The organism is Pseudomonas sp. S04 (assembly GCF_009834545.1).
GTDB lineage: Bacteria > Pseudomonadota > Gammaproteobacteria > Pseudomonadales > Pseudomonadaceae > Aquipseudomonas.
On record NZ_CP019427.1, the window covers coordinates 4,341,009 to 4,397,507 of the forward strand.

The 56,499-nt window shown below is 61.4% G+C and carries 51 protein-coding genes and 3 rRNA genes (2 of these 54 running past the window's edge); 28 read left to right on the forward strand and 26 right to left on the reverse strand.

Annotated features, from left to right (window positions below; all coding sequences use genetic code 11):
* Positions 1 to 1,465, forward strand: partial view of a glycoside hydrolase family 15 protein gene (locus PspS04_RS19085; RefSeq protein WP_159997180.1) — the 3' portion only. It extends 362 nt beyond the left edge of the window; 1,465 of the gene's 1,827 nt are visible here — the last part of the coding sequence; the start codon falls outside the window, past its left edge; its stop codon occupies positions 1,463 to 1,465.
* A gap of 24 nt (positions 1,466 to 1,489) precedes the next feature.
* Here the strand turns inward: PspS04_RS19085 and PspS04_RS19090 are convergent, their stop codons facing one another.
* A complete protein-coding gene (locus PspS04_RS19090) occupies positions 1,490 to 2,464 on the reverse strand; it encodes a GlxA family transcriptional regulator (RefSeq protein WP_159997182.1) in 975 nt (324 codons plus the stop codon).
* 106 nt (positions 2,465 to 2,570) lie between these two features.
* Here PspS04_RS19090 and inhA point away from each other — a divergent pair, with 106 nt between their 5' ends.
* Complete coding sequence (gene inhA, locus PspS04_RS19095) at positions 2,571 to 3,254, forward strand: isonitrile hydratase (protein ID WP_159997184.1); 684 nt, start codon at positions 2,571 to 2,573, stop codon at positions 3,252 to 3,254.
* A 222-nt stretch (positions 3,255 to 3,476) separates the two neighbouring features.
* Here inhA and PspS04_RS19100 read toward each other — a convergent pair whose 3' ends face one another.
* The gene (locus PspS04_RS19100; RefSeq protein WP_159997186.1) at positions 3,477 to 4,295 is read right to left on the reverse strand and encodes an aminoglycoside phosphotransferase family protein; all 819 of its coding nucleotides are present in this window, start codon (positions 4,293 to 4,295) and stop codon (positions 3,477 to 3,479) included.
* Positions 4,296 to 4,323: 28 nt separating this feature from the next.
* Positions 4,324 to 4,782 (reverse strand): SRPBCC family protein, encoded by a 459-nt coding sequence (locus PspS04_RS19105; RefSeq protein WP_159997188.1) that lies wholly within the window; start codon positions 4,780 to 4,782, stop codon positions 4,324 to 4,326.
* A gap of 173 nt (positions 4,783 to 4,955) precedes the next feature.
* Here PspS04_RS19105 and PspS04_RS19110 point away from each other — a divergent pair, with 173 nt between their 5' ends.
* Together PspS04_RS19110 and PspS04_RS19115 are read left to right on the forward strand one after the other, a co-directional pair.
* Positions 4,956 to 5,372, forward strand: coding sequence for a GFA family protein (locus PspS04_RS19110; RefSeq protein ID WP_159997190.1), 417 nt, complete (start codon positions 4,956 to 4,958; stop codon positions 5,370 to 5,372).
* 55 nt (positions 5,373 to 5,427) lie between these two features.
* Positions 5,428 to 5,826 (forward strand): lysozyme inhibitor LprI family protein, encoded by a 399-nt coding sequence (locus PspS04_RS19115; protein ID WP_159997192.1) that lies wholly within the window; start codon positions 5,428 to 5,430, stop codon positions 5,824 to 5,826.
* Between the two features lie 95 nt (positions 5,827 to 5,921).
* Here PspS04_RS19115 and peaD read toward each other — a convergent pair whose 3' ends face one another.
* From peaD to peaA, 4 genes are all read right to left on the reverse strand, one after another.
* Positions 5,922 to 7,040: a quinohemoprotein amine dehydrogenase subunit beta gene (peaD, locus tag PspS04_RS19120; protein WP_159997194.1), complete on the reverse strand. Its 1,119-nt coding sequence runs from the start codon at positions 7,038 to 7,040 to the stop codon at positions 5,922 to 5,924.
* A 24-nt stretch (positions 7,041 to 7,064) separates the two neighbouring features.
* Positions 7,065 to 7,388, reverse strand: coding sequence for a quinohemoprotein amine dehydrogenase subunit gamma (qhpC, locus tag PspS04_RS19125; protein WP_095165620.1), 324 nt, complete (start codon positions 7,386 to 7,388; stop codon positions 7,065 to 7,067).
* Between the two features lies 1 nt (position 7,389).
* Complete coding sequence (peaB, locus tag PspS04_RS19130) at positions 7,390 to 8,820, reverse strand: quinohemoprotein amine dehydrogenase maturation protein (RefSeq protein WP_095165622.1); 1,431 nt, start codon at positions 8,818 to 8,820, stop codon at positions 7,390 to 7,392.
* Positions 8,821 to 8,901: 81 nt separating this feature from the next.
* Complete coding sequence (gene peaA, locus PspS04_RS19135; RefSeq protein ID WP_159997196.1) at positions 8,902 to 10,482, reverse strand: quinohemoprotein amine dehydrogenase subunit alpha; 1,581 nt, start codon at positions 10,480 to 10,482, stop codon at positions 8,902 to 8,904.
* Between the two features lie 315 nt (positions 10,483 to 10,797).
* On the opposite strand from peaA, the gene PspS04_RS19140 reads away from it, so the two are divergent.
* Entirely contained in the window at positions 10,798 to 11,460 is a 663-nt protein-coding gene (locus PspS04_RS19140) for an HAD family hydrolase (RefSeq protein WP_159997198.1), read from the forward strand.
* Between the two features lie 238 nt (positions 11,461 to 11,698).
* The gene (locus PspS04_RS19145) at positions 11,699 to 13,189 is read left to right on the forward strand and encodes an aldehyde dehydrogenase family protein (RefSeq protein ID WP_159997200.1); all 1,491 of its coding nucleotides are present in this window, start codon (positions 11,699 to 11,701) and stop codon (positions 13,187 to 13,189) included.
* 96 nt (positions 13,190 to 13,285) lie between these two features.
* Here the strand turns inward: PspS04_RS19145 and qhpG are convergent, their stop codons facing one another.
* The 8 genes from qhpG to PspS04_RS19185 all read right to left on the reverse strand — a co-directional run bounded on the left by qhpG (position 13,286) and on the right by PspS04_RS19185 (position 26,259).
* Entirely contained in the window at positions 13,286 to 14,581 is a 1,296-nt protein-coding gene (qhpG, locus tag PspS04_RS19150; RefSeq protein ID WP_159997202.1) for a flavin-dependent monooxygenase QhpG, read from the reverse strand.
* Positions 14,578 to 15,255 (reverse strand): subtilisin-like serine protease QhpE, encoded by a 678-nt coding sequence (gene qhpE / locus PspS04_RS19155; RefSeq protein WP_159997204.1) that lies wholly within the window; start codon positions 15,253 to 15,255, stop codon positions 14,578 to 14,580. The genes qhpG and qhpE overlap by 4 nt, the downstream gene beginning before the upstream one ends.
* Complete coding sequence (locus PspS04_RS19160; RefSeq protein ID WP_095165627.1) at positions 15,245 to 16,963, reverse strand: ABC transporter ATP-binding protein; 1,719 nt, start codon at positions 16,961 to 16,963, stop codon at positions 15,245 to 15,247. The genes qhpE and PspS04_RS19160 overlap by 11 nt, the downstream gene beginning before the upstream one ends.
* The gene (locus PspS04_RS19165; RefSeq protein WP_095165628.1) at positions 16,963 to 18,867 is read right to left on the reverse strand and encodes a sigma-54-dependent Fis family transcriptional regulator; all 1,905 of its coding nucleotides are present in this window, start codon (positions 18,865 to 18,867) and stop codon (positions 16,963 to 16,965) included. Before PspS04_RS19165 ends, PspS04_RS19160 begins: the two co-directional genes overlap by 1 nt.
* A gap of 233 nt (positions 18,868 to 19,100) precedes the next feature.
* Complete coding sequence (gene mrdA, locus PspS04_RS19170; RefSeq protein WP_159997206.1) at positions 19,101 to 20,993, reverse strand: penicillin-binding protein 2; 1,893 nt, start codon at positions 20,991 to 20,993, stop codon at positions 19,101 to 19,103.
* A gap of 223 nt (positions 20,994 to 21,216) precedes the next feature.
* Positions 21,217 to 21,332, reverse strand: a 5S ribosomal RNA gene (gene rrf / locus PspS04_RS19175).
* 170 nt (positions 21,333 to 21,502) lie between these two features.
* Positions 21,503 to 24,394: ribosomal RNA gene (locus PspS04_RS19180) — 23S ribosomal RNA — on the reverse strand.
* 328 nt (positions 24,395 to 24,722) lie between these two features.
* Positions 24,723 to 26,259 (reverse strand): 16S ribosomal RNA (locus tag PspS04_RS19185).
* The 16S, 23S and 5S rRNA genes sit together here, the layout of an rRNA operon.
* Positions 26,260 to 26,896: 637 nt before the next feature.
* Between PspS04_RS19185 and rhtA the strand changes: the two genes are divergently transcribed.
* Positions 26,897 to 27,784 carry a threonine/homoserine exporter RhtA gene (gene rhtA / locus PspS04_RS19190; RefSeq protein WP_159997208.1) on the forward strand — a complete coding sequence of 296 codons (888 nt, stop codon included), beginning with the start codon at positions 26,897 to 26,899 and terminating at the stop codon, positions 27,782 to 27,784.
* A 165-nt stretch (positions 27,785 to 27,949) separates the two neighbouring features.
* The gene (locus PspS04_RS19195; protein WP_095168251.1) at positions 27,950 to 28,231 is read left to right on the forward strand and encodes a hypothetical protein; all 282 of its coding nucleotides are present in this window, start codon (positions 27,950 to 27,952) and stop codon (positions 28,229 to 28,231) included.
* Between the two features lie 19 nt (positions 28,232 to 28,250).
* Here PspS04_RS19195 and PspS04_RS19200 read toward each other — a convergent pair whose 3' ends face one another.
* A complete protein-coding gene (locus PspS04_RS19200) occupies positions 28,251 to 28,811 on the reverse strand; it encodes a TetR/AcrR family transcriptional regulator (RefSeq protein ID WP_159997210.1) in 561 nt (186 codons plus the stop codon).
* 91 nt (positions 28,812 to 28,902) lie between these two features.
* Between PspS04_RS19200 and PspS04_RS19205 the strand changes: the two genes are divergently transcribed.
* Both PspS04_RS19205 and PspS04_RS19210 read left to right on the forward strand, forming a co-directional pair.
* A complete protein-coding gene (locus PspS04_RS19205; RefSeq protein ID WP_095168247.1) occupies positions 28,903 to 29,643 on the forward strand; it encodes an SDR family oxidoreductase in 741 nt (246 codons plus the stop codon).
* Positions 29,644 to 29,679: 36 nt separating this feature from the next.
* Entirely contained in the window at positions 29,680 to 30,270 is a 591-nt protein-coding gene (locus PspS04_RS19210; protein ID WP_159997212.1) for a 2-hydroxychromene-2-carboxylate isomerase, read from the forward strand.
* Between the two features lie 42 nt (positions 30,271 to 30,312).
* Here PspS04_RS19210 and PspS04_RS19215 read toward each other — a convergent pair whose 3' ends face one another.
* From PspS04_RS19215 to PspS04_RS19235, 5 genes are all read right to left on the reverse strand, one after another.
* A complete protein-coding gene (locus tag PspS04_RS19215; RefSeq protein ID WP_159997214.1) occupies positions 30,313 to 32,121 on the reverse strand; it encodes an aminopeptidase P family protein in 1,809 nt (602 codons plus the stop codon).
* A gap of 58 nt (positions 32,122 to 32,179) precedes the next feature.
* Complete coding sequence (locus PspS04_RS19220; protein ID WP_159997216.1) at positions 32,180 to 33,349, reverse strand: cysteine desulfurase family protein; 1,170 nt, start codon at positions 33,347 to 33,349, stop codon at positions 32,180 to 32,182.
* Between the two features lie 230 nt (positions 33,350 to 33,579).
* A complete protein-coding gene (locus PspS04_RS19225; protein ID WP_095168240.1) occupies positions 33,580 to 34,194 on the reverse strand; it encodes a LysE family translocator in 615 nt (204 codons plus the stop codon).
* A 96-nt stretch (positions 34,195 to 34,290) separates the two neighbouring features.
* Complete coding sequence (locus PspS04_RS19230; protein WP_159997217.1) at positions 34,291 to 34,560, reverse strand: hypothetical protein; 270 nt, start codon at positions 34,558 to 34,560, stop codon at positions 34,291 to 34,293.
* A 118-nt stretch (positions 34,561 to 34,678) separates the two neighbouring features.
* Entirely contained in the window at positions 34,679 to 35,044 is a 366-nt protein-coding gene (locus tag PspS04_RS19235) for an antibiotic biosynthesis monooxygenase (RefSeq protein ID WP_095168236.1), read from the reverse strand.
* A gap of 92 nt (positions 35,045 to 35,136) precedes the next feature.
* On the opposite strand from PspS04_RS19235, the gene soxR reads away from it, so the two are divergent.
* From soxR to PspS04_RS19290, 11 genes are all read left to right on the forward strand, one after another.
* On the forward strand, positions 35,137 to 35,595 hold the full coding sequence (soxR, locus tag PspS04_RS19240; RefSeq protein WP_095168235.1) for a redox-sensitive transcriptional activator SoxR: 459 nt from the start codon (positions 35,137 to 35,139) through the stop codon (positions 35,593 to 35,595).
* 142 nt (positions 35,596 to 35,737) lie between these two features.
* Positions 35,738 to 36,196 carry a VOC family protein gene (locus PspS04_RS19245; protein ID WP_095168233.1) on the forward strand — a complete coding sequence of 153 codons (459 nt, stop codon included), beginning with the start codon at positions 35,738 to 35,740 and terminating at the stop codon, positions 36,194 to 36,196.
* A gap of 292 nt (positions 36,197 to 36,488) precedes the next feature.
* Positions 36,489 to 37,700: a PepSY-associated TM helix domain-containing protein gene (locus PspS04_RS19250; RefSeq protein ID WP_095168231.1), complete on the forward strand. Its 1,212-nt coding sequence runs from the start codon at positions 36,489 to 36,491 to the stop codon at positions 37,698 to 37,700.
* Positions 37,697 to 38,239, forward strand: a complete 543-nt coding sequence (locus PspS04_RS19255; protein WP_159997219.1) for a thiamine pyrophosphate-binding protein — start codon at positions 37,697 to 37,699, stop codon at positions 38,237 to 38,239. Before PspS04_RS19250 ends, PspS04_RS19255 begins: the two co-directional genes overlap by 4 nt.
* The gene (locus PspS04_RS19260; protein WP_159997221.1) at positions 38,236 to 38,583 is read left to right on the forward strand and encodes a hypothetical protein; all 348 of its coding nucleotides are present in this window, start codon (positions 38,236 to 38,238) and stop codon (positions 38,581 to 38,583) included. Before PspS04_RS19255 ends, PspS04_RS19260 begins: the two co-directional genes overlap by 4 nt.
* On the forward strand, positions 38,580 to 39,155 hold the full coding sequence (locus tag PspS04_RS19265; RefSeq protein WP_159997223.1) for a DUF6162 family protein: 576 nt from the start codon (positions 38,580 to 38,582) through the stop codon (positions 39,153 to 39,155). Before PspS04_RS19260 ends, PspS04_RS19265 begins: the two co-directional genes overlap by 4 nt.
* Positions 39,156 to 39,189: 34 nt before the next feature.
* Positions 39,190 to 40,128, forward strand: a complete 939-nt coding sequence (locus PspS04_RS19270; protein ID WP_095168226.1) for a metal ABC transporter substrate-binding protein — start codon at positions 39,190 to 39,192, stop codon at positions 40,126 to 40,128.
* Complete coding sequence (locus PspS04_RS19275) at positions 40,125 to 40,877, forward strand: metal ABC transporter ATP-binding protein (RefSeq protein ID WP_095168224.1); 753 nt, start codon at positions 40,125 to 40,127, stop codon at positions 40,875 to 40,877. Before PspS04_RS19270 ends, PspS04_RS19275 begins: the two co-directional genes overlap by 4 nt.
* Positions 40,877 to 41,776, forward strand: a complete 900-nt coding sequence (locus tag PspS04_RS19280) for a metal ABC transporter permease (RefSeq protein ID WP_095168223.1) — start codon at positions 40,877 to 40,879, stop codon at positions 41,774 to 41,776. The genes PspS04_RS19275 and PspS04_RS19280 overlap by 1 nt, the downstream gene beginning before the upstream one ends.
* On the forward strand, positions 41,777 to 42,748 hold the full coding sequence (locus PspS04_RS19285) for a metal ABC transporter solute-binding protein, Zn/Mn family (protein WP_159997225.1): 972 nt from the start codon (positions 41,777 to 41,779) through the stop codon (positions 42,746 to 42,748).
* A gap of 124 nt (positions 42,749 to 42,872) precedes the next feature.
* Positions 42,873 to 43,700 (forward strand): class I SAM-dependent methyltransferase, encoded by an 828-nt coding sequence (locus tag PspS04_RS19290; protein WP_159997227.1) that lies wholly within the window; start codon positions 42,873 to 42,875, stop codon positions 43,698 to 43,700.
* A gap of 96 nt (positions 43,701 to 43,796) precedes the next feature.
* Here PspS04_RS19290 and PspS04_RS19295 read toward each other — a convergent pair whose 3' ends face one another.
* Positions 43,797 to 45,116 (reverse strand): ATP-binding protein, encoded by a 1,320-nt coding sequence (locus PspS04_RS19295; RefSeq protein WP_095168217.1) that lies wholly within the window; start codon positions 45,114 to 45,116, stop codon positions 43,797 to 43,799.
* Positions 45,116 to 45,796, reverse strand: coding sequence for a response regulator (locus PspS04_RS19300; protein WP_095168216.1), 681 nt, complete (start codon positions 45,794 to 45,796; stop codon positions 45,116 to 45,118). Before PspS04_RS19300 ends, PspS04_RS19295 begins: the two co-directional genes overlap by 1 nt.
* 153 nt (positions 45,797 to 45,949) lie before the next feature.
* Here PspS04_RS19300 and dsbD point away from each other — a divergent pair, with 153 nt between their 5' ends.
* The 3 genes from dsbD to dsbG are packed head-to-tail and all read left to right on the forward strand — an operon-like array spanning position 45,950 to position 49,298.
* Positions 45,950 to 47,686, forward strand: coding sequence for a protein-disulfide reductase DsbD (gene dsbD, locus PspS04_RS19305; RefSeq protein WP_159997229.1), 1,737 nt, complete (start codon positions 45,950 to 45,952; stop codon positions 47,684 to 47,686).
* Positions 47,686 to 48,555, forward strand: coding sequence for a TlpA family protein disulfide reductase (locus PspS04_RS19310; RefSeq protein WP_095168212.1), 870 nt, complete (start codon positions 47,686 to 47,688; stop codon positions 48,553 to 48,555). The genes dsbD and PspS04_RS19310 overlap by 1 nt, the downstream gene beginning before the upstream one ends.
* Positions 48,531 to 49,298, forward strand: coding sequence for a thiol:disulfide interchange protein DsbG (dsbG, locus tag PspS04_RS19315; protein ID WP_159997231.1), 768 nt, complete (start codon positions 48,531 to 48,533; stop codon positions 49,296 to 49,298). Before PspS04_RS19310 ends, dsbG begins: the two co-directional genes overlap by 25 nt.
* A gap of 97 nt (positions 49,299 to 49,395) precedes the next feature.
* Here the strand turns inward: dsbG and PspS04_RS19320 are convergent, their stop codons facing one another.
* The gene (locus PspS04_RS19320; protein ID WP_159997233.1) at positions 49,396 to 50,205 is read right to left on the reverse strand and encodes an alpha/beta fold hydrolase; all 810 of its coding nucleotides are present in this window, start codon (positions 50,203 to 50,205) and stop codon (positions 49,396 to 49,398) included.
* A 416-nt stretch (positions 50,206 to 50,621) separates the two neighbouring features.
* On the opposite strand from PspS04_RS19320, the gene PspS04_RS19325 reads away from it, so the two are divergent.
* Complete coding sequence (locus tag PspS04_RS19325; RefSeq protein WP_095168205.1) at positions 50,622 to 51,170, forward strand: RNA polymerase factor sigma-70; 549 nt, start codon at positions 50,622 to 50,624, stop codon at positions 51,168 to 51,170.
* A gap of 40 nt (positions 51,171 to 51,210) precedes the next feature.
* Here the strand turns inward: PspS04_RS19325 and PspS04_RS19330 are convergent, their stop codons facing one another.
* Complete coding sequence (locus PspS04_RS19330; RefSeq protein WP_159997235.1) at positions 51,211 to 52,005, reverse strand: substrate-binding periplasmic protein; 795 nt, start codon at positions 52,003 to 52,005, stop codon at positions 51,211 to 51,213.
* Positions 52,006 to 52,109: 104 nt separating this feature from the next.
* Complete coding sequence (locus PspS04_RS19335) at positions 52,110 to 52,733, reverse strand: TetR/AcrR family transcriptional regulator (RefSeq protein WP_095168201.1); 624 nt, start codon at positions 52,731 to 52,733, stop codon at positions 52,110 to 52,112.
* A 176-nt stretch (positions 52,734 to 52,909) separates the two neighbouring features.
* Between PspS04_RS19335 and PspS04_RS19340 the strand changes: the two genes are divergently transcribed.
* The 3 genes in view from PspS04_RS19340 to atuC are tightly spaced (at most 12 nt apart) and all read left to right on the forward strand, a layout consistent with a single transcriptional unit that may run on beyond the window.
* A complete protein-coding gene (locus tag PspS04_RS19340; RefSeq protein ID WP_159997237.1) occupies positions 52,910 to 54,700 on the forward strand; it encodes an acyclic terpene utilization AtuA family protein in 1,791 nt (596 codons plus the stop codon).
* A 12-nt stretch (positions 54,701 to 54,712) separates the two neighbouring features.
* On the forward strand, positions 54,713 to 55,582 hold the full coding sequence (locus tag PspS04_RS19345; RefSeq protein WP_159997239.1) for an SDR family oxidoreductase: 870 nt from the start codon (positions 54,713 to 54,715) through the stop codon (positions 55,580 to 55,582).
* Positions 55,583 to 55,585: 3 nt separating this feature from the next.
* Positions 55,586 to 56,499 carry the 5' portion of a geranyl-CoA carboxylase subunit beta gene (atuC, locus tag PspS04_RS19350; RefSeq protein ID WP_159997241.1) on the forward strand. 703 nt of this gene lie beyond the right edge of the window, so 914 of the gene's 1,617 nt are visible here — the first part of the coding sequence; the start codon lies at positions 55,586 to 55,588; the stop codon falls past the right edge of the window.

The window sequence follows — 56,499 nt, forward strand, 5'->3', positions numbered from 1 at the left end:
CACCTTCGACCTGCATTGCGCGGTGCGCCACGACTACGCGCGCGCCGCCACCACGGCACGGGAGGACGGGCCGGACATCTGCTTCGAAGCCCCGCAACAGCCAAGTCTGCGCCTGCGCGCCAGCCAGCCCCTGCAGCTAGTAGACAACGCCGCCAGCGCCCGCTTCGAGTTGCAGCAGGAGCAGAGCGCCGAGTTCGTCCTCGGCGCCCTCGACGACCCGCGCTGGCAGGCCGACAACACTGACCTGTGCCTGCAGCGGACCGTAAAGTTCTGGCGCGACTGGATCGGCAAATCCACCTACCGCGGACGCTGGCGGGAGATGGTCAACCGCTCGGCGCTGGCATTGAAGTTACTGACCTCACGCAAGCACGGCGCAATCCTCGCCGCCGCCACCTTCGGCCTGCCGGAGACCCCGGGCGGCATCCGCAACTGGGACTACCGCTACACCTGGATCCGCGACGCCTCGTTCACCGTCTACGCCTTCATGCGCCTGGGTTTTGTCGAGGAAGCCAACGCCTACATGCGTTGGTTGCGCGGGCGGGTCAGTGACTGTCAGGGCCAGCCGACCCGGCTGAATATTCTGTATGGCATCGATGGTCGCCAGGAACTCCCGGAGAGCGAACTCAGCCACCTGAGCGGCCACGGCAACGCGCGGCCGGTGCGCATCGGCAACCAGGCCTACGATCAGGTGCAACTGGATATCTTCGGCGAACTGATGGACGCGGTGTACCTGGTCAACAAGTACGGCGAGGCGATCTCCCATGAGGGCTGGAAACACACGGTGGAAGTGGTCGATCAGGTGTGCGACACCTGGCAGAGCGAGGATGTCGGCATCTGGGAAATGCGCGGCGAGCAGCACCACTTCCTGCATTCGCGACTGATGTGCTGGGTCGCACTGGACCGGGCAATCCGCCTGGCCTCGAAACGCTCGCTGCCGGCGCCGTTTGCCCGCTGGGACCAGACCCGCCAGGCAATCTACGCCGACATCTGGGACAACTTCTGGAACGCCGAGCGCGGGCACTTCGTGCAGCACCTCGGCGGCACGGCCCTGGATGGCTCGATGCTGTTGATGCCGCTGGTGCGTTTTGTCAGCGCCAAGGACCCGCGCTGGCTGTCGACCCTGCAAGCGATCCAGAAATCCCTGGTGCGCGACGGCATGGTCTATCGCTACCACAACGACGACAGCCAGATCGACGGCCTCAGCGGCACCGAAGGCGCGTTTGCCGCGTGCTCGTTCTGGTACGTCGAATGCCTGGCCCGTGCCGGCCAGTTGGACAAGGCCCACCTGGAGTTCGAACAACTGCTGCGCTACGCCACCCCCCTGGGGCTATACGCCGAAGAGTTCGACAGCCACGCCCGCCACCTGGGTAATACCCCACAGGCCCTGACCCACCTGGCGCTGATCAGCGCGGCGTGTTTTCTTGACCGCAAATTGAGTGGGGATGACGGGTACTGGCAGCCGTGAGGGTTTAGGGCGCGCACCCCAAGATCAAAACACCCGCGAAAACCGCTCCCGATACACCTGCGGCACAACCCCCATGACCCGCAGAAAACCACGCCGCAACGTCTCCTCACTGCCAAACCCACACTGCACCGCGATGCGTTTGATCGGCAGCGCAGAATCACTCAACAGCCGGCGCGCAGTTTCCACCCGGATCCTCTCAATGGCACGTGCTGGGGTCTGCCCAGTGTCGGCGCGGTAGTGGCGGATAAAGCTACGTTCACTCATGCCCGCTTGCAGCGCCAGTGCCGGGATGCCGAGGTCGAGGCTGAGGTTGTCGGCGATCCAGGCGTGCAGGTCGTCGAAGCGATTGCCCTGCTGTTGCAGGTCCAGGGTCACGCTGAACTGTGCCTGGCCCCCTGGGCGCTTGAGGAACACCACCAGTTGCCGGGCGACTTCCAGGGCCATCGCGCGCCCCAGGTCGGCCTCCACCAGCGCCAATGACAGATCGATACCGGCTGTCACCCCGGCCGAGGTCCAGACCGGGCCATCGTTGATGAAGATTGGGTCGGGCTCAACCTGCAGGCGCGGGTGTTGCCGGGCCAGTTGCTCGCAACGGGTCCAGTGGGTCGCCACTCGCCGCCCATCGAGCCAGCCGCTGGCCGCCAGCAGAAAAGCCCCGGTGCAGACCGAAGCCACCCGCCGCGAAACCCTCGCCTGCTGGCGCACCCACTCCACCAGCGCGAGGTCCTGGGCCGCCGCATACACCCCCCAGCCACCGGCGATGATCAGGGTGTCGGAGGCTGTATCCGGCAAGGGTTCGGCGAGCAAGGCCAGACCGGCCGAAGACAGCACCGCCCCGCCACCCGGGCTGATCACCTGGGGCGCATAGGGCGTCGGCATCCCGCGCTGGGCCGCAACATCATTGGCCGAGGCAAAGACCTGCAGCGGCCCGGTGACGTCCAGCAGTTGCACCTTGGCGAAGGCCAGCACATGAATGGGTTTCGGTGGAGTGGTGAACATTGGCGTAATTCGAGGGCTGATTGGCGTGTACGCCAAAGACTAGAAGCCTAGAGTCAAGTCGTCCACCCCTGCCGGGGACGAATTTACCAACCCAGGAGAGAGCGCCATGCCGTTGCAGATCGGTTTTCTGTTGTTCCCCCAAGTGCAGCAACTGGACCTGACCGGGCCCTACGATGTGCTGGCGTCGCTGCCGGACGTGCAGGTGCACCTGATCTGGAAAGACCTCGCGCCGGTGACGGCCAGCACCGGCCTGGTGCTGCAGCCGACCTGCCGTTTCGCCGACTGCCCGGACCTGGATGTGTTGTGCATCCCTGGTGGCAGCGGTGTCGGGCCGTTGATGGAAGATGCGCAGACGCTGGCGTTCATCCAGGCCCAGGCGACCAAGGTGCGCTACCTGACCTCAGTGTGCACCGGTGCCCTGGTGCTGGGTGCCGCCGGCCTGCTCAAGGGCAAACGTGCGACTACCCACTGGGCCTATCACTCGTTGCTTGGCCTGCAGGGGGCGATTGCGGTGCAGGAGCGGGTGGTGCGCGACGGAAACCTGTTGACCGGTGGCGGGATCACCGCCGGGATCGACTTTGCCCTGACCCTGGCGGCTGAATTGTATGGCGATGACGTCGCGCAACTGGTGCAGTTGCAGCTCGAGTACGCACCCGCCCCGCCCTTTGCCTCGGGCGAACCGCAGACCGCACCCGAGGCCGTACTGCAGCGGGCCAGGCAACTGGCCGCCGACTCGCTCGCCCAGCGCACGCTGATCACCCAGCGGGCGGCAGCCAGATTGAGCGAGTGAAGGGTGGACCGGCACTTTATCGCACCCATAAAAAAACCCGCCGAAGCGGGTTTCAAGACCATGACGACATCCTGTCGCTGCGTTCCTTGCATATGGCCGATCATCCATGACCCTGAGTACATCCTGTGCTCAGTTGATGGGTGAAGATTACGCTTCGGATCCAATGCGTAATAGACGACATAGCCAGTAACACGTGTAAGACATTCGCCATAAGAACGAAGGTCAACCACCCTCGGGTTGTCCAACTTCCAAGGCCAACAATGCGAGATCTGCCACCTGCAGTTGCTTGTCGGCCGCGAGCACGTCGTGATCTTCCAGGAACCAGGCGGCGGACAGGCCGGCAAACGCCAGGACCCACTGCAGTAACCGCCGCCGTTCCAGCCCTGCCTGCGCCGCGACCAACGCCACTTGCCGGGTAAAACGTAGCGGGTCGGTGGCGCTCGGCAGGTCCGGGTTGCAGATCAGGTTGGCGTAGTCGTAGGTGCGCTCGCCGGTCACCCGCTTCGGGTCTATCGCCAGCCAGCCCCGCGGGCCGAAATCGAGGATGTTGCTGTGGTGCACATCGCCGTGCAGCACGACGACTTCCTGGGGCGTGGCCAGCAGGTACTCTGCGCAGGCCAGGCACTGGCGCAACCGCCCGCCATGGCGGCGCGCCGCCGGGGCCAAGGAGCGAAACCATTGCCGCATGTCGACCAATGGCGGCAGCGGTGCCGAACGGGGTGCATGCAGGCGCGCCACGGCGTCACAAATGATCCGGCTGGCCTGGTCGTCCGCCCCGTGCATAGCCATGTGCAGCAGCGAACGCCGGCCTTCGGCCCGCTCCAGCAATAGCGCCGCCCCGTCATGGGCGTAGACCCGGGCAGCACCCTCTCCCGCCCACCAGGTCATCAACAGGTTGCCGAACTTTTCTTCTTCATCGAGGGCGATTTTCAACATCGCCGGCGTCCCCTGGTAACGCACCGGGAGCAGGCGGCTGCCCAGGGTGATGATGGGCTCCCCTGCGGGGAGCAACTGCCATTGGCTTAGGTAGGGTTCAAACATGCGGGGTAATTCAAGGCTCAGCGGGGGTTCAAGGGGTGGCGAGGTAGGTCTCGATATTGTTCATTTGCTCGTCCCAGCCGCGACTGTTCATGCGAAAGGCCTTGAGACGACGCTCTGCCGGGATCTTATCAAACCCCGACTCGACCACGTGCAACAAGGTGCCAGCGTCCATGTCCTCGAGTTCGAACTGCACCAGGGTCGTCGGCTCGCCAGAATAGTCGGTGCCTGGGTCCACGGCATAGGGGTGCCAGCGGAAAGCGAACACCCGCTCCGGCTCGACCCGCATGACTTCGACATCCCACACCATGTGCTCATAGCCTGGGTAGGTAATCTGCCCCTGGGTCCGCGCGCCTGCGACGAAACGCTTGCCCTCCAGGGCCACGCCAAACCACTGGCCAAAGGCTTCGGCATTGGCAATCACGCGCCAGACGGTCGAGCGCGGGGCCTTGAGCAGGATCTTTCTTTCGATGCGATCTGATGTGTGCATTGAGCACCTCCTGTGATGAACACTAGGCGCGGACGACCGAACGAGCAATCTTGCCGTTGCATTCAACAGATCCGACTCGCAGTAACGTCCATCGTTCCGAGCCCCGACAGGCCCCGGCCAACAGTGGTAACGTCAGCTTTCTACCGCTCGTCAGTCCCGTAAAGGAATACCCCATGCCCACACTCCACGGCAGTTGCCTGTGCCAGGCCATCGCCTATGCAGTCGACAGCCTCGACATGCCGATCAGCCATTGTCATTGCCATACCTGCCGCAAGGCCCATGCGGCGCCATTCGCCTCGACTGCGGGGGTCATGCGTGAGCATTTTCGCTGGACCCGGGGCCTTGAGCTGCTGTCCTGCTTCGAGTCCTCGCCCGGCAAGCTGCGGCATTTCTGCTCGCGCTGCGGCAGTCACCTGATGGCCGAGCGCCCGGCCCAGCCCCATGTGATCGTGCGGGTCGCGACCCTTGATGAAGACCCGGGCCAGAAACCCCAGGCCCATATCTGGACTTCCCACGATGTGCCGTGGCTGGCCCATCAAGGCGTGGTCGAATGCGCACAATGGCAGGCACCGGCGGACACCGGGCGCTGAAGATTTGGCCTCTGATCTACACTCACCCAACTTTTCAGCGCCAGCGAGTTTTCCCATGCGTACCGTTTTACTTCTAAGCCTCCTGCCGCTATTGGCTGCCACTGGCGTGCAGGCCGATGACTGCGCCAACGCCAGCAACCAGAGCACGCTGAATGAGTGCGCGGCCAGGCAATACAAACAGGCCGACGCCCGGCTCAACACGCTGTACCAACAGATCAATGGCCATCTGAAGGACAACCCGCAAGGCAAAAAAAACCTGCTGATGGCGCAACGCGCGTGGTTGGCGTTCCGTGATGCCGAGTGCACCTTTGCTGCGTCCGGGGTCGAGGGCGGTAGCATTTACCCGCTGATCCACAACCAATGCCTGGCGGACCTGACGCAAAAACGCGCCGAGACACTCAAGGGCTACCTCGACTGCCAGGAAGGCGACCTCAGTTGCCCGGTGCGTTCCTGACCGCTGGATGGGCCCAGGCCACCAGTGGCCCTTTAAAAACCGCCTGCCGGGGTTTAAAGGGCCACTGATGTTTCACGTCAAGAGCATGAGCCCGTCTACCGGGTAAAGACCTGCGCCGTGGTGATCGCCATGTCGCCGCCCGGCAGCTTGATGTTGCCGATCTGCTGCATGGTCTCCGGGTCGAAGATCGCCACGTCGTTGAAGGTCCCGGCCAGGTAGATCTTGCTGCCAGCCTTGTTGAAGGAAATGCAGTAGTAGGAGTGGTCCAGGGTCGCCGCCTGAATCAGCTTCTTCTGCTTGATGTCGTACTTGGCCAGGCGATTGAGCACGCCGAACATCAGGTTGGGGTCCTTGGGCGAGCGCATGCCACTGAAGTAGATTTCGGTCAGCGGGCCGAAGTCGGTGGTCTCGGTCTTGCCGGTCTTCAGGTCGACGCTGAACAGGCCGTAGAGGTACTCGGCGGTGGCCGGGTCCTGTTTCTTGTCCTTGAATTTCGCTGCGGTGTAGAGCAGCGAGAAGTCATGGCGATAGGTCTGCTGGTTCCACACGTAGAGCACGTCCGGCGCGCTGTAGTTGGGGCGTTTCCAGTGTCGGCTGGGGATCAGCACGTCGAACTTGCCGGTCTGCACATTGACCTTGTAGACATCCGCACCGGCCACATACAGGGTGCCGTCGTCGCCACTCTGCATGATGGTCAGCTGGCGAGGCGCCGGGAAACTGCGCACCGGCTTGGCGCTGGCACCGGCGTCGGTGGCGTAGACATCCAGGCGGGGCGCCTGCACTTCGTAGCGGTCGTTGAGCATCCGCGTCGGGTTGGCGATGGTGTAGAGCTCCTTGCCGTCGTGGCTGACGGTAAAGGCAAACATCGAGCGGGCCTTCTCCCCCGGTTGCTGGGTGATGCTGGCGTGGAATACCTGCTTGCAGCTGTCCAGCTCGATGCCATAGACATCCGCATAGTGGTTGTTGAGCACGTAGGCGGTCTTGCGATCCGGCGACAGCTGGATGGTCCCCGGTCCAAAGGCATCGGGCAGCTTGCAGGACTTGTACAGGGTGTCGGTCTGCAGGTCGATGACGTGCAGGTTGTTGGGGTAATTGGTGGTCACCATGTATTCGTGACCGGCGTTGAGCGCCAGGTTTTCATCGGCCAGAACACTGAGCGAAAAACTGCCCAGGAAGGCGAAAGCGGCCAGGCCGCAGGCTTTGGTACGAAGCATGCTGGAATCCTTCTTCTTGTCCGATTACTTGTCTTTGGGGAAGACAGTGCCGAGGTTGCGCCAGTTGTCGTTGGAGGCCTGGGCATCCTTGTTCCAGTCCGGGTAGGTGCTCATCATGTCGGGCACTTGGGCCGGCCACCAGCACGGGTCCGAGCAGCCATAGAGGTCGGCCTCCATCGGTTGGCACAACGACGACACGCCGCCAAAGGCATCGATTTCCCAACCCGGGTCGGTGGTCGAGGCGCACCCGGCGACCGAACTCATGGCCACCACTTCTTCGATGCGGTTTTCATCCGCGGCCTGATCCAGCTTCAACGCTTTGTTATTGATGGGCTTGAGATGTTTCATATCAGTGAGCCTTGCGCGGAGTGATGTAACTGCTGATGAACGCAGGGTTGTGAGCCATGATCCGGGTGTAGACCTCGATGCCGAAGTCGACCCAGTCACGCATCAGTTCGCAGTAGTGATAGGTCGGGTGCGTCGGGTCGCCGTAACGGGCGTAGCTTTCGTGGTAGCAGCCGCCGGAGCACAGGTTGCGGATCTGGCAGTCCTCGCAGCCGGTGTTGCTGCGGTCCAGGCGCTGGGACAGGAAGTCGTTCAACTCCACCTGCTTGACCCCGCTGTGGACGTTGCCAAACGTCGGCAATGACGAACCGGTGAAACGGTGGCACAGGTTGAGTTCGCCCTTGTGGTCGACCGCCAGCATCTTCAGCCCGGCGCCACACGGCAGGGCTTTCTTGTGGCCCTCGTGGATGTCGGTGATCAACTGGTGCAGGTTGGAGAAACCGATGTTGCGGTGTTCCAGCGCGGCCTCCAGGTAGCGCCGACCGAGCCGTTTCATACTGGCGAAGACTTCGATCAATTCGTCGCTGGACAGGTTGAAGGTGCTGATATCGCCGGAGGTCACCGGGGCAAAGCCGACTTCGGCAAAACCCAGTTCGTTGAACAGGTGATCCCAGATGGTTTCAACGTCGGTGACGCCGGTGGTCAGGGTCACGCGGGCGCCGACCGGGCGACTGTTGTAGCGCGACAACAACATCTCGGCCTTGCGCCGCACCACGTCATAGGTGCCCTGCCCGCCCACGGTGATGCGGTTGCGGTCGTGCACGGTCTTCGGCCCGTCGATGCTCACCGACAAGCCAAAGCGGTGGGCGTTGAGGTAGTCCACCGTGTCCTCGGTGAGCAGCGTGGCGTTGGTGGTCATGACGAATTCGACGAATTTGCCCGCCTCGGCAAAGCGCTTTTCACAATAGTCGACCATGTACTCGATCAGCTTGCGGTTGCTCAGTGGTTCGCCGCCGAAGAACACCACGGTAAACCGCTCTTCATCGGGGGATTCGCGCAGGAGCATTTCCACCGAGGCGATGGCGGTCTCGACCTCCATCTTCTTGCCGGCCGAGGGCTTGTCGAGGTCTTCCTTGTAGCAGTAGGTGCAGCTCAGGTTGCAGCCGGTGTTGACGTTGAGCACCACGGTGTTGATGGCGGTGCGCTCGACCCGTTTGGCGGCGATGTCCGGGGTCAGCGGCGAGCCGTCGCTGACCAGTTCCAGGGCCATCAGCTCGCGCAGGGTTTCGTGGATTTCCTCGCCACCGAACTGGCTGGCCAGGCGCTGGATCAACTCGGCGCTGGAACAGCCGTGACCGCGCAGGGCATCAATGATGCTGCCGGTCAGGGCATCGCTGGCGAACAGCGAACTGCTGGGAATGTGAAACAGCATGCGGTCGGCATCCACCTGCACTTCGTGCAGGTTGCGTTCGACCAGATTCAAGATAGCGCCCATGGCAAACCTCCTGTGCAAACCCCTTTGGCGGGGCCTGCGTTCATTCCAAAAAAGTCTCTGAAAACTGCGGGTTCAGCGGCCTCACGGAATGGGTGGGTTGTTCCAGCGTTGCACGGTGACAATCATGTGGCCTTCGCCGGTCAGGGATTTTCCTGCGTCGTCGACGGCGGCAATCACCTTGAGGTTGCCGGCATTGTTGGTGGACATCTTGCGTGCCGGATTCGGCCCGGCATCGCCCGGGGTGAATACGCCACTGTCCGCCTGCATGGTGCCGGCAAACTTGACGTCTTCGTCTTCCCTGGCGCGGTCGTCGAAGGCTTCGACTTTCCACTGCGCCGGGACTATGCCAATGCGATAGAGCTTGCCGTCCGCGCCCTTGCCCCAGGCTTCGGCGTCGAAACGCCCCTGGACCTTGGGCGTCGAACCCCCGCCATCACCGATCCGGGCCACCGAGAATTCAGGCACCACCTTGACCTCGGCAATCTGCTGGTAGACCGACAGGCTCGGGCCTTTCAAGCTGCCCAAGGTCACGGCACGCACGCCCGGCTGGGCATCGGCGGCGGCCTTGAGGCGGACCTTGATCTGCTCGGGGCTCTGGCTGATGACTTGGAGCACCTCGACGCCTTTACCGAAGTCCGGCTGGCCTTGCAGGCCGCTGCCGATCAGGGTCACTTCGGCTTCGCTGCCGGCCTTCAGGTAGCCCGGCTGCACTGCCAGCAAACGGCTGCTGCCCTGTTTGGCGGCGAGGAAGTCGAGCCCACGTTCATCATGCTCGGCCTCGAACATCCGGCCTTGCAGTTCGTTGTCTTTGGCGGCGAACACCTGGCGCATCACTACGCCGTCGACGGTCACGTTGCCGCGCCATTCGTAGCCGCTGTAGAGGATCGCGCTGCCGTCGCCGTTGAAAGCTGTGCCGTCGGCGTATTGACCCTTGACGCTGACCTTGAAGGTATCGTCGCCGTCGGCGCTGACGCGCATGATCCCGGCCAGCTCCCCCTTGCCCGGCAGGTGCCCGCTGAAGCTCCAGTCGCCCACCAGCGCCTGGGCCTTGGGCGCGGTTTGCTGCCAGGTTTTCCAGGCCGGGTTATCCAGTCGATAGCGCTTGGCCAACAGCGGCACCATCTCCTTGCGGGCCAGGTCGAACCAGTCGCGGTCGCGAGACAGCGCCTGGTATTCCAGCGACGGCCATTGACCGAGGTGGAAGTTCACCAGGCGCTCCCACTCCTCGGCCGGGCGACGCTGCAGGGCAACCCGCGCACCGGAGTGGCAGCGGCCGCACATCTGGCTGGTCTGCTCGTCGAATTGCTCGACGGTGTTGAGCCGCCGTTCCAGGGCATAACGCACGCCATCGGTCTCGCTCGGCGCCAGGCCCTGGGTATCGGCCAGGTATTTGACCAGGGTCCGGCGGTCGTCATCGCTGATCTGCAGGCCGTGCATGACCTGCATGCGCGCGATGCTCATCAGCCAGCCCTCCGGAGTCTTGCGTTGGTGGCTGATACGGCTCAAGGCGTTCTCGGCTTCAGGGGTATGACAGCCCTGGCAGGTCTCCTTGAGGATGGTCTGGGCGTCACGCGCGGCCATGCTTTGCGGAGCATGCAGGGCGGCACACGCGGCAAGCGCCAGGAGACTGGCGCTCATGCCTGATCGGAGTTTTCTCTTCATCAACGTCGAACCTCGCACGGTGCTTTCTTATTTTTTTGAACGGTCGTTTTTATGGTTTCTACCGCCAGCGAACATGCCGCTGACGAAGGCAAGAGAAACGTCTACCAAGGACCAATACACGGAGCGTGCCAGCTTATGAATAGTTCATTGAATCAATGCTTTGCTGGTAAACACCCGGGTAATTCCGGCAACCACTGAGGTGCCCGGCGTTTAATTTCGCGACAACTGTTGCAGGCTGAGACGAGCATAGGTGAGTGTTCCTCGTATAGGATGACCAGCTATCCGCTTAACCGCTTCAGCTACGGGAACTGCGCCATGCTCAATGCTTTGCTCTTCGACCTCGACGGCACCCTCACCGACACCGACGCGCTGCACTTGCAGGCGATGCAACAGTTGTTGCTGGAGGAGGACGGCCGGATGTTTACCAAAGCCGAGTTCGAAGCTCATGTCAGCGGCCAGGCCAATGCCGCCATGTGCCGCTACCTGTTCCCCGAACGCTCGGTGGCCGAGCACGAAGCCTTTGCTGATCGCAAGGAGCAGCGCTTTCGCCAGTTGTCAGCGCACCTGACGCCGATTGCCGGGCTGGTACGCTTACTGGATTTTGCCCAGGAGCAGGCCATCGGCGTGGCGGTAGTGACCAATGCACCACGAGCGAATGCCGAGCACATGTTGCAGGCATTGGCTCTGCGCGAGCGCTTCGAGCATGTAGTGGTTGCCGAAGAACTGCCCCGCGCCAAGCCCGACCCCCTGCCCTACCTGACCGGCCTGGAGCGCTTGCAGGCCAGCGCCGAGGTGAGCCTGGCATTCGAGGACTCGATCCCCGGCCTGACGGCAGCGGTAAAGGCCGGGATCTTTACCGTGGGCCTGGTGACCAGTCAGCGCCGCGAAACGCTGCTGGCCGCAGGGGCGCACCTGGTGATCGAAGACTTCAACGACCCGCAGTTGTGGGCGGTGATTGATCGCATGGCGGGGCGATGAGAGCGGACTACCGGTGTAGGAGCAAGACTTGCCCGCGATGAACCTGAGGGACGATCAGTTTTGTCAGGCGAAGCGCCGCCCGTCTCAGCGGTGCGTCTCAAAAATTGTCGCAATCTGCGACATCAGCACTCGCTAAAGCCCAGCTCTTTCGCCGCAAGAGCCTCTGAATACAGGCCCCGGGCAAACTGGCACAAGGGTTGCGATCAGCCTCGGCACACGAATAAGACGAGGCTCCATCATGTCGCTCCCCACTCCGCTTCCCGCCGTTTCGGCGTTCATCCAGCGCGCCCCGCGCATGCTGATCGGCGCCGAATGGGTCGAGGCCGCCGACGGCCAGACCATGCCCTTGCACAACCCAGCCACCGGCGAGGTCCTGTGCGTCGTGCCCAAGGCCACCCCGGACGACGTCGATCGGGCGGTGCTCGCTGCCCGCCAGGCGTTTGATGATTCGGCCTGGACCCGCACCCGCCCGCGCGAGCGGCAGAACCTGCTGTGGAAGCTCGCCGACCTGATGGAGCGCGACGCGCAGGTGCTGGCGCAACTTGAATGCCTGAACAACGGCAAGAGTGCCGCGGTGGCCCAGGTCATGGACGTGCAATTGTCCATCGACTTCCTGCGCTACATGGCCGGCTGGGCCACCAAGATCGAAGGCTCCAGCGTCGAAGTCTCGCTGCCTTTGATGCCCGATGAGCAGTTCCACAGTTTCATCCGGCGGGAAGCGGTGGGCGTGGTTGGCGCCATTGTCGCCTGGAACTTCCCGCTGCTGCTGGCCTGCTGGAAACTCGGTCCAGCCCTGGCCACCGGCTGCACCGTGGTGTTGAAGCCCGCGGACGAAACCCCGCTGAGCGCACTCAAGCTGGCAGAACTGGTACTCGAAGCCGGCTACCCCAGCGGGGTGTTCAACGTGGTCACCGGCACCGGCATCACCGCAGGCTCCGCCCTGACCCACAACCCGCTGGTGGACAAGCTGACCTTCACCGGATCCACCGCGGTGGGCATACAGATCGGCAAGATCGCCATGGACACCATGACCCGCGTGACCCTGGAACTGGGTGGCAAATCACCGACCATTGTCATGGCCGACGCCGACCTGGCGAGTGCCGCAGCGGGTGCTGCCAGCGCGATTTTCTTCAACCAGGGCCAGGTCTGCTGCGCCGGTTCCAGGCTTTATGTGCAGCGTAAGCATTTCGACAATGTAGTGGCTGACATCGCCGGCATTGCCAATGCGATGAAGCTGGGCAATGGCCTGGACCCGAGTGTCGAGATGGGCCCGTTGATCTCCGCGCGGCAACAGCAACGCGTCAGCAACTACATCGACATGGGCCGGGAAAGCGGCGCGACCATTGCCTGTGGCGGGGAACAGTTCGGACCTGGGTTTTTCGTCAAGCCAACGGTGATTGTCGACGTCGACCAACAGCACTCGCTGGTCCAGGAGGAAATTTTCGGGCCAGTGCTGGTGGCGATTCCGTTCGATGACGAAGCCAAGGTTTTGCGCATGGCCAATGACAGTCCTTATGGGCTGGGGGCGAGCATCTGGTCCAACGACCTGGCAGCGGTGCACCGGATGATTCCGCGGATCAAGTCCGGCTCAGTCTGGGTCAACTGCCATAGCGCCCTCGACCCGGCGCTGCCCTTTGGTGGCTACAAGATGTCCGGTGTGGGTCGGGAAATGGGGTATGCGGCGATCGAGCATTACACCGAATTGAAGTCGGTGTTGATCAAGCTGTAGCGCTATCGCGAGCAAGCTCCCACCGGGGATGTGTGATCGATCCCCCTTGTGGGAGCTTGCTTGCTGGCGAATAGACCCGCCCAGTCAGCACCCATTTCAGGGCTGGTAGCCTTGCGTCAACAACCAGCGCCTGATCAATGTTCCCTGTTCTGCCGTCAGCCCTGCCAGCGCCTCTGCGGCGGGCTGACTACGCAACCGCCGCAGCAACGGCGCCAGCTCCACTCCGTGCACATGCCAGATCCCCAATGGCTGGTCTGCGGTGATCACCACCTCGGCCTCATCGACAAAGCCGTCCTTGAGCACCGGTGCCCGCTCAATCCGCAGCGCGGCAAAGTCTGCTTCGGCGTGTGCCACTTGGCTGTCTGGCCACTGCCGGCGAGCCTGCCAGAACGGCTGTTGCGGCCAGCGCTGTTCATCGACATAAAAGTCCCGGCCGATCCGTGCAAACCGCAGGAACAATTGTTCCACCCGCATCCGGTGAAATCCCTGGGCCAGCGCCGCCCGCTCGGGTTTGCGCAGCAGGGTATTGATCACCACCGGGGCCTGCAGGGCCGATGACAGGGACTGGAAAATACCGTTGCCCGACAGCGGGTCCACGGCCATCGCCGCATCACCGACCCGGATCCAGTTGTCGCCACACACCTGCGAGGACAATATGGCGGTGCTGCTGCGGGCATGCAGCTGCACGTCGAGTTGCGCTGCATCGGCAAAAAAATCCCGGGTCAGTGCCGAAGCCTCGCGCCGCTGGCGACAGTAGTCGAGCAACAGTGCCTTGGCCGGCAATGTGGCGCTGGCCACGTCCACCGTCCATTGCCAATAACACTGACCGTCAGCCCGCCGGGCCATCCATGCCCAGCCCTGCTCCAGGCTTTCCACCGCACTGGCGGTACTGCCCGGCGTGCCCTGCCAGCGATTGAGCAGGCTGACAGTTTCCGGTCCGCGCAGGCCTTTGCCGAGCGCCGGGGACTGGCGCCCCCGAGCCTCGATGAGGAAATCCGCCAGTAGCGGCTCACGCCCTTGGACCTCGATCCTATGTCCCGATGCGCTCGACTGAACGTTCAGCACCCGGCCTTCGATGACCTCGACGCCCGCTCGGCGCAGGTCCTCACGCAAGCCGCGGTCAAAGCTCGGGCGGTCCAGCAGGTACTCGATATTCTGCGCATGCTGCTGACCGTTCCACGACACCTGTCGCTGGGACGCCAGTGCGCCCTGCGCCAGCGCCTGTTCCAGCCCGGCGCCACGCAAGGCTTCCAGCACCCGCAGGGAAACCCCTTCGAGTGCCGCAAAGCGCCGCCATTCGCTGACCAGCGTCACTGGATAACCCAGCCGGCGCAGGCCCAGCGCAGTAGCCGCACCGGCCGGCCCGGCACCGAGGATCAGCAGCGCGTTCATGGGCCACTCCGCCGTTCTGGGCCACGATAGTGGGCGTTGTCCTGTAGCCACTGGATGACCTGCTCATTGCTGGCCTGGGGCTGGGCCAGCAGGAACGCGGCAATGTGCCCGCTTAGCGCCGCACAACCGAGGCTGGCACCCGACTGTCCTGGGTGGGTGCCCTGCACGCACGCGGCGAAATCCGCCTGGGCACTGTTGAGCCACGACCATTGCGACTCGGCACAACGGGCATCGCCAGTGACCCGCAGCACCTGTGGATAATTGGCTGGAAACACCCCCTCGCCTTGCGCCGGGCTGGAGGCGCAAAGCAACACGCCGCGGGCCAGCGCCGCGGCGCAGGCTTGGCGCAACAGGCTGCGATCCTGACGCAGGCCGAGGCTCAGATTGATCAGGCGAACGTCCTGCGCCACCAGCCAATCGATCGCGGTGGCGATCTGCAAGGCGCTGGTGACCCCGCGCTGGTCAAACACCTGGGCCACACAAAACCGCGCTGCGGGCGCGCGCCGGCCGATGGCCTCGAGCACCGCGCTGCCATGGCCCAGCGGATCGTCACACAGCGCGCCTTCGGCCAGCCCATCGTCCAGCAGGGAGAAACGTCTTCGCGCAACCACCAGCGGCTGCTGCGCCGCCGAGTGGCCGCTGTCGACCAAACCGACCAGCAGTTCAGGCTTCATGCAGCACCGTTTTTGCAATGAGTAGGCCGTCGAGCAATTCAAAGCGTAAATCGGCATCGGCCAGGGTCGAGGGACGGTGGCTGATCAGGATCCGCGTGCGCCCGGCAAACAGTCGGTCGATGGCTTCGATAACCTCGCGCTCGGTGGTTTCATCCACCGCCGAGGTGGCTTCGTCCAGCACCAGGATCAAGGGGTCCTGCAACAAGGCGCGGGCAATCGCGATCCGCTGTTTCTGCCCACCCGAGAGCTGCTGGCCGCGCTCGCCCAATGGGCTGTCGAGGCCTTCGGGCAACGACTCGATCAGGCTCTGGAGTTGCGCCAGCCGAGCCACTTCGGCAATCGCCTGGCGGCTGGCGTCCGGCACCGCGTAGGCCAGGTTGTCGGCCAGGCTGCCGCGAAACAGCACGATGTCCTGGCTGACCACGGCAATCCGCCGGCGCAATTGGAACAGGTCCAGCTCCCGCAGATCGACCTCCCCCAGCAGTACCCGACCGGACTGCGGATCGTGATGACGTTGCAGCAGGTCGATCAGGGTCGACTTGCCGACGCCGGAGCCACCGCTCAAGGCAACCTTCAAGCCGTAGGGAATGCGTGCCTGGATACCGCGCAAGGTGCTCGGGCGGCCGGGGTGGCTGAAGTGCACGTTGTCGAAACGCAGTTCACCGCAGGTCGGCATCGGTTGTGGTGTGAGCGGGCTCAGCACGCTCGGCGTTTCGCCCCGCAGCTCCATCACCCGGCCGAGGCTGACGGTCATGCGCTGGATCGCCACGTACAAGCCCAACAAGCTCTGGACTGGCCCGACGGCCATGCCCAGGTAGGTGGAAAAGGCGATCAATGCCCCCAACTGCCAAGTGCCCTGCACCACCCAGTAGCCACCGATCAGGAAGGCGCAGGCGCGTGACAAGGAGGTCAGGGTGCCCGGCACCGCCTGGGTGAAGAACTCGGTGATTTGCAGGCGCAGCAACTGGCTCATGTAACCATGGCCCAGGGATTCCAGGCGTCGCGCTTCGCGCTGTTGCTGGCCGGCGGACTGGATGAATTTCATCACCGGCAGGGTCTCGACCATGAACGAGGACATGTCCGCCGAGCGCTCGCGCAACTGCCGCACATCCCGTTCGACCTTGCGCCGCATCCAGCGCAACCAGAGCACGTCGAGGGGAATCAGGATCAACGCGAGCAACGACAGTTTCCACGACAGGGTCAGCAGCATGGCCACCGCGCAGACCAGGCCGATCACGCTGGATACCGCCGAGAACAGCGAGTCCACGGCAAAGCGCTGGATCTCGGCCACGTCGCCATCCAGGCGCGACATCAGGTCGCCGATCCGCCGTTGCCCGTAGAATCCCGGCGACAGGGTTTGCAGGTGCCGGTACAGGTCGTCACGCAGGGAAAATAGAATCCGCCCCGAGAGTCGGGTGTGCAGGTAACGGTTGATCCCCGACAGTGCCGTGCCAAGCAATCCCGCGCCAATCATCAGCGCGGCGATCAGCACCAGCATGGAAAAGTCCCGGGCCAGCAAGCCGTCATCGATCAGCAGCTTGGTGAGCCAGGGCTGCACCAGGACCAGCAGCGAGGCGCACATCGACAACCCCAACAACCCGCCGATCGCCAACCGGTGCGGCCGCACGAAGCTGTAGAGCCAGGCCAGCGCGGCGTCCAGTGCCTGGGGGTTGGGGCTGTCGACCAGCCTGACAATCCAGCGCCGCATCAGCTGCGCAACTGTTTAAGCTTGCGGTACAGGGTCGCGCGACTGATGCCCAAGGCGTCGGCGGCGGCCGAGACATTACCCTGGTGGCTGTCCAGGGACTGACGAATCAGTTCCAGTTCGTTCTCGCGGATGCTGCCCGCCTGCGGGCGTTCGCTGGCGTTCAATTCGTCGAGCATGCTGTCGGGCAGGTGATCCAGGGTCAGTACGCTGTCCCCCGGCTCGCGCATGGCCAACGCGGTGCGCAGGACCATTTCCAGTTGGCGGATGTTGCCAGGCCAATGGTAGCCACCGAGCAAGCGGTTCAAGTCGTCATGCAGAACGACCGCCGGAGCCTCCAGCTTGACCAGCAGGCGGGCGAGCAAAGCGCTGAAGTCCTCGCGCTCACGCAAGGCCGGGAGCATCACGCTGATGCCGTTGACCCGGTAAAACAGGTCCTCGCGAAAATGTTTGTCTTCCACCAGGCGCTTGAGGTCGCGGTGGGTGGCGCAGATCAGCGCGACGTCGATGTCCTGTTCTTCACCGGCACCCAACGGCGCCACCTTGCGATCCTGCAGCACGCGCAACAGACGTGCCTGCAAGGCCAGGGGCATGTCGCCGATTTCATCGAGAAACAGGGTGCCGCCATGGGCCTGCTGCAGGCGCCCGACCATGCCGCCACGCCGCGAACCAGTGAATGCGCCTTCGCGGTAGCCGAACAGTTCCGACTCGATCAGGCCTTCGGGGATCGCCGCGCAATTCACCGCGACGAAAGGTTTGTCACAACGGGCGCCGGCCAGGTGCAGGGCGCGGGCGATGACTTCCTTGCCGGTGCCGGTCTCTCCCAGCAGCAACACTGGCAATTGATTGGCCAGGCCCTGGCGGGCCATGCGCAAAGCGCGGGCATAACGCGGATTGTTGCCGGCCAGGGCTTCGAGCTCCACTGGCGCCTTGAGCGGTTTTGCGCTGCTGCGCGCGGGCGTGCTGAGGTTGATCGAACGCTGGGGGGCGCGCAGGGTTTTGTAGAAGAACTCGCCCTTGGCCGTTTGCAGGCTGCCGACACCGCCCTGCTGCAGACGCGCCAGCAGTTGCAAGCCGTCGACCCCAAGAAACTCTTCGCAGCGTCGTCCGACCAGCGCCGAACGCTCGGCGTGCAGCAACTGGCAGGCCTGGCCGCTGACTGCGAGGATCTGCCCGCCCAGGCTCACGGCCAGCAAGCCTTGCCAGGGGGATTCGAGGTATTGCCGGCGACTGTGGAAAGCCAGGACGATTTCGTCCGGATAACTGGCGTTGAACACCCGGCTTTCGATCTGGCTGACAGCCATGGCCAGCAGCGCGCTGCTGTCGTGGGCGCGGCCCAGCGGACCTTCGCGGGTCAGGTCGAGTACGCCGAGGATGTCGCCGTGGGGACAACGAATGGGCACGGAGGTGCAGGAGAAATCGCTCAGGCGATCGAGGTAGTGTTCGCCGCAATCGATCAGCGTCGGTCGCGCTTCCACCAGGGCGGTACCCAGCGCGTTGGTGCCACGAACGGCTTCGCTCCAGCAGGCACCGAGGGTGATGTCCTGCAGACCGCTGCCCTTGAGGCGATCGGCGCGGCCTTCGACCGCAAGGATGGTGGCATCGGAGTTGGCGAGGATAATCAGCCCTTCCTTGCCCTGGCGTTCGGCCAGGTAATCGATGGCTGGCAGGGCCGCGTCGATCAGCAGCCGATTGCTGGCCAACAGCAGGTCCAGGCTCGCGCTCGATTCCAGCGCCAGTTCATGCTTGCCATTGAAGTGCACACCGTGGCTGAGGCTGCGTCGCCATGAAGCATCGATTTCGGCGCGTAACACGCCATCGGGGACTTCGCCTTCAAGGTGCAGTTTCTCCCGGGCGAGCCGGGCTTCGTGTGGCAGCTTTGCGGTTGTTGTTTTTATAAGGCTCATCAAGCGCTCCGGATCGGTCCGCCCAGTACCTCGCCGGGCCATGTGCATACTCGCGACGAAGCACGCAAGTCATGGGCAAATGTCTACACCCGGTTCAGATGGCAGTAAAGGGAAGTTTGCCCGATGACTCGGACAACACTTTCCTCAAGCAAAACCTGCGCCATGGACAATCGGCGTCGCCTTCTATGTTTACGTTAACGTCAAGCAACTGGCAAGTGCCACGCAGGCCAACTTCATACCTGAGGGTCGCCATGAGCCTTGCTCGGGCTGGCGTATTGCGGTTTCAGGTGGCCGTCGTTGTCCAGCAGCCAGGCGTCCATGATCTGCCGCACCACGGGACCTGCGACACGACCGCCGGCCTCGCCGTTTTCGATCATCACCGAGATTACGATCTTGGGGTGTTCGGCCGGGGCAAAACCGACGAACAAGGCGTTGTCGCGGTTGCGCTCCAGGGTCTTCGCCCGGTTGTAACGTTCGCCCTGCTTGATCGCTACCACCTGGGCGGTGCCGCTCTTGCCGGCGATGCGGTACTGGGCACCCGCCGCTGCCGCCCGGGCAATGCCGCGTGCATCGTGCATGACCATCTGCATGCCGTGGTTGACCTGCTCCCAGTCGCGCGGGTCTTTCAACAGGATGTTGGGCATTGGATGTTCGTCCACTGGCGCGATGCCATCGACGCTCCTGGCCAGGTGCGGACGGTTCCACACGCCCTTGTTGGCGATCAGCGCCGTGGCCTGGGCGAGCTGCAGGGGGGTGACCTGCATGTAGCCCTGGCCGATGCCGAGGATCACCGTCTCCCCCGGGAACCAGGCCTGGCGGCGCGTAGCACGTTTCCAGGCGGGCGATGGCATCAGACCGGCTGACTCTTCGAACATGTCCAGCGAGACTTTTTCGCCGAGGCCGAACATGGCCATGTAGTCGTGCAGGCGGTCGATGCCCAGCTTATGCGCCAGGTCGTAGAAGTAGGTGTCGTTGGAACGCATGATCGCCGCGTCCATGTCGACCCAGCCGTCACCACTGTGGTTCCAGTTGCGGTATTTGTGGTCGAAGTCGGGCAATTGGTAGTAGCCCGGATCGAAGACCCGAGTCTGTGGCGTCACCACCCCGGCATCCAGGCCAGCAATCGCCACCTCTGGCTTGATGGTCGAGCCCGGCGCATACAGGCCGCGCAGCACGCGGTTGAATAACGGGCGGTCGATGGAGTCGTGCAGCGCGGCGTATTGCTTGAAACTAATGCCGGTGACAAACAGGTTGGGGTCGAAACTCGGCTTGCTGACCATGGCCAGCACCTCGCCGGTGGCCGGGTCGAGAGCGACCACCGAACCGCGCCGGTCACCCAGTGCGGCTTCCGCAGCCTCTTGCAGTTTGACGTCGAGGCTGAGGACGATGTTCTTCCCGGGAATCGGGTCGGTGTGCTTGAGCACCCGCAGCACGCGCCCCTGGGCGTTGGTCTCGACCTCTTCGTAACCAACGTGACCGTGCAGCTCGGACTCGTAGAACTTCTCGATGCCGGTCTTGCCGACCGACTGGGTGCCGCGGTACTCCACTGAGTCCAGGGTCTTGGATTCTTTCTCGTTGATCCGCCCGACATAACCGATGGAGTGGGCAAAGTGCGCGCCCAGCGGATAGTTGCGCACAAACTGCGGTTCGACATCGATGCCGGGCAAGCGGAACTGATTGACGGCGAGGATGGCGATTTGCTCTTCGCTCAACTCGTAGAACAGGGTGACGGGGACAAAAGGATGGCGCATCTGTTTCAGCGCCTTGTCGAACAATGCACGGTCTTCGCCAGGCAGGTGCAGCAAACTGATGAGGGTATCCAGTTCGCCTTTCACATCGCTGGCGCGCTCACGGGTGAGGGTGAGGTTGTAGCTGGGCCGGTTATCGGCCAGCAGCACCCCATTGCGGTCGTAGATCAGGCCACGCGTTGGGGTGATGGGCAGCACGTGCACCCGATTGTTTTCGGAGATGGTCGAGTGGTAGTCAAATTCGACGACCTGCAGGATGTACAAGCGCACCACCAGGGCGCAAGTGATGGCCGCCACGAGCAGCGCGCAGGCCATTAGCCGTTTGTTGACCAGGCGGGTTTCTTTCTCGTGGTCCTTGATGGGGATGGGTTCAGGCATTTCTACGGCAACTCTTTGACTGGATTAACCGCCGGTCCCTGGGCGTGTCATCAGTCCCTTGAAAAACGAGCTGCACCTTAACAAAACCCTGGGTCCACTTCAGGGTTAATCCACCCAATGGCGGCCCTGGAACATGAAAGATATGTCAGGTTGGCGCCGGACTTTCTCGCGGACAAAAACAAAACCCCTACCTGCATACGCAGATAGGGGTTTCGGAATTTAATCTTGACGATGACCTACTCTCACATGGGGAAACCCCACACTACCATCGGCGATGCATCGTTTCACTGCTGAGTTCGGGATGGGATCAGGTGGTTCCAATGCTCTATGGTCGTCAAGAAATTCGGGTACTGAGTCGTGGCCAGAGGGCCTCGCTTCAGCAAATTGAGTATGTGATAGCTTTCGGTGTTGTGCGTTGCTTCGAGCAGATTCGAACTTTCGGTTCGTTTCGTCTTCACACACCGCAATCTGATGCTTCTTTCGAAGTAGTCAAATTGCTTGGGTGTTATATGGTCAAGCCTCACGGGCAATTAGTATTGGTTAGCTCAACGCCTCACAGCGCTTACACACCCAACCTATCAACGTCGTAGTCTTCGACGGCCCTTCAGGGGACTCAAGGTCCCAGTGAGATCTCATCTTGAGGCTAGTTTCCCGCTTAGATGCTTTCAGCGGTTATCTATTCCGAACATAGCTACCCGGCAATGCCACTGGCGTGACAACCGGAACACCAGAGGTTCGTCCACTCCGGTCCTCTCGTACTAGGAGCAGCCCCTCTCAAATCTCAAACGTCCACGGCAGATAGGGACCGAACTGTCTCACGACGTTCTAAACCCAGCTCGCGTACCACTTTAAATGGCGAACAGCCATACCCTTGGGACCGGCTTCAGCCCCAGGATGTGATGAGCCGACATCGAGGTGCCAAACACCGCCGTCGATATGAACTCTTGGGCGGTATCAGCCTGTTATCCCCGGAGTACCTTTTATCCGTTGAGCGATGGCCCTTCCATACAGAACCACCGGATCACTAAGACCTACTTTCGTACCTGCTCGACGTGTCTGTCTCGCAGTCAAGCGCGCTTTTGCCTTTATACTCTACGACCGATTTCCGACCGGTCTGAGCGCACCTTCGTACTCCTCCGTTACTCTTTAGGAGGAGACCGCCCCAGTCAAACTACCCACCATACACTGTCCTCGATCCGGATAACGGACCTGAGTTAGAACCTCAAAGTTGCCAGGGTGGTATTTCAAGGTTGGCTCCACGCAGACTGGCGTCCACGCTTCAAAGCCTCCCACCTATCCTACACAAGCAAATTCAAAGTCCAGTGCAAAGCTATAGTAAAGGTTCACGGGGTCTTTCCGTCTAGCCGCGGATACACTGCATCTTCACAGCGATTTCAATTTCACTGAGTCTCGGGTGGAGACAGCGCCGCCATCGTTACGCCATTCGTGCAGGTCGGAACTTACCCGACAAGGAATTTCGCTACCTTAGGACCGTTATAGTTACGGCCGCCGTTTACCGGGGCTTCGATCAAGAGCTTCGCGTTAGCTAACCCCATCAATTAACCTTCCGGCACCGGGCAGGCGTCACACCCTATACGTCCACTTTCGTGTTTGCAGAGTGCTGTGTTTTTAATAAACAGTCGCAGCGGCCTGGTATCTTCGACCGGCGTGGGCTTACGGAGCAAGTCCTTCACCCTCACCGGCGCACCTTCTCCCGAAGTTACGGTGCCATTTTGCCTAGTTCCTTCACCCGAGTTCTCTCAAGCGCCTTGGTATTCTCTACCCAACCACCTGTGTCGGTTTGGGGTACGGTTCCTGGTTACCTGAAGCTTAGAAGCTTTTCTTGGAAGCATGGCATCAACCACTTCGTGTTCTAAAAGAACACTCGTCATCAGCTCTCGGCCTTAGAATCCCGGATTTACCTAAGATTCCAGCCTACCACCTTAAACTTGGACAACCAACGCCAAGCTGGCCTAGCCTTCTCCGTCCCTCCATCGCAATAACCAGAAGTACAGGAATATTAACCTGTTTTCCATCGACTACGCTTTTCAGCCTCGCCTTAGGGACCGACTAACCCTGCGTCGATTAACGTTGCGCAGGAAACCTTGGTCTTTCGGCGTGGGTGTTTTTCACACCCATTGTCGTTACTCATGTCAGCATTCGCACTTCTGATACCTCCAGCAAGCTTCTCAACTCACCTTCACAGGCTTACAGAACGCTCCTCTACCGCATCACCTAAGTGATACCCGTAGCTTCGGTGTATGGTTTGAGCCCCGTTACATCTTCCGCGCAGGCCGACTCGACTAGTGAGCTATTACGCTTTCTTTAAAGGGTGGCTGCTTCTAAGCCAACCTCCTAGCTGTCTAAGCCTTCCCACATCGTTTCCCACTTAACCATAACTTTGGGACCTTAGCTGACGGTCTGGGTTGTTTCCCTTTTCACGACGGACGTTAGCACCCGCCGTGTGTCTCCCATGCTCGGCACTTGTAGGTATTCGGAGTTTGCATCGGTTTGGTAAGTCGGGATGACCCCCTAGCCGAAACAGTGCTCTACCCCCTACAGTGATACATGAGGCGCTACCTAAATAGCTTTCGAGGAGAACCAGCTATCTCCGAGCTTGATTAGCCTTTCACTCCGATCCACAGGTCATCCGCTAACTTTTCAACGGTAGTCGGTTCGGTCCTCCAGTTAGTGTTACCCAACCTTCAACCTGCCCATGGATAGATCGCCCGGTTTCGGGTCTATTCCCAGCGACTAGACGCCCTATTAAGACTCGCTTTCGCTACGCCTCCCCTATTCGGTTAAGCTCGCCACTGAAAATAAGTCGCTGACCCATTATACAAAAGGTACGCAGTCACCCAACAAAGTGGGCTCCCACTGCTTGTACGCATACGGTTTCAGGATCTATTTCACTCCCCTCTCCGGGGTTCTTTTCGCCTTTCCCTCACGGTACTAGTTCACTATCGGTCAGTCAGTAGTATTTAGCCTTGGAGGATGGTCCCCCCATATTCAGACAAAGTTTCTCGTGCTCCGTCCTACTCGATTTCATGACTAAGAGATTTTCGCGTACAGGGCTATCACCCACTATGGCCGCACTTTCCAGAGCGTTCCGCTAATCTCAAAGCCACTTAAGGGCTAGTCCCCGTTCGCTCGCCACTACTAAGGGAATCTCGGTTGATTTCTTTTCCTCAGGGTACTTAGATGTTTCAGTTCCCCTGGTTCGCCTCTTAAGCCTATGTATTCAGCTTAAGATAACCATCTTATGATGGCTGGGTTCCCCCATTCAGACATCTCCGGATCAAAGTCTGTTTGCCGACTCCCCGAAGCTTTTCGCAGGCTACCACGTCTTTCATCGCCTCTGACTGCCAAGGCATCCACCGTATGCGCTTCTTCACTTGACCATATAACCCCAAGCAATCTGGTTATACTATGAAGACGACATTCGCCGAAAATTCGCACTTGCTCATAGAGCAACTCACAAATTTTACCTTAGCCTGATCCGTTACCAGTGAAAGTAACGTTCAGTCTATCTTTCTATCACATACCCAAATTTTTAAAGAACGATCTAATCTTAAAGATCAGAAATCAACATTCACCATCGCCTTGATGGAATGCTCATTTCTAAGCTTTACGACAAACAACAACCCTATGCCTCAGGGCTGTTTCTCGTCTTCTTCAATGAATCAAGCAATTCGTGTGGGAGCTTATGCAGCAGCTGATGTCGTCGATTAAGGAGGTGATCCAGCCGCAGGTTCCCCTACGGCTACCTTGTTACGACTTCACCCCAGTCATGAATCACACCGTGGTAACCGTCCTCCCGAAGGTTAGACTAGCTACTTCTGGTGCAACCCACTCCCATGGTGTGACGGGCGGTGTGTACAAGGCCCGGGAACGTATTCACCGCGACATTCTGATTCGCGATTACTAGCGATTCCGACTTCACGCAGTCGAGTTGCAGACTGCGATCCGGACTACGATCGGTTTTGTGGGATTAGCTCCACCTCGCGGCTTGGCAACCCTCTGTACCGACCATTGTAGCACGTGTGTAGCCCAGGCCGTAAGGGCCATGATGACTTGACGTCATCCCCACCTTCCTCCGGTTTGTCACCGGCAGTCTCCTTAGAGTGCCCACCATTACGTGCTGGTAACTAAGGACAAGGGTTGCGCTCGTTACGGGACTTAACCCAACATCTCACGACACGAGCTGACGACAGCCATGCAGCACCTGTCTCAATGTTCCCGAAGGCACCAATCTATCTCTAGAAAGTTCATTGGATGTCAAGGCCTGGTAAGGTTCTTCGCGTTGCTTCGAATTAAACCACATGCTCCACCGCTTGTGCGGGCCCCCGTCAATTCATTTGAGTTTTAACCTTGCGGCCGTACTCCCCAGGCGGTCAACTTAATGCGTTAGCTGCGCCACTAAGAGCTCAAGGCTCCCAACGGCTAGTTGACATCGTTTACGGCGTGGACTACCAGGGTATCTAATCCTGTTTGCTCCCCACGCTTTCGCACCTCAGTGTCAGTATCAGTCCAGGTGGTCGCCTTCGCCACTGGTGTTCCTTCCTATATCTACGCATTTCACCGCTACACAGGAAATTCCACCACCCTCTACCATACTCTAGCTTGTCAGTTTTGAATGCAGTTCCCAGGTTGAGCCCGGGGATTTCACATCCAACTTAACAAACCACCTACGCGCGCTTTACGCCCAGTAATTCCGATTAACGCTTGCACCCTCTGTATTACCGCGGCTGCTGGCACAGAGTTAGCCGGTGCTTATTCTGTCGGTAACGTCAAGACAGCAACGTATTAGGTTACTGCCCTTCCTCCCAACTTAAAGTGCTTTACAATCCGAAGACCTTCTTCACACACGCGGCATGGCTGGATCAGGCTTTCGCCCATTGTCCAATATTCCCCACTGCTGCCTCCCGTAGGAGTCTGGACCGTGTCTCAGTTCCAGTGTGACTGATCATCCTCTCAGACCAGTTACGGATCGTCGCCTTGGTGAGCCATTACCCCACCAACTAGCTAATCCGACCTAGGCTCATCTGATAGCGCAAGGCCCGAAGGTCCCCTGCTTTCTCCCGTAGGACGTATGCGGTATTAGCGTCCGTTTCCGAGCGTTATCCCCCACTACCAGGCAGATTCCTAGGCATTACTCACCCGTCCGCCGCTCTCAAGAGAAGCAAGCTTCTCTCTACCGCTCGACTTGCATGTGTTAGGCCTGCCGCCAGCGTTCAATCTGAGCCATGATCAAACTCTTCAGTTCAAACATCTTTGGGTTTTTAAGAAACCCTAAACTTGGCTCAGCAATCGTTGGTTACATCTTTGATTTCTCGCGGAGTAACTTGTGATGCTGATAATCTTTTTGACTATCAGTCTGACAGCACAAGCACCCACACGAATTGCTTGATTCAGTTGTTAAAGAGCGGTTGGTTAAGATCTTTCGTCTCAACCGAGGCGCGCATTCTACAGCAGCCTCATTTGCTGTCAAGCGGTATTTTCAGAAGTTTTTGAAGATTTCCTCAACAACTTCAACCACTTGCGCTTCCGATCACTCGGTAGCGGGAGGCGAATTCTACAGCGTTACACGCTGCTGTCAACACCTCTTTTTCAACTCCTTTCGTGCTTCGATGAACTGAAGCAACCTGCTGCCGAAAACTGCGTAACTCATTGTTTACCAAGGAGTTTTCCGTTTCGACTGCGCCGGAAGTGGGGCGAATTATAGACATATAGAATCTGCCGTCAACTGCTAATTTGGTTTTTCTATCAAAAGCCGGCACTCCACGGAAAATCGGCAGGCAACCCCACAACCGAGATAAAAAATGCGCAGTATATTGCTCAACTGATCTTAGTTACGCATGATGTAACACATACCTGACTTTTACCCTGGAAGACGCCCCGCAATGAATGAGCAATCCCGCAGCCTGACCTCGACCCTGTTCCCGGTTGGCCTGCTATTAATAGCCATGGCGTCGATTCAGTCCGGCGCCTCCCTGGCCAAGAGCATGTTCCCGGTGGTCGGCGCTCAAGGCACCACAACCCTGCGCCTGATTTTCGCCAGCGTGATCATGATCCTCCTGTTGCGCCCCTGGAAGGCCAAGCTTACCGCCCGCTCACTGCAGACCGTAGCGGTCTACGGCGTGGCATTGGGTGGCATGAACCTGCTCTTCTATATGTCGCTGCAAACCGTTCCACTGGGCATTGCCGTGGCACTGGAGTTCACCGGCCCCCTGGCCGTAGCAATCTACGCGTCACGCAAGGCCATCGACTTCCTGTGGATTGGCCTGGCCATCGTCGGCTTGCTACTGCTGGTCCCCACTGATGCGGCCAGCGCGAGCATTGACCTCATGGGGGCCGGTTATGCACTGGCAGCGGGCGTCTGCTGGGCGCTGTACATTCTCTTCGGGCAGAAAGCCGGCGCCGACAACGGCGTGCAGACAGCCGCCCTGGGCGTGATGATCGCCGCTATCTTCGTCACACCCTTCGGTGTTGCCCACGCCGGCGCTGCCTTATTCACGCCATCGCTGATCCCCGTCGCACTGGGCGTCGCAGTATTGTCCACGGCCCTGCCCTACACCCTGGAAATGATCGCCCTGACCCGAATGCCAGCGCGCACCTTTGGCACCCTTATGAGCGTCGAGCCTGCCATTGCAGCCATGTCCGGCCTGCTGTTCCTCAATGAGTACCTGTCAGTGGCCCAGTGGATGGCCATCAGTTGCATCATCCTGGCTTCGGTGGGTGCTACTTTGACCATGGGCCGTGAAGCTAAACCTATGGTGGCGACTGATTGAGAAACATTCCTACAAAGGTCTGGTATTTCTCTTTCAATTAGGCCATGTTTAGTCGCTATCCGGCATTTGACATGGACAGTTCGGATAGAGAACTTACACCCCGTAAAGCAAAAGCGTAGGCTGTCAGGCTCGGTTGCCAGACCCGAGACCGCAATAGGGAAAGGAATGAAACGATTTTTGGTATTTATAGCAGTACTTGCCATCGCAGGATGCGCCGCAACCTCTAAAACCGAAGTCAAGCGCGGGAAGAAAGGCCTGCATATCAATTGCTCCGGCCTTTCCTCTTCGTGGGACCAATGCACGGCGACCGCCGTCAAGGCGTGTGGACCAAAGGGCTACAGAGTCGTCGCCAAGTCCGGGGACAGCGTTGAAGACTCGGGGGACTATCCCTTCGGCCTCAACCCTGCCGGTTATACCAGCCGCAGCATGATTATCATCTGCAAGTAACAGCGTCGGCGCTTGCGGTTCAGCGAGCGTCTATCTGGCGTGCGATCTCTTCGTAGCTCGAGGACAACACGCTGCTCTGGATCTGCGGGCTCACCAGCATTCGCGCCACCACCAATGCCCCGACACATTGCGACAGAATCGCCCACGCCAGGCTGTCACTCTGCAGAATGGCCGCCCAGTTCTCGTGCAACCGGCAGATCCAGTGTTCGGCCTGCTGGCGCACCGCAGTGTCGGCACGGGCAATTTCGGCGCCCAATGCCGGTAGCGCGCACCCGGCGCCTGGCTGTTCGACATGGGCCATGCTCAAGTAGTGCTTGAGGCAACGCTCCAGCCTGACGCGACTTAATTCACCGTCGCCACTCAAGCGCTCAAGACTCTGGCGTAATTCACGCTCGACGATTGAGGCAAAGAGCTCGTCTTTCGACGAGAAGTGACTGTAGAACGCACCGCCACTGAGACCAATGGCTTTCATCAAGCCATCCACTCCCACGGTGGCAAACCCCTCCTGCTTGGCGGACACCGAGCTGCTTTCCAGCAGTTTCTGCCGGGTTTCCAGCTTGTGACTGGCTGAGTAACGCATCGCGGCTCCCAAAATTGCATCGTCTTGACGTCGCGCTGATCGTAGCATAACGTTCGTTTAGTTAACGACCGTTTACCAAAGAGCGATGACTATGACCACAGCTACCCATAACAACAAAGTCGTGCTGGTTGTCGGTGCCGGCGACGCCACTGGCGGAGCCATTGCCAAACGTTTTGCCGAAGAAGGATTTATTGCCTGCGTCACTCGGCGCAGCGCCGATAAGCTGCAGCCGCTGGTTGACGCGATCAATGCCAATGGCGGCCAAGCCCACGGCTTTGCCTGTGATGCGCGCAAGGAAGAGGAAGTCATTGCGCTGGTCGAGCAGATCGAGAGTCAGATCGGCCCCATTGAAGCGCTGGTCTTCAACATCGGCGCCAATGTCCCCTGCAGCATCCTCGAAGAAACCGCGCGCAAATATTTCAAGATCTGGGAGATGGCCTGTTTTTCGGGGTTTCTCAATGCCCGCGAAGTGGCCAAGCGCATGGTCACCCGCCAACGCGGCACGATTCTGTTTACCGGGGCCACTGCCGGCCTGCGCGGCGCCGCAGGTTTTGCTGCATTCGCCGGGGCCAAGCATGGCATTCGTGCCCTGGCACAAAGCATGGCCCGGGAACTGGGGCCGCTGAACATCCACGTCGCGCACGTGGTGGTCGATGGCGCCATCGATACCGACTTTATTCGCGACAGCTTCCCGGAAAAATACGCACTCAAGGCCGAAGACGGGATTCTCGACCCTGAGCACATTGCCGAGAACTACTGGTTCCTGCACAACCAGCCGCGCGATGCGTGGACCTTCGAGCTGGACCTGCGGCCCTGGAGCGAACGCTGGTAAGCACTGCCTCCCAACAATAATCAGAGTGCATCGAACATGAGCAAGTGCGTGGAGTTTTTCTTTGACCTGGGCAGCCCGGCCACTTACCTGGCCTACACCCAACTGCCAGGCATCTGTGAACAGACCGGCAGCCAACTGATTTACCAACCGATGTTGCTCGGCGGGGTATTCAAGGCGACTGGCAACGCGTCACCCGCGACCATTGCAGCCAAGGGGCGCTACATGTTCCTGGACCTGGATCGCTACGCCAGACGCTACGGCGTCGAGTTTTCGCTCAATCCGCATTTCCCGATCAACACCCTGTTGCTGATGCGCGCTGTCACCGGCATGCAGGTGCGCCATCCCGAACGTTTCCTCGACTTTATCGACTGCCTGTTTCGGGCGCTCTGGGTCGATGGGCGCAACCTCAACGACCCGGCGACCGTTGCCACAGTCCTCACCGAGCACGGCTTCGACCCGCAGGAGGTACTGGCGTTGACCGTCGACGATGAGGTCAAGGCCGCGCTCAAGGACAAGACCGAGCAAGCGATTGCGCGGGGAGTATTTGGCGCGCCGAGCCTGTTTGTCGGTGACCAGTTGTACTTCGGTCAGGACCGCCTGGACTTTGTCCGCGAAGCATTGAGCTGACGCAGCGCGCCGCAGCCGCAAGGGCTGAGGCGCACTCTGTAGTCAAATGGCAGCAGTGCGCGTGAGCAACCACTCAAGCGCTGGCCCTTCGAGCAACGGGCTCAGGCGCCGGCGCACTTCGGCGTGATAGCCGTTGAACCACTCGCGCTCATCCTCGGTCAGCAAGGAGGTTTCCAGGCAGCGGGTGTCGATCGGACACAGGGTCAGGGTTTCGAACCTGAGGAATTGACCAAATTCGCTGCTACCCGCCTCGCGGTTCAACACCAGGTTCTCGATACGTACCCCCCAGCGTCCCGGACGATAAGTGCCAGGCTCGATGGAGGTAATCATCCCCGGCTGCATCGCGGTCTGTGGCGCGGCCGCCGCCTGATAGGCAATCACCTGCGGGCCTTCGTGCACATTGAGGAAGTACCCGACGCCATGCCCGGTGCCATGACCGTAATCCACGCTTTCGGCCCAGATCGGCGCCCGCGCAATGGCGTCGAGCAGCGGCGAGAGAATGCCCCGCGGAAACTGCGCACGGGACAAGGCGATCACGCCCTTGAGGACTCGGGTGCAGTCGCGTTTCTGCTCGGCAGTCGGCGTGCCGACGGGGACCATCCGAGTAATGTCGGTGGTGCCGCCCAGATACTGGCCGCCGGAATCGATCAGCAGCAGGCCGTCGCCTTCAATCACCGCATGCTCTTCTTCGGTCGCGTGATAGTGCGGCATGGCACCGTTGGCGTTGTAGGCGGCAATGGTGTTGAAGCTCAGCGAGACATAACCCGGGCGTCGGGTCCGGGCCGCGGTCAGGTGTTCGTCAATGGTCAGCTCGGTAATACGCTCGCGCCCCAGCGCGCTGTCGAGCCAGGTGAAGAACTCGCAGAGGGCAGCGCCGTCCTGCTCCATGGCCTGGCGAATGTGCTCGGCATCGGCCAGGCTTTTCTGCGACTTGGCCAGGGTGGTCGGGTTCAAACCTTCCACCAGCTTCACGCCGCTGTGCAGGTTGCCCAGCAGGCCGGCTGTGACCCGCGCCGGGTCGATCTGCAGGCTGCTGCCACCCGGAATGGCCGCCAAGGCCGCAGCCACTTCGCTGTAATCGCGCAGCGTCACGCCGTCCTGCTCGAGGATCGCCCGCAGTGGCGCATCGACCTTGCTCAAGGCCACAAACAAGGTTGCCTGCTGCTGGCTGATCAGCGCAAAGGACACGAATACCGGGTTGAACGACACATCGGCGCCACGCAGGTTGAACAGCCAGGCAATGTCGTCGAGGGTGGCGATGAAGTGCCAATCGGCACCGCGGGCGAGCAGGGTTTCGCGCAAGGTAGCGAGCTTGTCGCCACGGCTGACGGTCGCCTGGGGTGGCAAGTGCTGATAAATCGGTTGGTCCGGCAAGCTCGGGCGATCGCTCCAGGCTTCGCTCAACAGGTCGAGATCGGTGCGCAGGCGTGCCCCGCGCTCTTCCAGCTTGCTACCCAGGGTACGCGCCGAGGCAACGGCCATAACCGCGCCATCCACCGCTACCACGCAGCCTTCCGGCGTTTGCTCGGCCAGCCACTCCAGAGGTCCCGGCTGGCCCGGTTGCAGTTTCACCAACTCGATACCGCTGCCCTTGAGTTCCTTGCCCGCCTGTTCCCAGTAACGGCTGTCGGCCCAGATGCCGGCAAAGTCCTGGGTGACGATCAGGGTCCCGACCGATCCATGAAAGCCCGACAGCCACTGGCGCCCTTGCCAGTAACCCGGCAGGTACTCCGACAGATGGGGATCGGCCGACGGCACCAGCAACGCGTGAATACCCTCCCGGCTCATCAGCTCGCGGGTGCGCGCCAGGCGCTGGGGGACCGTTCCCTGGGTCAAAGGCTGCGTACTCATCATGTCTCCTGCTAACCACTTCAATATTGTTATAGGGCGCTGACTTATGGTCGGCGCATCAGGGTTGGGCGGTCGCCCAGAACGCCGGTGCACTGGCGGTTGCCGCCTTGATCAACTGGGCGGCCTGATCGATATCCTGCTCACGGGTGAAGCGCCCAAGGCTCAAGCGAATCGTGCGCCCCGCCGCCCGGGCATCGTGGCCCAGGGCCAGGAGCACATGGGAGGGAGCGTTGCTAGCGGAATTGCAGGCCGAGGTCGCGGAGAACGCTATCGAAGCGCTCAACGCCTGGGCATTGAACTCGCCTTCGTGGAAGGTCAGGCTCAGGGTGTGGGGAATACGCTGGCTCGGACTGCCATTGAGCCGCAGGCCCGCGATGCCTCCGAGTTGCTCCAGCAAGCGCTCGCGCAACCGCGAGATGATCCCGGCCTCCTCGGCAAAATGTTCGGCCGCCAATGCAAAGGCAGCGCCCATGCCCGCGATCTGATGAGTCGCCAGGGTGCCGGAGCGTAAGCCGCCTTCGTGTCCGCCACCATGGATCTGCGCCTGCAGGCGCTGCTCGGCCCGCGGGCCGACGTAGAGCGCGCCGATGCCCTTGGGGCCGTAGATCTTGTGGGCGGAAAACGACATCAGGTCGACCGGCCACTGCGCAAGGTCAATCGTCACCTTGCCCGCGCCCTGGGCGGCATCGACGTGGAACAAGGCCCCGTGTTCGCGCACGCGCTGGCCGATGGCCGGGATGTCGTTGACGGTGCCCAACTCGTTGTTGACCAGCATCAGCGACACCAGGAAGGTGTCTTCGCGCAGCGCCGCGCTGACCGCTTGCGCGGTGATCAGGCCATCGGCGTCGGGCAGCAGATAAGTGACATCGACCCCGGCATCCTGCAATTGCCTGGCCGTATCGAGGATCGCCTTGTGTTCAATCTGGCTGGTGATGATGTGCCCGCCCGGCTGTTGGCGGGCCTGGGCCACCCCCTTGAGGGCCAGGTTGTTGGATTCTGTGGCGCCGGAGGTCCAGACGATCTGGGATGCCTGCGCGCCCACCAGGTCGGCGACTTGCTGACGCGCCAGTTCGACCGAACAGCGGGCCTGCTGGCCAAAGGCATGGGAGCTGGAGGCTGGGTTGCCGAAGTTGCCGTTGAAGCCCAGACAATCGACCATCACCTGGATGACCCGCTCATCCACCGGCGTGGTGGCGGCGTAATCAAAATATAAAGGACGTGTATTCATAAAAAAGGCTCGCAGAGCAGGTTCCGGGATCAGGTGCGGCGGATGCATTCACTGCGCGCTGCCCGCTTGCGGCGCCCGCTTGCGGCGCTCGCTTGCGATGGCGCATGACGGCAGCAGTTCCAGCAATACCTGATCGGATGCAGTTAAAGAAGGACAACTTCATTAAAAGTGCGTAGGAACGCTCCTGAAGTTGAGCTTAACAGGCATCTGCCACCGGGTTGAAGCACCAGTCAGCCAAAGCTCTGCTGCAACATGGGGTACAGCGAGGCCACCAGCAGCAATGCCATGCCCCAGTTGAATAGGCGCAGCCAGCGCCGGTCCCGCAGGACATTGCGCAACAGCGAGCCACAGACCACCCAGACACCGACGCTGGGCAGGTTGATCAGGGCAAACACGGCCGCGATCACAATCACATTGGTGAAGTAGCCCTGCAGCGGTGTATAGGTACTGATGGCACCAATTGCCATGATCCAGGCCTTGGGATTGACCCACTGGAAGGCCGCCGCGCCCAGGTAGCTGATGGGCTGGCCGCGCCCCTCTTCGCTGTCCGAGACCGGCCCTGCGTGGGCAATCTTCCACGCCAGGTACAGCAAGTAGGCCGCGCCGACAAAACGCAGCACGTTATAAAGCAACGGATAGGTTTGAAATACCGCTCCCAGGCCAAACCCCACGGCCAGCACCAGGACAAAAAAGCCGCAGGTAATCCCCAGCATGTGCGGGATGGTACGGTTAAAGCCGAAATTGACCCCGGAGGCCAGCAACATGGTGTTGTTCGGCCCGGGCGTGATCGAAGTCACCAGGGCAAACAGAGCAAAGCCGAGCAATACATCCAGGGAGAGGGTCATGGTGCGATTCCATCAGGTCAGTCAGGACTCGACCCTATCGCAGCGTCCACACGGCGGGCACGCACAGTTAGCAAAAACTTCAAGCAGTACAGTCGCTCAACTCGCCCGGCCGTGCAGTTGTGGGGAGCGCTCGGCGTTCATCTCGGCCTGCGGGTCAAATCCGCTGGCTTTGCTTGGCTGGGGTAGCAACTGGGCCTTTTTCGCCTGGTATTCATCAAACGACAAGCCACGACGACTCAGCGCTTCCAATGCCAGTTCGCGGCTTTCCTCGGCCGAATAAGGCCGCAGTTCCGGGGCCGGGTGAGTGGCGCAACCGGCAAGCAGCGAGGCGATCAACAACAATGTGGCGCTTGGCAAATGATTCATGGGGGGCGATTCCTGAGAGCTGTCCTGAAGCAATGGACACAGGCTACGCCCCAGCCTTTCTCGAGAAAAATCATCGCGCTCGATAGTCCTTATCGAGTTTTTTGCGCGTTAGCGCGTCCTAGCCCACCAGGCTGCATTGCAAGGCATTGTCCGGGCTGCGCTCAATGCTGCGCAGAACCTGGAACGAGCCGAAGGTCACACCCTTGGCCTGATGGGTGCGGATCAACTGCCAGAAATCCTGCTCACCGCTTTCGAAACTGCGAAACGCCGCCTCGCCTGCCTCACGGGTTTGCCACTGCAGGTAATTGAGCACTCGCCGTCCGTCATCGCTGGCCTGCACACTGGCGCTGAGAAAGCCGCTGTGGTGCTGGGCCAGTCGCTCGGTCTGGGCGGATAACGCCGACACCAGGCCATGTTGTTGGTGGGGCTCGATCTCGAATTCGATCAGTTGGGTAAAACTGCGATTGTTCTCTATCGATTGCATGAGGATTCCCCCTGGCACGTAAGTCGCATCTTGCGAATTGAAGGTTGGCAGGATAAAACCTCTAGTTAAGTCAAGGTCAAGTGGCAATTGAAATGATCAGCAAGGAACACCTGCACAAAGAGTTGAGTGTCGGGCAACTGGCGCAGCGCAGTGGCGTGGCGGTTACCGCCCTGCACTTCTATGAGTCCAAGGGGCTGATCCACAGCAACCGCAACCCGGGCAACCAGCGTCGTTATCCACGGGAAGTGCTGCGTCGGGTGGCATTGATCAAGGTGGCCCAACGCCTGGGCATTCCCCTGGCGGAAATCGGCGCGGCCCTCAAGTCCCTGCCTGACCATCGCGCGCCGACGGCGGCAGACTGGAAACTGCTGTCGGAAAAGTGGAGCAATGACCTTGATGAACGGATCCGTCAACTGAGCCTGCTGCGCGACAAACTCAATGGCTGTATCGGTTGCGGTTGCTTGTCGATGGAGGCCTGCCCGCTGCGCAACTACGGGGATGTGCTGGGTGAGCAAGGCGCCGGCGCGCAGTTGCTGGTACCGGGTCATTGATAGCCCCTGATTGATAGCCACTTGCTGGCCATGCAGCAACCCGTCGGCCGATCCGTGGCGGCATCAGGGCTGGCCTATAGTTACTCGACCGCAAATCGGCGAGAAACAGTGCGCCATCCCCCACCCACCCTGGAGAACCGTCATGAGCGTTAAACCCATCCCGGAGGGTTATCACAGCATCACGCCTTACCTGGGAATCCACAAAGCTGCCGAGGCCATCGAGTTCTACAAAAAAGCCTTTGGCGCCACTGAGGTCATGCGCCTGTCGATGCCCGACGGCAGCATCGGCCATGCCGAACTGCGTATCGGCGACTGCCCGATCATGCTTGGCACGCCGTGCGACCAAGGCCCCTTGAGCAATCCCGACACCTCGCCCTCAGTCGGCCTGCATCTGTATGTCCAGGATGTGGATCAAAGCTACGCCCAGGCAATCAACGCCGGTGGCATCGTGGTGTCCGAGGTCAAGGACCAGTTCTACGGCGACCGTTCGGGCACCCTGAAAGACCCCTACGGCCATTTATGGTTTCTGGCCACCCGCAAGGAAGACCTGACTCAGGAGCAGATCGAACAGCGCGCCAAGGACATGTTCAATCAGCAATAATCCCCAGCCCCTATAGGAACTGGCTTGCCCGCGAACCACAATCTTCAGCCTGAGTGCTTGTTTTCGGGGCGCTGGCGATTGTTTTTGCTGGCAAGCCCGGGCCAACCATTGCGGCGCCTGCAGCCATGAATGCGTCTTGGAAACATTTGCTTTCATATTGTTTTTCGGGATTTTTGATTCTCATTCGTCTTAAATAGATGCAGCAGGTCGCGTAGGCAAAAGCTACGGCCGGCTTTTTCGGGAATCACGGTGCATCCACACCGCTCCTCTCATCGAATCAAGACCCTCATTCATGTCGAAGAAGTCCCGTTCCAAACTGTGGTTTCTGGTGCACAGCTGGCTGGCATTGCCCATCTGGTTCTTTGTACTGATCGTCTGCGTCACCGGCACCCTGGCGGTAGTCAGCCAGGAGATCGTCTGGCTGGCCAATCCGGACATCCGTGCCGGCCAACCATCCGACGACGCCGAACTGTTGAGCTATGACCAGGTCATTGCCGCAATCAAGCAGGCCGAACCACTCACTATCGTCGAATCCATCAGCCGCCCGGATGAATCGCACTTCGCCCTGTCAGCCCAGGTGAGCTACCCGGACGGACGCTCGGTCGAGGTCTATGTGAACCCCTACAGTGGCGTGATTCAAGGGATCAGCCCGGACTTCAACTTCCAGGCCTTTACCCGTGCACTGCATGGCTGGTGGCTGGTGCCCTTTACCAACGGTTTCAGCTGGGGCTGGTACCTGGTGTCGTTCCTCGGCATTCCACTGCTGGTGTCTTTGATCACTGGCCTGGTGGTGTACAAGAAGTTCTGGAAGGGCTTCTTCAAGCCCACCCTGCGGTTCAACCACGGAGCGCGGATCTTCTGGGGCGACTTCCATCGCCTGAGCGGCATCTGGTCGATCTGGTTCATCGCGGTGATTTCCATCACCGGCATCTGGTTCCTGATCCAGGCCCTGTTGTTCGACAACCAAATTTCCATCTCCAGCGAGCCGGTGGTCCCGGTGGTCGCCCGCGAAAGCGTGCCCCTGTCGGCTGATGGCTCCCCGCCGAAAATGCTCGACCTGGACAACGCTATCCTGATCGCCCAGGAGAAAATCCCCGGTTTGGAAGTGAGCTTCGTCAGCCTGCCGAGCAACGCCTACAGCCACCTCAACATCGGTGGCCGTGGCTGGTATCCGCTGATGTTCCAGACCGCCACGATCAACCCCTACAACGGCGACATCGATGCCTCGCGGCTGCTCTCGGACCGCACCGGCCTGGAGTTCGTCACCGAATCCATGCGCCCGTTGCACACCGGCGACTTCGGCGGCCTGTGGATAAAACTGATCTGGTTCTTCTTCGGCCTGGTCCTCAGCATGATGGTGCTCAGCGGCTTGCTGATCTGGACCAAACGCACCGCCCTGGCCACCGCCCACGCGCTGAAGCGCAGCAACAAGACGCCCCGCCCGGCCAAGGTCGAACAACCGGTGGCAGCCATGAACGACAACTCACCGGAGGGTAACCTGTGAGCAAGGCCATCACCGCAGTCACTCCTTCGCGCCTGAGCGTGTTCTGGCGTAAATGGCGCTTTCACATCAACATCCTGCTGCTCCTGATTCCACTGGGGTTCATGCCCAAGTACTTCGCCGACGTCGCGCTGTTTCGCGGCGACAGCGGCCTGGGTGAGCGGGAAGTCGGTGAAATCCAGGTCGGCCCCTGGAGCCTGCGCCTGGCCGAACTGCGCAATCAGGAACCGCAACTGTCAGGCCCGGCCGGCTACATGAAGAGCTTTAACGCAGCGCTGTGCCAATCCTGCATCGGCCAGGTCAAGGCGACTTACCTGCGCATTGGCAAACCCCGCAGCCTGCGCGCCGCCGGGGTGATTTTCTTCGGCGCCCCCTATCGCATGGGCGCGACCTTGCCGATCCCCGAGAAGAGCAAAACCGACGCCGAAATCTGGATCACCATGGAAGGCTGGGACGGCAGCATGCATCAGGCGGCCGTGCCGCTTGCCCAAGCATCCCCGGCCACTATCGCCTGGCTGAACAAACAAGGAGGCAAACCATGACCGTTGCCCGCAGCTTGACCCCTTTGCGCCTGCTTGGCAGTGCGCTGGCCCTGGCCCTCGGCGCGGGCTTCAGTGCCCAGGCGCTGGCCCACAACCCGATGTGCGAATGCAAGGCCATCGACGCCGAGCAGATCCAGTGCACCGGCGGCTTCTCCGATGGCAGTGGCGCACCTGGCGTGACCCTGGATGTGATCGGCTATGACGAAACCATCCTGGTGCCGGGCAAACTCGGCGCCGACTCGACCCTGACCTTCAAGAAGCCCGGATCCGAGTTCTATGTCTTGTTCGACGCCGGCCCAGGCCACGTGGTCGAGATCGACCAAGCGGATATCGAGACCCCATGAGTACGCCCACCACACAGCTCGTCCGCCCGGCCGGTGCCGGCCATGAAACCCTCTACGTACTGTTGCTGTGCCTGGCGATTCTCGCAGTTGCCGGTTCCGTGGTGCTCTGGCGTGGCGAGCCAGAGGTGGTCAGCAGCGTGCAAACCCATCAACTGGATGCGCGGCGCGATCTCGGCGCCTCGGAGCAAGGCATTTATGCCGACCTGCGGGTGACCCTCGATGAAATCCACCTGCTGCGTGAAGAGCAGCAAGCCCTGCCGACCCCGCAAGTCCTGGCCGACGAGGGTTTTGCGCCTTTCGCCCAAGACGCCAGCTCCGTCAGCCGTGGCGCTCACGCCTGGCAGTTGTTGGACAGTGGCGCGTACTTCGGGCAGAGCCAGGTACCGAGTGTCGCCGGTTCCTTCCTGATGCGCCTGAGTGCGCACGGCAACACCGAACCGGATATCTGGCTCAACCGCAGCGCCAGCCTCCAGGCCCCTGCCGATCTGGCCGACGCCGCGCTGATCAGCGCAGGCTGGCAGCAGGTCATCGCCCAATTCGACGCCGGCGTCACTCGCCAGCATCGTCACTGATTTGCGTATTTACCCCAGAGAAGACCGTTTGCTCATGCCTAGTTCATCTGCGCACCATCGTTTTCTGTACCGTGCACGCCTGCTGCTGGCAGGCCTGCTGGCCCTGGTGGTCATGCCCCTGGCCAGCGCCGAAGAGGCCAAGCGCCTGCGCATCGGCATCACCTTGCATCCGTACTACAGCTACGTGGCCAATATCGTCGGCGACAAGGCCGAAGTAGTGCCGTTGATTCCGGCCGGTTTCAATCCCCATGCCTATGAGCCTCGTGCCGAAGACATCAAGCGCATCGCCGGCCTGGACGTAATCGTGCTCAACGGAGTCGGCCACGACGACTTCGCCGACCGCATGATCGCCGCCAGCGAAACCCCCAACGTCAAGGTGATCGAGGCCAACGAAAACGTGCCGCTGCTGGCGGCCACCGGGATTGCCGCGCGGGGCGCAGGCAAGGTGGTGAACCCGCACACTTTCCTGTCCATCAGCGCCTCCATTGCCCAGGTCAACAACATTGCCCGGGAACTGGGCAAGCTTGACCCCGCCAACGCCAAGACCTACACCCAGAACGCCCGCGCCTACGGCAAACGCCTGCGGCAGATGCGGGCCGACGCCCTGGCCAAGCTGACCAAGGCGCCCAATGCCGACCTGCGGGTGGCCACGGTCCACGCGGCCTACGACTACCTGCTGCGCGAATTCGGCCTGGAAGTGACCGCCGTGGTCGAGCCGGCCCACGGGATTGAGCCGAGCCCGAGCCAACTGAAAAAAACCATCGACCAACTGCGCGAACTGGACGTCAAGGTGATCTTCTCGGAGATGGATTTCCCCTCCGCCTATGTCGACACCATCCAGCGTGAGTCGGGGGTAAAACTCTACCCGCTGTCGCACATTTCCTACGGTGAATACAGCGCCGAGAAATATGAAAAGGAAATGACCGGCAACCTCGACACCGTGGTCCGGGCGATCCAGGAGGCCGGGGCATGACCATCCAGCAAACCCTCACCACGCCACTGGCCGGACCCGCCATCGAGTTCGCCGACGTCAGCCTGACCCTTGGCCGCACGACCATCCTCGACCAGGTCAGCTTCCAGGTCCAACCCGGCAACGTGCACGCCCTGGTTGGCCCCAACGGCGGTGGCAAGAGTTCTCTGATCAAGACCCTGCTTGGGCAAATGCCCCACCAGGGCCGCTTGAGCCTGCAATGGCCGGGTGAGCCCGGGACCATCGGTTATGTGCCACAGGCCCTGGAGTTCGACCGCGGGTTGCCGATGACTGTCGACGATTTCATGGCCGCGATGTGTCAGCGGCGTCCGGCGTTTCTGGGTATCAGCCGGCATTACAGCGTGGCCATCGGCGAAGCCCTGGAACGGGTTGGCATGCAGGACAAGCGCAAGCGCCGCATGGGCGCGCTGTCCGGCGGTGAGCGCCAGCGCGTTCTGCTGGCGCAGGGCTTGATCCCGGCGCCCCAGTTGTTGGTGCTCGATGAGCCGATGTCGGCCCTCGATGAAGCCGGTATCCAGGTGTTCGAACGTTTGCTGGGAGACTGGCGTCAATCCGGGATCAGCGTGCTGTGGATCGAGCACGACCTGGAAGCCGTCGGCCGCCTGGCCGACCGCGTCACCGGCCTCAATCGCCGGGTGCTGTTCGATGCCACACCCAAACAGGCCCTGACCCCGGAGCGTTTGCTGAGCCTGTTTTCCACCCACCCACGGACGAGCGGGAGCGCTGCGTGATGAGTTACGAAGCCTTTCGTTTGATGATCCAGGGCTGGGCATCTTCCGGCTATCTGCCCGAAGCGCTGGCCTACGGGTTTGTGGTCAACGCCCTGCTCGCGGGCCTGTTGATCGGCCCGGTACTGGGCGGCCTGGGCACCCTGGTGGTGGTCAAGCGCTTTGCGTTTTTCTCCGAAGCCGTCGGCCATGCGGCGCTGACCGGCGTGGCCATCGGCATCCTGCTCGGCGAACCCTACACTGGCCCCTATGGCAGCCTGTTCGGCTACTGCCTGTTGTTCGGCATACTGCTCAACTACCTGCGCAACCGCACCGGCCTGGCGCCGGACACCCTGATCGGGGTGTTTCTCTCAGTGTCGCTGGCCATGGGCGCGAGCCTGCTGCTGATTCTCGCCGGCAAGATCAACGTGCACATTCTGGAGAACGTGCTGTTCGGTTCGGTGCTGACGGTCAACGGTAACGACCTGCTGGTGCTGGCCATCGTCGGCACGCTGGTGATGGGCCTGAGCCTGCCGCTGTACAACCGCATCATGCTGGCCAGCTTCAACCCACAACTGGCGGCCGTACGCGGGGTGGCGGTGAAGACCCTCGACTACCTGTTCGTGATCCTGGTGACGCTGATCACCGTGGCGGCAGTAAAAGTCATCGGCGCGATTCTGGTGGGCGCCCTACTGGTTATTCCAGCCGCTGCGGCGCGCCTGTTGAGCCAATCGCTCAAGGGCTTTTTCTGGTGCTCGGTGCTCATCGCCACCATCAGCACCCTGTGCGGGATTCTCGCGCCGATTGTCTTCGACCTGCCGATTCCATCCGGTGCGGCAATCATTCTGGTGGCCGGTATCGCCTTCGCCCTCGCCGCCATTGCGCGCGGTGTAGTGCCCAGCCTCAAAGGGAATATTGGATAAATGGCTTTCTCCATGCGTCAGCTGACTTTGGCCATCGCCCTGTGCGGCCTGGCCACCAGCAACACCTTCGCCACCGACCGCTTCGAACCGATGCGCCTGGTGGCCAATAACGGCGTCGGCAACACCGTGCTGCATGCGGCCACCTCGGCCCACAAAGTGCGGGTGCTGGCCTCGCTACCCATCACCTATGGACTGGCCAACAGCCTGGTCGAAGGCAGCGAGATCATCCTGGAACGGGCGGCTGCGGCCAACCTCCCCGGCTCGCGCCAGGCCGCCTACTTCACGGGTCGCGGCGCACCCGCGCTGCACAAATTGTCCATGGACGCCGATGCTGTGATCGGCCTGCGCTCGATCTGGGCGGATGACCCGCTGTACCCCAACGCCCGACGCAGCAATATCCGTATCATTGAAATCGACGCGGCGCGCCCGGTCGATGGCGCGCTGCCTGGCGTGGCGCTCCAGCCGGGCACCAGCGACGGGCTGAACAGCCAGCCGTGGATGGCCACCAACAACATGGGGCGCATGGCTGACGTAATCGCCGCCGACCTGGTGCGCCTGGTGCCAGAAGCCAAACCGCAGATCGAGGCCAACCTGGCTGCGCTCAAGCAGCGCCTGCTCAAGCTCAGCGCCGACAGCGAAGCGAAACTGGCCGAGGCAGACAACCTCAGCGTGTTCAGCCTCAGCGATCACTTCGCTTACCTGATCAGTGGCCTCAATCTGGAGCCGGTAGGTGTCGATGCCCGCGCCGATAACGAGTGGACGGCCGACGCCCTGCAACAACTGAGTACCACTCTCAAGGACAACGACGTGGCACTGGTGCTGCATCATCGCCAGCCGTCGGCCGCCCTGCAGGCCGCCATCACTGCCGCTGGCAGCCAACTGCTGGTCCTGAACACCGAGGGGGTGGACCCGGTGGCCGAACTGTCCGGCAACATCGAACAAGTACTCAACGCCCTGCTGCAGAAGTCCTGAAGCGCCCCGCCTGATTGCGCGGGCCCCGGTGCCCGCGCTTACAAAATCCCTCAAGAAACCCCGTCCCAGCCGGTGCTAGTCTGCCCTGCACATAATCAGGACCGACCAGGATGGGGTCTTCACCATGAGTGACTATATCTCGCTGAACAAGGCCAACTGGGACGAGCGCGCCCCGCTCCATGCGGCCTCCAGGGACTACGCGACCCAGGCCTTCGTCGAGGCCACCGATCATCTGTCGCAGGTGGTGCGCTTCGACCTGCCATTGCTGGGTAACATCCGCGGGCTGCGCGGGGTGCACCTGCAGTGCCACATCGGCACCGATACCCTGTCGCTGGCCCGTCTGGGCGCGCAGATGAGCGGGCTGGATTTTTCCCCCGCGGCCCTGGTCCAGGCGCGCTCCCTGGCCCTGCGCTGTAACACGCGGATCGACTATGTCGAAGCGGATGTCTACAACGCCTGCTCCGTATTGCCCGCGGCCTCCTTCGATCTGGTCTACACCGGCATCGGCGCTTTGTGCTGGCTGCCGAGCATCGACGCCTGGGCGCGCACTGTCAGTGGCTTGCTCAAGCCCGGTGGCCGGCTATTCATTCGCGAAGGGCATCCAGTGCTCTGGTCACTGAATGAAAGCCGTGCGGACCTGTTGTCCATCGAACAACCCTACTTCGAGCGCGAGACTCCGCTGGTGTGGGATGACGACAGCACCTACGTCGATACCGACGTTTCACTCAAGGCCACACTAACCCATGAGTGGAACCACGGCCTGGGGGAGATCATCAGCGCACTGCTGAACCACGGACTGGCCATTAGCGGATTGGTCGAGCATCAGAGTATCCCCTGGGACGCCCTGCCAGGGCAGATGAGCCGCGATGAACAAGGTGAATACCACCTCAAGCAGGCACCTTGGCGCCTGCCGCTGAGTTACACCTTGCAGGCCATCAAGCACGGCGCCTGAAGCGCAAACACGAAAAAGCCCGTTGAACCGAAGAATCAACGGGCTCGGGGGGCATCAATTGCTTCGCGGGCACGCCTTGCTCCTGCGGGCCTGGGGTCAGGCCTGGAGCGGCATGGTCAGCTCGACGCGCAAGCCATCAGGACGGCTGTCGAAATGCAGGACACATTCGCAGCGCTGGACAATTGCCTGGACAATCGCCAACCCCAGGCCACAACCGGTGCTCCCGCCGTTGCGCCAGAAGCGCTGGGTCAGGTGCTGCAGGTCATCGTCGGCAATTCCCGGACCATGGTCACGGACCTGGAAGCGCACTCGATTAGCAGTGGTTTCCAGGCTCAGCTCCACCGGTCCGTCATCGGGTGTATGCCGCAGCGCGTTGTCCAGCAGGTTACGCAAGGCGGCAATCGCCAATACCGCGGGCATCTGCAGCGGTGCCTGGGAACAACCCGGCGGCACATGCAACTGGATCCGCCGGCGATCACCGCTGGACGCGTCCTGGATGGCCAGGCGGGCGACCTGCTCGGCATTGCACTGCACGCCGTCGTCGAACGACAGGCTGCCCTCGACCCGTGCCAACAGCAACAACTGCTCGAGGGTCCGATGCAGACGATCGGCACCCTCCTCCGCACGGGCCAGGGATTGGTCGCGGGCCGCGCCCTCGGTCATGCGCGCCACTTGCAGATGGGTCTTGATCGCCGTCAGTGGACTGCGCAGCTCATGGGCGGCATCGCCGGTCAGGCGCCGTTCGCGTTCGATGGCCTTGCCGATACGCTGGAACAGTTGGTTCTGGGTTTCCAGCAACGGCTTCAATTCACTGGGAAATGCCTGCAATTGCAAGGGTTCCAGCGAGTCGGCATTGCGCCGCATCAAGGCTTCGCGCAGACGGTTGAGCGGTGCCAGGCCCTGGCCGATCCCCAGCCACAACAGGCACAGGCAGCCGAGCAGCGCCACCGCCACCGGCACCGAGGCCGCCAGCAGAATCGACATGTTCAGGGCCTCGCGCTCGATCTGCCGATCCGCCGTGGTGATCCGCACATCGCCCCGAGCCAGGGTGAAGCTGCGCCACGGAGCGCCGTCGATCATCTGGTCGTGGAAGCCCATCTTCTCGGCTTCCAGCGCTTGTTCGGGATGATTGTGGCTGCGGGCCAGAATTTCGCCGCGCAACGAGCTGACCTGGCAGGCCATGCCCCCGGGCACGTTCAGTTGTTCGGCACTGAAATGGGTGCCCTCGCCCTTGCTCGGCAGGCTCGGCAACTGCTCCAGCAACCCGGCCACCATGCGCGCCGACGCCACCAGACGCTGGTCGAGGGAAAACATCATCTGGTTGCGCAGGTCGCTGAGCATCCAGGCCGCGGCCAGGGCCCAGATCAGTGCAAATGCGGCGCCGAGGGTCAGGCTCAGGCGCAGGCGCAGACTCATCACTTGCTTGGCCCTGCCCCATCCGCCGGCCCCAGGCGATAGCCCAGGCCGCGCACGGTTTCAACGATGCCTTTGCCGAGTTTGCTGCGCAAATGGTGGATATGTACGTTCAGCGCGTTGCTCTCCAACTCGTCGTTGAAACCGTACACGCTGTCCTTCAGTTGCTCGGTCGACAGCACCCGGCCGCGGTTATGTAGCAGCGCTTGCAACAGCGCTTGCTCGCGACGCGAGAGGTCCACCGGCTGGCCGGCCAACAGTGTTTCCCGGCTGCTGGGGTCATAGCTCAGGGCGCCATGCTCGATCAGGTTGACGCTGCGCCCCGCGACCCGGCGCAGCAGGGTGTGCAGGCGCGCGGCCAGTTCGCGCAGGTCGAAGGGTTTGAGCAGGTAGTCATCGGCACCGGCTTGCAGGCCGTCGACGCGGTCGGTGACCGAGTCCCGGGCAGTCAGGATCAGCACCGGAATCTCCAGGCCCTGGTGGCGCAACTGCTGCAGCAGTTTCAGGCCGTCTTCGTCCGGCAACCCAAGGTCGAGCACCATCACATCGAACTCGGCAACCTTGAGCATGGCCCGGGCCGCCGATGCCGTGGCCACATGCTCGACGGTCAGGCCCTGAGCGGTCAGGCCGGCTACAATGCCGCTGGCAATCAGCTCATCATCTTCACAGACAAGTACGTGCATGGTGAGACCTGCAGAAAAATGTTGATTAAGAAGGCGACGGATTAAGCGGGCATTATGCACCGCCCGCCGTTGCCACAAGGATAACGCGGTTAATCATCGGTTAATCGTCACCCCTCATGGTGCATCCAAATTGCACCGGTATAAGGCTTGCTCATGCGTCGTCTGTTTTTACTGTTCCTGGTTTTTTTTGCCAGCCTGGCCCAGGCCGCGTCGAACCCGTTCGAGACCAAACCCGATTTCCTGCCCGTCGGCAAAGCTTTCGTTTTTACCTCCGAGCGTCTTGAGTCGGGCGAAACCCAACTGTTCTGGCAGATAGCCGACGGTTACTACCTGTACCAGAAGCGCATGAGCTTCAACGGCATGGCCGAGGCCCACAAGCCAGCATTGCCTGAGGGCGAGGCCCACAGCGACGAGTTCTTTGGCGACCAGCAGGTCTACCGCCAAGGGCTGGAACTGAAGATCCCGGCCGGCGCCACCGGTCAGATCAAGGTCGGCTTCCAGGGCTGTGCCGATGCCGGCCTGTGTTACCCACCACAGACCCAGGTGGTCGACCTCGGTGGCGGCGCGGCGCAAGCCAACGCCAGTGAGGCGCCGGACCAGGCCCTAGCCAGCGGCCTGCAGCAACACGCCCTGGGTTGGAGCCTGCTGGTGTTCTTCGGCCTGGGCCTGCTCCTGGCCTTCGCCCCTTGCTCGTTGCCGATGCTGCCGATTCTCGCCGGCCTGGTGGTTGGCAGCGGAGCCAGCGCCAAGCGCGGCTTTGCCCTGGCCGGCAGCTACGTGGTGAGCATGGCGCTGGTGTATGCCGCGCTGGGGGTACTGGCCGCCCTGCTGGGTGCCAATTTGCAGGCCCTGTTGCAGAACGCCTGGCTGCTCGGCAGTTTTGCCGTGATCTTCGTGCTGCTGTCGTTGCCAATGTTCGGCTTCTTCGAACTGCAACTGCCGGCCGCCCTGCGTGATCGCCTGGAGAACGCCAGTCGCAAACAAGGTGGCGGCAGCCTGGTCGGCGCGGGCATCCTCGGGGCGCTGTCCGGTTTGCTGGTGGGACCGTGCATGACCGCACCGCTGGCCGGCGCCCTGCTGTACATCGCCCAGAGCGGCAATGCCCTGCACGGCGGGCTGATCCTGTTCAGCATGGGCCTGGGCATCGGTTTGCCATTGTTGCTGCTGGTGACCGTTGGCAATCGATTCCTGCCCAAGCCCGGTGCCTGGATGAACCTGCTCAAGGGGGTTTTCGGCTTCCTGTTCCTGGGTACCGCGCTGGTGATGGTGCGCCCAGTGCTGGACCCGGTGCTGTGGGTCGGGTTGTGGGGTGGGCTGTTGCTGGTCATCGCCTACAGCGCCTGGCGCCAGACCGAAGGTTTTGGTCGCGCCACCCACCTGTTCGGCGGCCTGGCCCTGTTGTCCGGGTTGTGGGGTAGCCTGCTGCTGATCGGGGCCGCCGGTGGCAGCGACGACCTGTTCAATCCGTTGCAGGTGTATCGCGCGCCGAGCTCCAGCGCGATCGCTGCGCCGACCGCCCACGATGCCTTCATCACCGTCAAGGATCCCGCCGAGTTGCAACGCCAGCTCGACGATGCCCGCGCCCAGGGCCAATGGGTGTTGCTGGACTACTATGCCGACTGGTGCGTGTCCTGCAAGATCATGGAGAAACAGGTATTCGGCAAACCCCAGGTCATGGAGGCCCTCAAGGAAGTGCGTCTGCTGCGCCTGGACGTGACCGCCGACAACCCCGCCAGTCGCGAACTGCTCGCTCGCTACAAGGTTCCGGGGCCACCCAGCCTGTTGTGGATCGGTGCCGACGGTGTCGAGCGTCGCAGCCAGCGCATTACCGGCGAAGTGGATGCCGCCGGTTTCCTGCAGCGCTGGGACATTACCCGGGACGCGCGCTGATGCTGACCTTCACCCTCGGTACCTTCGCCATCGCTCTCAATCACCTGCTGCTGATCAGTGCCCTGGCACTGGCGACCTTTGTCGGCTGGCGGGTGGCCAAGCGTGGCGGAGATAACCCCGAGTCGGTGCTGTTCGGCCTGTTCATGCTCGGCATGCTGGCGGCGCGCCTGGCTTTTGTCGCGTGGTACTGGCCCCACTACCGCAACGATCCCTGGCAGATCATCGACCTGCGCGACGGCGGCTTCCTCGCCTGGCCGGGGGTGATCGTGCTGTTGCTGGCCGCCTTGTATCGCGGCTGGCGGCGACCCGGGCTCCGACGCCCGATGGGTTTCGGCGTCGCCAGCGGCCTGGCGTTCTGGCTGCTGGCAAGCCTGTCGCTGAGCATCTACGAACAAGGCACGCGCCTGCCGGATATCACCCTGCGCAACGCCGCCGGGGAAACCCTGCAACTGACCGACTACCAGGGCGGCCCACTGGTGATCAATCTGTGGGCCACCTGGTGCCCACCCTGCCGCCGGGAAATGCCGGTGCTGGAAAACGCCCAGCAACAACGCCCCGACCTGACGTTCCTGTTCGTCAACCAGGGCGAAAGCATGCAAAGCGTCGCTACCTTTCTCGAGACCCAAGGCCTGAGCCTGAGCAACATGCTGTTCGACCGCGGCGGCCGCCTGGGCCAGGCCGTGGGTTCGATGGCCCTGCCGACCACGCTGTTCTATAGCCCGGACGGACGCCTGCTGAGCAGCCACCTGGGCGAACTGTCCAATGCGAGCCTGGCCCACGCCCTGGAAGCCTTCGAGCCCTCCACCCCTGCCACAGCACCCGCCACCTCTGTAAGGAAACTGCCATGCCCCGCCTCCGCCACCTGCTGACGCTGACCCTGGGCGCTGCCCTGTTGCACCTGCCGTCGGTGCAGGCCGAAGAACTGCCCGCCGCGATCAAACAGATGGAAGCCAAGGGTGCAAAAATCATTGGCAGCTTCGATGCGCCCGACGGCCTGCGCGGGTATGCCGCGCAATACCAGAACCGCGGCATGGCCTTGTACCTGACACCCGATGGCAAACATGTATTGCTGGGCAATTTGTATGACGCCGAAGGCAAGGACCTGAGCGCCGAGCCGCTGCAAAAACTGGTGTATGCACCGATGGCCAAGGAGGTATGGGCCAAGTTCGAGACCAGCCACTGGATTCAGGACGGCAACCAGGATGCACCGCGCGTGGTGTACCTGTTCAGCGATCCCAACTGCCCTTACTGCACGCTGTTCTGGGAGCAGGCACGGCCTTGGGTGAAGTCCGGCAAGGTGCAGTTGCGACACATCATGGTCGGCATCATCCGTGAAGACAGCCCGGGCAAATCCGCCGCCCTGCTGGCCAGCAAAGACCCAAGCAAGGCCTTGGACGCCCACGAGAAGGCCGGCAAACAAAGCACCCTCAAGGCGCTGAAAACCATCCCGGCAGACGTGCAGGCCAAGCTCGACGCCAACTTGCAGTTGATGGACGAACTCGAACTGTCCGCCACCCCGGCGATTTTCTACCTGGACGCCAAGGGCGAACTGCAACAGCAACAAGGCGCGCCGTCGCCGGCAAAACTGGCCGCGATACTCGGACCGAAATAACCCACCGCTCTCAACGACATTGCAAGACTCGGCAGCCTTTTCGCTGGCAGGCTCCGCTTGCCAGCAATGAGCCTGGATTATCTTCAACGTAGGACCGTCAACGATTGGCCAGGAATGCCAACAACGCCTCGGTGACGAATTGTGGGTTTTCCAGATTGCAGATGTGCCCCGCCTCGGGCACCAGTTGGTAAGGGCAACCGATCAACTCGGCCATTTCCATGGTTTCTGAAGGCGGCCTTGGCGTGTCCTGCTCCCCGCACATCAACAGCGTCGTATCCGGGTTCAATTGATTCAGGCGCGCCAGCATGTCTTCGCGACCGAAGGTGATACGCCCCAGCGGCACGATGCTCCTGCGCAGCCGTTCGGCTGACAGCGCGGCCAATGAGTCGCGCAACTGTCGATACAACGCTGATTGCGGGTCGATTCCCGGCCGGAAGAAGATTGGCACCACGACATCGAGGATCTGCGGTGTAATTGCACCCGCCTCCTCAATCTGCTTGAGCAGTGAGAAATAGTATTGCCGAGTGGCTTCGGGCTCAGCCCCCAGGTACGTGTCCATCAGTACCAGGGCGCTTATGCGTTGCGGGTGCGACAGGGCCAGGCGCGCTCCCCACATTCCGCCCACTGAAAGACCCACCAGTGCGACACGCTCAATGCCCAGGTGATCGAGTAACGCCAGTGCCTGGCGCGCCAGGTCATTGAGTGAAGCGGTTCCCTGCGGCAGCGTCCCGGACTCCCCGTGCCCCCACAAATCCAGGGCAATCACCCGATAGTGTGAGGACAACGTGGCAATCTGCGGCGCCCACATGGTCTGGTCCCACAAGTAGCTTCCAGCCAGGAGCACGGCAGGGCCAGTGCCCTGATCAATATAGTGAAGGGGCTCACCATCAATAGTAACGAAGGGCATCCTGTATCTCCTGCGTAGGCTCTGTTGAAAAAATCCCCGCAAAGACTGTTCCGCCCGGGTACCTCCGTCAATTCAAGCCTTAACAGTAGATATTACAGAACCCCCGACAACAGAAACCACGAGCCCAAACAAACCGCGATCAACAGCAGTGGCCCATCCGACCGCGCAAAACTTGGTAAACCAAGGCGCAATTGCCCCATACGAACGGATGGAGCAACGAACGAATTGATTCTGGCAGGCGAGCCAGCGCCGCAACCCAAAGCGTGTCAGCGTGAGCTTGTCGGCGAAAGACAAACGGAATTAATTCTTCCTCTCAATTGACAATTATTATCATCCAGCCTAGCTTGTCGCTCAATGCGTTGGACGGATCCGAAGCGCTGGTCGTCCCACTAACTTTTTGCAGCGAGGTGACTTCCATGGCGCAATCCGTTTCCACAGACAGCTGCGACTCATCCTTACTCCAGGCGTTCGTCGACAACCGGCTGATGCTGGTGAAGACTGCGGCACGTATTACGGGTTGCCGGTCGCGTGCCGAAGACGTGGTGCAAGACGCTTTCTTCCGCTTGCAATCGGCGCCCCAGATCACCTCTTCGTTCAAGGCCCAGCTCAGCTACCTGTTTCAGATCGTGCGCAACCTGGCGATCGATCACTACCGCAAACAGGCCCTGGAGCAGAAGTACTCGGGCAGTGAAGAAGAAGGCTTGAATGTGGTCATCCAGGGTGCTTCACCGGAAACTTCGCACATCAACTTCCGCGTCCTGGAAAACATCGCCGATGCCCTTGGCGAATTGCCCAGCCGGACCCGCTACGCCTTCGAAATGTATCGCCTGCACGGCGTGCCACAAAAAGACATCGCCAAGGAACTGGAGGTCTCGCCGACCCTGGTGAACTTCATGATCCGCGATGCGCTGGTGCACTGTCGCAAGGTCTCGGACACCCTCAGCGATACCTTCGCCCGCCGCTGACCAATCCCTCCCCCCGACCTCGCAGAGTTATGAGCTGATTTCAGCCCTGGGGCACAGCGACGAGCGCAATCTTGTAAGGCTGGAAAATCTTCAGCATCTGGCCGTTATCCCGCAGGCCCTGCAACATCTTGCCGAACGCTTCGCCACTGAGCGGTGCCTGCGGACGGATCAGGGCGTAATGGTGATAGACCTGATCAACCCGCTCGGACACCAGCAAGTGGGAGGCGACCTGTTCGTTGCACAACACGTAGTCACTCAAGAACGAGCGGGTAACCAGGGCGATGTCGGCACGACCGCGCAGCACCATCAGCAGGTTGCTGTCGTGGGAATACGTCAGCGTCACGTTGTAGCGGCTGGCGAGATAGCGAGTGTCGGAATTGAAGTCGGCAAAGGCATAGTGATAGCCATTGAACAGCGCGAGGCGTTTGTCCTGCAGGTCGGAAAAATAGCTTTGCGCGCGCTCAGGGAGCAGTTGCGAGACGAACACCTCCGCATCCTCCAGGCCCATGTCGACGGCGGTGTGCGGGACATCCTTCCAGCCCCACTGGGGATTCTCGAAGATAGCCACGTCGATCCGGCCCTGCTTGAAATCACCGAAGCGGCGCGGAATGGAGGTGGGCACCTGGACAAATTGATAGTCGCTCTGCAACTGGTTGAGGGCGACGATCAATTGCGCGAGAAGACCGGTATCGGCGCCGGTTTCCGGGCGAATGGTGTAAGGCGGGAAATGCGCCGCGCCGATGCGCACCAGTTGTGCGGCCGAACTCGGCGCTACCGACAGCGCACCTAGCGCCATCAACAACATCCGCGAAGCCATCCGAACTGGCGAATACATCAACCAACACCACCCCTGAAAATAGACCCACCTGGATTAAGCTAGGCGGTTTCGCCCACTAAGACAACGCGATGGTGGCTATTTAATGCGTTTTGCCCAAATCGTCATGCTTGCGTCAGCACCAGAATCAACGCCTCATCGGCCAACTGATCGAGGTTCATGCTGCCATCGGGGCGAAACCAGGTGGTGGTCCAGGACAATGCACCGGTGAGGAAACGACGGGTGATGAACAGATCCCCGCGAATCAGCCCCGCGTCCTTGGCTTCTCCCAGTACCTGCAGCCAGATCTGCTCGTAAATGTCGCGCAGCGCCAGCACCTGGGCCTGCCCGCCTTCGGACAACGAGCGCCATTCGTAGACCAGCACCGCCATCGCCTCGCCGCTGCCGCCCATGATCGACTGCAACTCGCAGCGGATCAGCGCCAGGACTCGCTCGCGCACGCTGGTTGATTGCGCCAGGGCGGCGCGCATCAACGCGGTGTTGTAGCGAATGGTTTCCTCCATCACCGCGCGCAGGATTTCGTCCTTGCTCTTGAAGTGATGAAAAATGCTGCCGGACTGAATCCCTACCGCACTGGCCAGGTCGCGCACCGTGGTGCGTTCATAGCCCTTGTTGCGAAACAGGTGGGCCGCCATCTGCAGCAGTTTGCCGCGAGCGCTGTCCGGATCGGTCAGTTGCCCGTTGTCGACCAACTCGCGCATTACCAGCAGAGCTTTTTGCTCGTCCACCCATTCTCTCCTACAGTCGCTCGAACCCAGTGCACACACCACAAATGCCGTGGCTGGCGCGGGCAATTTAAGCCGCCGAAGGAAACCAAGCAAGCGCTCGGGTAAAAGTCCTGTCCGGGATTTACAAACCAAGCGCTTGCTTGGTAGTCTCGAAACACTTCTGTCGGAGGCTTGCCATGAACAAGACGGTTCGTATCGGATGTGCCAGTGCCTTTTGGGGGGATACCTCGACCGCTGCCGCTCAACTGGTGGAAGGCGCCGCCCTGGACTATCTGGTCTTCGACTACCTGGCAGAAATCACCATGTCATTGCTGGCCGGGGCGCGCATGAAGGATCCCCAGGCCGGTTACGCCAGCGACTTCGTCGAGGTCCTCAGTCCGTTGCTCGGGCAGATCGCCGAACAGCGCATTCGGGTGATCAGCAACGCCGGCGGGGTCAATCCACTGGCCTGCGCCGCCGCCTTGCAGCGCGCCTGCGACCAGGCCGGCGTGCCCCTGAAGATCGCCGTCCTGCTGGGCGATGACCTGCAACCGCAGTTCAAGCAACTGGCCGCCAGTGGCGTGCGCGAGATGTTCAGCGCAGCGCCCCTGCCGCCCGTCTGCGTATCGACCAACGCCTACCTTGGCGCTCCCGGCATTGTTGAAGCCCTACGCCTGGGGGCGGACGTGGTCATCACCGGGCGAGTCGTGGACAGCGCGGTGGTCAGTGCAGCGCTGGTGCATGAGTTCGGCTGGGCGTGGCACGACTATGACCGCCTGGCCCAGGCAGCTCTGGCCGGGCACATCATCGAGTGCGGCGCACAGTGCACCGGCGGCAACTTCACCGATTGGCAGCAGGTGCCGGACTACGAGCACATCGGTTTCCCCGTGGTCGAGGTCAGCGCCGACGGCCAGTTCATTGTCAGCAAACCCGAAGGCTCCGGTGGTTTGGTCACGCCCTTGAGCGTGGGCGAACAATTGCTCTACGAAATCGGTAATCCACGGGCCTACCTGCTGCCGGACGTAATCTGTGATTTCAGCCAGGTCAAACTCCAGCAGCAGGGCCCGAACCGGGTCCAGGTCCACGGCGCCAAAGGCTTGCCGGCACCGGCGCAGTACAAGGTCAGCGCCACCTACCCGGATGGTTTCCGTTGCACCGCCAGTTGCTTGATTGCCGGGATCGACGCCGTGGCAAAGGCGCGCCGGGTGAGCGAGGCGATCATCAACAAGACCGGGCAAATGTTCAGTCAGCGCGGTTGGGCACCCTATAGCGAAGTGCACATCGAACTGCTCGGCAGCGAGGCCACCTATGGCCCCCACGGGCAACGCCAGGACAGCCGCGAAGTGGTGATCAAGCTCGCGGTACGGCATCCGAACAAACAGGCACTGATCCTGTTCTCCCGGGAAATCGCCCAGGCAGCCACCGGCATGGCGCCGGGCCTGACCGGCATTGTCGGCGGCCGTCCTACGGTCTACCCGCTGATCCGCCTGTTCTCGTTCCTTATCGACAAAAACGCCTGCACCCTGCAGATCGACCTGCAAGGTCAGCGCCACCCTTGCACCCTGCCGGCCCTCGATCACCTCGACAGCGCTGACCTGCCCTTGCCCTTTATTGCCCCCAAACCCCAAGGCCGTGCCGATGCCAGCGTGGCACTGGTGAAACTGGCGGTCGCGCGCTCCGGTGACAAGGGCAATCACAGCAACATCGGGGTCATGGCCCGCGCCCCCGAATACCTGCCGTGGATCGCCGAAGCACTGACTCCCGAGGTGGTCGTGGACTGGATGAGCCACGTGCTCGACCCGCTCCTGGGGCGCGTCGAGCGCTGGTACCTGCCAGGCAGCCACAGCCTCAATTTCCTCCTGGAAAATGCCCTTGGCGGTGGTGGCGTGGCCAGCCTGCGGATCGATCCACAAGGCAAGGCATTCGCCCAGCAACTGCTGGAAATCCAGATTCCGGTGCCGCAAAGCATCGCTGACCAAGTCAACTAGAGGGCTGTCGCCGTGGCTTTTGATTCGATCTTCAAACCCGAGCTGTTTGCCGGTCAAAACATCATTGTCACCGGTGGCGGTAGTGGCATCGGCCGCTGCACCGCCCACGAGCTGGCAGCCCTTGGCGCCCACGTGCTGTTGGTGGGGCGCAAGGCGGAAAAACTGCAGCAGGTCGCCGCCGAAATTGCCGCCGACGGTGGCCAGGCCAGTTGGCAAGCTTGCGACATTCGTGAGGAGGAAGCGGTCAAGCAACTGGTCAGCGAACTGCTCAAGACCCACGGCCCGATTCATGGCCTGGTCAACAACGCCGGCGGCCAATACCCCGCGCCACTGGCGTCGATCACCCAGAAAGGCTTCGAGACGGTGATGCGCACTAACCTGGTGGGCGGTTTCCTGATGGCACGGGAGGTGTTCAACCAGTCCATGTGCAAGACCGGGGGCGCCATCGTCAACATGCTCGCCGACATGTGGGGCGGCATGCCGGGCATGGGCCACTCGGGGGCTGCACGCTCGGGCATGGACAACTTCACCAAGACCGCCGCCTTCGAATGGGGCTACGCCGGGGTCCGGGTCAATGCCGTGGCCCCCGGCTGGATTGCGTCCAGCGGCATGGACACCTATGAAGGCGCGTTCAAGGCGGTGATCCCGACCCTGCGCGAGCATGTGCCGCTCAAGCGCATTGGCAGCGAATCGGAAGTCAGCGCCGCCATCGTGTTCCTGCTGAGTCCTGCGGCCGCCTTTGTCAGCGGCAGCACCTTGCGCATCGACGGTGCAGCCAGTCTCGGCAGTCGGGCGTGGCCATTGCACAAGGCCCAGCACAGCGAGTCCTTCAATGGCTTTCACCGCGCCTTCCTGCCCGATGTACTCAAGGACGAGGACTAAGCGATGCCAATGATCGAATCCCAACTCGACCCCCACAGCCCGCAGTTCGCGCAGAACCGCGAGGCGATGCTGGCCAGCATCGAGCAGGTCCGCCAACTGGAACGTAATCTGCTGGCCAAGGCCGCCGAGGCCAAGGCGAAATTCGACCGGCGCGGACAACTGCTGCCGCGTGAACGCTTGAATCTGCTACTGGACCCCGGCGCGCCGTTTCTCGAACTGGCGAGCCTGGCCGGCTATAAATTGCACGACGACAAAGACGGTAGCCAGGCAGGCGGCGGCTTGATCGCCGGGATTGGTTATGTGTCGGGGGTGCGGGTACTGGTGGTGGCCAACAACAGCGCGATCAAGGGCGGGACCATTTCCCCCAGCGGCCTGAAAAAATCCCTGCGCCTGCAGCAGATCGCCATGGAAAACAAACTGCCGGTGATCACCCTCGCCGAAAGCGGCGGCGCCAACCTCAACTACGCCGCAGAGATTTTTGTCGAAGGCGCGCGCAGCTTTGCCAACCAGGCGCGGATGTCGGCCATGGGGCTGCCACAGATTACCGTGGTGCACGGCTCGGCCACCGCCGGTGGCGCCTATCAGCCCGGGCTTTCGGACTACGTGGTGGTGGTGCGCGGCAAAGCCAAGCTGTTTCTCGCCGGCCCTCCGCTGCTCAAGGCTGCCACCGGGGAAATCGCCACCGATGAAGCCCTGGGCGGCGCCGAAATGCACGCGCAGACCGCCGGCACCGCCGAGTACCTGGCCGAGAACGATGCTGACGGGCTGCGTCTGGTGCGCGAGATCGTCAGCCTGTTGCCGTGGAATGCCCGCCTGCCACTGCCCGCCCGCACCGACTTCGATGAGCCGCTGTACCCCATCGAAGATCTGCTGGGGCTGATTCCCACCGATCCGAAAAAACCCTACGACGTGCGCGA

Coding starts and splice junctions, on each gene's coding strand:
- PspS04_RS19260 (WP_159997221.1), top strand. CDS start 38,236: ATGACCGTTGCCCGCAGCTTGACCCCTTTGCGCCTGCTTGGCAGTGCG.
- rhtA (WP_159997208.1), top strand. CDS start 26,897: ATGAATGAGCAATCCCGCAGCCTGACCTCGACCCTGTTCCCGGTTGGC.
- PspS04_RS19280 (WP_095168223.1), top strand. CDS start 40,877: ATGAGTTACGAAGCCTTTCGTTTGATGATCCAGGGCTGGGCATCTTCC.
- PspS04_RS19145 (WP_159997200.1), top strand. CDS start 11,699: ATGTCGCTCCCCACTCCGCTTCCCGCCGTTTCGGCGTTCATCCAGCGC.
- PspS04_RS19200 (WP_159997210.1), bottom strand. CDS start 28,811: ATGCGTTACTCAGCCAGTCACAAGCTGGAAACCCGGCAGAAACTGCTG.
- dsbG (WP_159997231.1), top strand. CDS start 48,531: ATGCCCCGCCTCCGCCACCTGCTGACGCTGACCCTGGGCGCTGCCCTG.
- PspS04_RS19210 (WP_159997212.1), top strand. CDS start 29,680: ATGAGCAAGTGCGTGGAGTTTTTCTTTGACCTGGGCAGCCCGGCCACT.
- PspS04_RS19265 (WP_159997223.1), top strand. CDS start 38,580: ATGAGTACGCCCACCACACAGCTCGTCCGCCCGGCCGGTGCCGGCCAT.
- PspS04_RS19275 (WP_095168224.1), top strand. CDS start 40,125: ATGACCATCCAGCAAACCCTCACCACGCCACTGGCCGGACCCGCCATC.
- PspS04_RS19165 (WP_095165628.1), bottom strand. CDS start 18,867: ATGAGCCTTATAAAAACAACAACCGCAAAGCTGCCACACGAAGCCCGG.
- PspS04_RS19290 (WP_159997227.1), top strand. CDS start 42,873: ATGAGTGACTATATCTCGCTGAACAAGGCCAACTGGGACGAGCGCGCC.
- PspS04_RS19235 (WP_095168236.1), bottom strand. CDS start 35,044: ATGCAATCGATAGAGAACAATCGCAGTTTTACCCAACTGATCGAATTC.
- PspS04_RS19270 (WP_095168226.1), top strand. CDS start 39,190: ATGCCTAGTTCATCTGCGCACCATCGTTTTCTGTACCGTGCACGCCTG.
- PspS04_RS19330 (WP_159997235.1), bottom strand. CDS start 52,005: ATGTATTCGCCAGTTCGGATGGCTTCGCGGATGTTGTTGATGGCGCTA.
- PspS04_RS19245 (WP_095168233.1), top strand. CDS start 35,738: ATGAGCGTTAAACCCATCCCGGAGGGTTATCACAGCATCACGCCTTAC.
- inhA (WP_159997184.1), top strand. CDS start 2,571: ATGCCGTTGCAGATCGGTTTTCTGTTGTTCCCCCAAGTGCAGCAACTG.
- PspS04_RS19295 (WP_095168217.1), bottom strand. CDS start 45,116: ATGAGTCTGCGCCTGCGCCTGAGCCTGACCCTCGGCGCCGCATTTGCA.
- PspS04_RS19100 (WP_159997186.1), bottom strand. CDS start 4,295: ATGTTTGAACCCTACCTAAGCCAATGGCAGTTGCTCCCCGCAGGGGAG.
- PspS04_RS19215 (WP_159997214.1), bottom strand. CDS start 32,121: ATGAGTACGCAGCCTTTGACCCAGGGAACGGTCCCCCAGCGCCTGGCG.
- PspS04_RS19285 (WP_159997225.1), top strand. CDS start 41,777: ATGGCTTTCTCCATGCGTCAGCTGACTTTGGCCATCGCCCTGTGCGGC.
- mrdA (WP_159997206.1), bottom strand. CDS start 20,993: ATGCCTGAACCCATCCCCATCAAGGACCACGAGAAAGAAACCCGCCTG.
- PspS04_RS19320 (WP_159997233.1), bottom strand. CDS start 50,205: ATGCCCTTCGTTACTATTGATGGTGAGCCCCTTCACTATATTGATCAG.
- qhpE (WP_159997204.1), bottom strand. CDS start 15,255: ATGAAGCCTGAACTGCTGGTCGGTTTGGTCGACAGCGGCCACTCGGCG.
- peaD (WP_159997194.1), bottom strand. CDS start 7,040: ATGCTTCGTACCAAAGCCTGCGGCCTGGCCGCTTTCGCCTTCCTGGGC.
- PspS04_RS19250 (WP_095168231.1), top strand. CDS start 36,489: ATGTCGAAGAAGTCCCGTTCCAAACTGTGGTTTCTGGTGCACAGCTGG.
- PspS04_RS19220 (WP_159997216.1), bottom strand. CDS start 33,349: ATGAATACACGTCCTTTATATTTTGATTACGCCGCCACCACGCCGGTG.
- soxR (WP_095168235.1), top strand. CDS start 35,137: ATGATCAGCAAGGAACACCTGCACAAAGAGTTGAGTGTCGGGCAACTG.
- PspS04_RS19325 (WP_095168205.1), top strand. CDS start 50,622: ATGGCGCAATCCGTTTCCACAGACAGCTGCGACTCATCCTTACTCCAG.
- PspS04_RS19340 (WP_159997237.1), top strand. CDS start 52,910: ATGAACAAGACGGTTCGTATCGGATGTGCCAGTGCCTTTTGGGGGGAT.
- PspS04_RS19205 (WP_095168247.1), top strand. CDS start 28,903: ATGACCACAGCTACCCATAACAACAAAGTCGTGCTGGTTGTCGGTGCC.
- PspS04_RS19195 (WP_095168251.1), top strand. CDS start 27,950: ATGAAACGATTTTTGGTATTTATAGCAGTACTTGCCATCGCAGGATGC.
- PspS04_RS19225 (WP_095168240.1), bottom strand. CDS start 34,194: ATGACCCTCTCCCTGGATGTATTGCTCGGCTTTGCTCTGTTTGCCCTG.
- PspS04_RS19300 (WP_095168216.1), bottom strand. CDS start 45,796: ATGCACGTACTTGTCTGTGAAGATGATGAGCTGATTGCCAGCGGCATT.
- peaA (WP_159997196.1), bottom strand. CDS start 10,482: ATGAAGAGAAAACTCCGATCAGGCATGAGCGCCAGTCTCCTGGCGCTT.
- PspS04_RS19140 (WP_159997198.1), top strand. CDS start 10,798: ATGCTCAATGCTTTGCTCTTCGACCTCGACGGCACCCTCACCGACACC.
- PspS04_RS19090 (WP_159997182.1), bottom strand. CDS start 2,464: ATGTTCACCACTCCACCGAAACCCATTCATGTGCTGGCCTTCGCCAAG.
- PspS04_RS19115 (WP_159997192.1), top strand. CDS start 5,428: ATGCGTACCGTTTTACTTCTAAGCCTCCTGCCGCTATTGGCTGCCACT.
- peaB (WP_095165622.1), bottom strand. CDS start 8,820: ATGGGCGCTATCTTGAATCTGGTCGAACGCAACCTGCACGAAGTGCAG.
- PspS04_RS19230 (WP_159997217.1), bottom strand. CDS start 34,560: ATGAATCATTTGCCAAGCGCCACATTGTTGTTGATCGCCTCGCTGCTT.
- PspS04_RS19105 (WP_159997188.1), bottom strand. CDS start 4,782: ATGCACACATCAGATCGCATCGAAAGAAAGATCCTGCTCAAGGCCCCG.
- qhpC (WP_095165620.1), bottom strand. CDS start 7,388: ATGAAACATCTCAAGCCCATCAATAACAAAGCGTTGAAGCTGGATCAG.
- dsbD (WP_159997229.1), top strand. CDS start 45,950: ATGCGTCGTCTGTTTTTACTGTTCCTGGTTTTTTTTGCCAGCCTGGCC.
- PspS04_RS19310 (WP_095168212.1), top strand. CDS start 47,686: ATGCTGACCTTCACCCTCGGTACCTTCGCCATCGCTCTCAATCACCTG.
- qhpG (WP_159997202.1), bottom strand. CDS start 14,581: ATGAACGCGCTGCTGATCCTCGGTGCCGGGCCGGCCGGTGCGGCTACT.
- PspS04_RS19160 (WP_095165627.1), bottom strand. CDS start 16,963: ATGCGGCGCTGGATTGTCAGGCTGGTCGACAGCCCCAACCCCCAGGCA.
- PspS04_RS19110 (WP_159997190.1), top strand. CDS start 4,956: ATGCCCACACTCCACGGCAGTTGCCTGTGCCAGGCCATCGCCTATGCA.